Annotated in this window: 46 protein-coding genes and 2 pseudogenes (1 of these 48 cut by a window edge); 24 read left to right on the forward strand and 24 right to left on the reverse strand. The window is 72.7% G+C overall.

Annotated elements, in window-relative coordinates; all coding sequences use genetic code 11:
- Window positions 1-149, forward strand: partial view of a DUF4232 domain-containing protein gene (locus ACFVGS_RS05775; protein ID WP_384412541.1) — the 3' portion only. 628 nt of this gene lie to the left of the window's left edge; 149 of the gene's 777 nt are visible here — the last part of the coding sequence; the start codon falls outside the window, past its left edge; it ends in the stop codon at window positions 147-149.
- A gap of 121 nt (window positions 150-270) precedes the next feature.
- Here ACFVGS_RS05775 and ACFVGS_RS05780 read toward each other — a convergent pair whose 3' ends face one another.
- Complete coding sequence (locus ACFVGS_RS05780; RefSeq protein ID WP_384412538.1) at window positions 271-708, reverse strand: nitroreductase family deazaflavin-dependent oxidoreductase; 438 nt, start codon at window positions 706-708, stop codon at window positions 271-273.
- Window positions 709-876: 168 nt separating this feature from the next.
- On the opposite strand from ACFVGS_RS05780, the gene ACFVGS_RS05785 reads away from it, so the two are divergent.
- The 6 genes from ACFVGS_RS05785 to ACFVGS_RS05810 all read left to right on the forward strand — a co-directional run bounded on the left by ACFVGS_RS05785 (window position 877) and on the right by ACFVGS_RS05810 (window position 12461).
- Entirely contained in the window at window positions 877-4482 is a 3606-nt protein-coding gene (locus ACFVGS_RS05785; protein ID WP_385690719.1) for a WGR and DUF4132 domain-containing protein, read from the forward strand.
- Window positions 4479-5582, forward strand: a complete 1104-nt coding sequence (locus ACFVGS_RS05790; RefSeq protein ID WP_385690722.1) for an AAA family ATPase — start codon at window positions 4479-4481, stop codon at window positions 5580-5582. The genes ACFVGS_RS05785 and ACFVGS_RS05790 overlap by 4 nt, the downstream gene beginning before the upstream one ends.
- A complete protein-coding gene (locus tag ACFVGS_RS05795) occupies window positions 5582-7957 on the forward strand; it encodes a DUF5682 family protein (RefSeq protein ID WP_385690725.1) in 2376 nt (791 codons plus the stop codon). Before ACFVGS_RS05790 ends, ACFVGS_RS05795 begins: the two co-directional genes overlap by 1 nt.
- Entirely contained in the window at window positions 7954-9102 is a 1149-nt protein-coding gene (locus ACFVGS_RS05800; RefSeq protein ID WP_385690727.1) for a VWA domain-containing protein, read from the forward strand. Before ACFVGS_RS05795 ends, ACFVGS_RS05800 begins: the two co-directional genes overlap by 4 nt.
- The gene (locus ACFVGS_RS05805; protein ID WP_385690729.1) at window positions 9099-11123 is read left to right on the forward strand and encodes a hypothetical protein; all 2025 of its coding nucleotides are present in this window, start codon (window positions 9099-9101) and stop codon (window positions 11121-11123) included. The genes ACFVGS_RS05800 and ACFVGS_RS05805 overlap by 4 nt, the downstream gene beginning before the upstream one ends.
- Window positions 11124-11201: 78 nt before the next feature.
- Window positions 11202-12461: an MFS transporter gene (locus ACFVGS_RS05810; RefSeq protein WP_385690732.1), complete on the forward strand. Its 1260-nt coding sequence runs from the start codon at window positions 11202-11204 to the stop codon at window positions 12459-12461.
- 31 nt (window positions 12462-12492) lie between these two features.
- Here the strand turns inward: ACFVGS_RS05810 and ACFVGS_RS05815 are convergent, their stop codons facing one another.
- Together ACFVGS_RS05815 and ACFVGS_RS05820 are read right to left on the reverse strand one after the other, a co-directional pair.
- Window positions 12493-13164 carry a 2-phosphosulfolactate phosphatase gene (locus ACFVGS_RS05815; RefSeq protein WP_385691139.1) on the reverse strand — a complete coding sequence of 224 codons (672 nt, stop codon included), beginning with the start codon at window positions 13162-13164 and terminating at the stop codon, window positions 12493-12495.
- A 73-nt stretch (window positions 13165-13237) separates the two neighbouring features.
- Window positions 13238-13450 carry a hypothetical protein gene (locus ACFVGS_RS05820; RefSeq protein WP_385690735.1) on the reverse strand — a complete coding sequence of 71 codons (213 nt, stop codon included), beginning with the start codon at window positions 13448-13450 and terminating at the stop codon, window positions 13238-13240.
- A 207-nt stretch (window positions 13451-13657) separates the two neighbouring features.
- On the opposite strand from ACFVGS_RS05820, the gene ACFVGS_RS05825 reads away from it, so the two are divergent.
- On the forward strand, window positions 13658-15136 hold the full coding sequence (locus ACFVGS_RS05825; RefSeq protein WP_385690738.1) for a glutamate-cysteine ligase family protein: 1479 nt from the start codon (window positions 13658-13660) through the stop codon (window positions 15134-15136).
- A gap of 144 nt (window positions 15137-15280) precedes the next feature.
- On the forward strand, window positions 15281-15877 hold the full coding sequence (locus ACFVGS_RS05830; protein WP_385690741.1) for a hypothetical protein: 597 nt from the start codon (window positions 15281-15283) through the stop codon (window positions 15875-15877).
- A 33-nt stretch (window positions 15878-15910) separates the two neighbouring features.
- Here the strand turns inward: ACFVGS_RS05830 and ACFVGS_RS05835 are convergent, their stop codons facing one another.
- The 4 genes from ACFVGS_RS05835 to ACFVGS_RS05850 form a co-directional block, all read right to left on the reverse strand.
- Window positions 15911-17311: a GH1 family beta-glucosidase gene (locus ACFVGS_RS05835; protein ID WP_385690744.1), complete on the reverse strand. Its 1401-nt coding sequence runs from the start codon at window positions 17309-17311 to the stop codon at window positions 15911-15913.
- A gap of 77 nt (window positions 17312-17388) precedes the next feature.
- Window positions 17389-18294, reverse strand: a complete 906-nt coding sequence (locus ACFVGS_RS05840) for a carbohydrate ABC transporter permease (RefSeq protein WP_385690747.1) — start codon at window positions 18292-18294, stop codon at window positions 17389-17391.
- Window positions 18291-19238, reverse strand: coding sequence for a carbohydrate ABC transporter permease (locus ACFVGS_RS05845; RefSeq protein ID WP_384412501.1), 948 nt, complete (start codon window positions 19236-19238; stop codon window positions 18291-18293). The genes ACFVGS_RS05840 and ACFVGS_RS05845 overlap by 4 nt, the downstream gene beginning before the upstream one ends.
- Before the next feature lie 136 nt (window positions 19239-19374).
- Window positions 19375-20676: an extracellular solute-binding protein gene (locus ACFVGS_RS05850; protein WP_385690751.1), complete on the reverse strand. Its 1302-nt coding sequence runs from the start codon at window positions 20674-20676 to the stop codon at window positions 19375-19377.
- Window positions 20677-20969: 293 nt separating this feature from the next.
- On the opposite strand from ACFVGS_RS05850, the gene ACFVGS_RS05855 reads away from it, so the two are divergent.
- Window positions 20970-23738 (forward strand): glycosyl hydrolase, encoded by a 2769-nt coding sequence (locus ACFVGS_RS05855; RefSeq protein ID WP_385690753.1) that lies wholly within the window; start codon window positions 20970-20972, stop codon window positions 23736-23738.
- A gap of 71 nt (window positions 23739-23809) precedes the next feature.
- Here the strand turns inward: ACFVGS_RS05855 and ACFVGS_RS05860 are convergent, their stop codons facing one another.
- The gene (locus ACFVGS_RS05860; protein WP_385691141.1) at window positions 23810-25099 is read right to left on the reverse strand and encodes a glycosyltransferase 87 family protein; all 1290 of its coding nucleotides are present in this window, start codon (window positions 25097-25099) and stop codon (window positions 23810-23812) included.
- A 410-nt stretch (window positions 25100-25509) separates the two neighbouring features.
- Entirely contained in the window at window positions 25510-26538 is a 1029-nt protein-coding gene (locus tag ACFVGS_RS05865; RefSeq protein ID WP_384412493.1) for a LacI family DNA-binding transcriptional regulator, read from the reverse strand.
- Between the two features lie 266 nt (window positions 26539-26804).
- Between ACFVGS_RS05865 and ACFVGS_RS05870 the strand changes: the two genes are divergently transcribed.
- Window positions 26805-27452: a ClpP family protease gene (locus tag ACFVGS_RS05870; RefSeq protein WP_385690756.1), complete on the forward strand. Its 648-nt coding sequence runs from the start codon at window positions 26805-26807 to the stop codon at window positions 27450-27452.
- A 23-nt stretch (window positions 27453-27475) separates the two neighbouring features.
- On the opposite strand, the gene ACFVGS_RS05875 is transcribed toward ACFVGS_RS05870, so the two are convergent.
- Together ACFVGS_RS05875 and ACFVGS_RS05880 are read right to left on the reverse strand one after the other, a co-directional pair.
- A complete protein-coding gene (locus tag ACFVGS_RS05875) occupies window positions 27476-28711 on the reverse strand; it encodes a serine hydrolase domain-containing protein (protein ID WP_385690759.1) in 1236 nt (411 codons plus the stop codon).
- A 261-nt stretch (window positions 28712-28972) separates the two neighbouring features.
- The gene (locus tag ACFVGS_RS05880) at window positions 28973-29500 is read right to left on the reverse strand and encodes a hypothetical protein (RefSeq protein ID WP_385690762.1); all 528 of its coding nucleotides are present in this window, start codon (window positions 29498-29500) and stop codon (window positions 28973-28975) included.
- 256 nt (window positions 29501-29756) lie between these two features.
- On the opposite strand from ACFVGS_RS05880, the gene ACFVGS_RS05885 reads away from it, so the two are divergent.
- Both ACFVGS_RS05885 and galE read left to right on the forward strand, forming a co-directional pair.
- A complete protein-coding gene (locus tag ACFVGS_RS05885) occupies window positions 29757-30311 on the forward strand; it encodes a hypothetical protein (RefSeq protein WP_384412481.1) in 555 nt (184 codons plus the stop codon).
- A gap of 126 nt (window positions 30312-30437) precedes the next feature.
- On the forward strand, window positions 30438-31433 hold the full coding sequence (gene galE, locus ACFVGS_RS05890) for a UDP-glucose 4-epimerase GalE (RefSeq protein ID WP_384412478.1): 996 nt from the start codon (window positions 30438-30440) through the stop codon (window positions 31431-31433).
- 60 nt (window positions 31434-31493) lie between these two features.
- Here galE and ACFVGS_RS05895 read toward each other — a convergent pair whose 3' ends face one another.
- Window positions 31494-31907, reverse strand: coding sequence for a DUF4345 domain-containing protein (locus ACFVGS_RS05895; RefSeq protein ID WP_385690765.1), 414 nt, complete (start codon window positions 31905-31907; stop codon window positions 31494-31496).
- 90 nt (window positions 31908-31997) lie between these two features.
- On the opposite strand from ACFVGS_RS05895, the gene ACFVGS_RS05900 reads away from it, so the two are divergent.
- Window positions 31998-32612 (forward strand): TetR/AcrR family transcriptional regulator, encoded by a 615-nt coding sequence (locus ACFVGS_RS05900; RefSeq protein WP_385690768.1) that lies wholly within the window; start codon window positions 31998-32000, stop codon window positions 32610-32612.
- Here the strand turns inward: ACFVGS_RS05900 and ACFVGS_RS05905 are convergent, their stop codons facing one another.
- The gene (locus tag ACFVGS_RS05905) at window positions 32613-33323 is read right to left on the reverse strand and encodes a TetR/AcrR family transcriptional regulator (RefSeq protein ID WP_384412469.1); all 711 of its coding nucleotides are present in this window, start codon (window positions 33321-33323) and stop codon (window positions 32613-32615) included. It lies immediately after the preceding gene.
- A gap of 124 nt (window positions 33324-33447) precedes the next feature.
- Here ACFVGS_RS05905 and ACFVGS_RS05910 point away from each other — a divergent pair, with 124 nt between their 5' ends.
- Together ACFVGS_RS05910 and ACFVGS_RS05915 are read left to right on the forward strand one after the other, a co-directional pair.
- A complete protein-coding gene (locus ACFVGS_RS05910; RefSeq protein WP_385690771.1) occupies window positions 33448-34779 on the forward strand; it encodes a saccharopine dehydrogenase family protein in 1332 nt (443 codons plus the stop codon).
- Window positions 34780-34832: 53 nt separating this feature from the next.
- Window positions 34833-35969 carry a hypothetical protein gene (locus ACFVGS_RS05915; protein WP_385690774.1) on the forward strand — a complete coding sequence of 379 codons (1137 nt, stop codon included), beginning with the start codon at window positions 34833-34835 and terminating at the stop codon, window positions 35967-35969.
- A gap of 140 nt (window positions 35970-36109) precedes the next feature.
- Here the strand turns inward: ACFVGS_RS05915 and ACFVGS_RS05920 are convergent, their stop codons facing one another.
- The 9 genes and pseudogenes from ACFVGS_RS05920 to ACFVGS_RS05960 form a co-directional block, all read right to left on the reverse strand.
- Complete coding sequence (locus ACFVGS_RS05920) at window positions 36110-36445, reverse strand: hypothetical protein (protein ID WP_385691154.1); 336 nt, start codon at window positions 36443-36445, stop codon at window positions 36110-36112.
- A gap of 172 nt (window positions 36446-36617) precedes the next feature.
- Window positions 36618-37121: pseudogene (locus tag ACFVGS_RS05925) on the reverse strand (alpha/beta fold hydrolase); the annotation flags it as partial.
- 14 nt (window positions 37122-37135) lie between these two features.
- Complete coding sequence (locus tag ACFVGS_RS05930) at window positions 37136-38530, reverse strand: esterase/lipase family protein (RefSeq protein WP_385690777.1); 1395 nt, start codon at window positions 38528-38530, stop codon at window positions 37136-37138.
- A 247-nt stretch (window positions 38531-38777) separates the two neighbouring features.
- Window positions 38778-39260, reverse strand: coding sequence for a DUF3291 domain-containing protein (locus ACFVGS_RS05935; RefSeq protein ID WP_385690780.1), 483 nt, complete (start codon window positions 39258-39260; stop codon window positions 38778-38780).
- Window positions 39261-39292: 32 nt separating this feature from the next.
- Entirely contained in the window at window positions 39293-40003 is a 711-nt protein-coding gene (locus ACFVGS_RS05940; RefSeq protein ID WP_384423354.1) for a helix-turn-helix transcriptional regulator, read from the reverse strand.
- A 42-nt stretch (window positions 40004-40045) separates the two neighbouring features.
- Window positions 40046-40846, reverse strand: coding sequence for a hypothetical protein (locus tag ACFVGS_RS05945; protein ID WP_385690784.1), 801 nt, complete (start codon window positions 40844-40846; stop codon window positions 40046-40048).
- A gap of 175 nt (window positions 40847-41021) precedes the next feature.
- Window positions 41022-41564 (reverse strand): GNAT family N-acetyltransferase, encoded by a 543-nt coding sequence (locus ACFVGS_RS05950; RefSeq protein ID WP_384423351.1) that lies wholly within the window; start codon window positions 41562-41564, stop codon window positions 41022-41024.
- 95 nt (window positions 41565-41659) lie between these two features.
- The gene (locus tag ACFVGS_RS05955; protein ID WP_384423349.1) at window positions 41660-42550 is read right to left on the reverse strand and encodes an NAD-dependent protein deacetylase; all 891 of its coding nucleotides are present in this window, start codon (window positions 42548-42550) and stop codon (window positions 41660-41662) included.
- Between the two features lie 117 nt (window positions 42551-42667).
- Entirely contained in the window at window positions 42668-43708 is a 1041-nt protein-coding gene (locus ACFVGS_RS05960; protein WP_384423347.1) for a vWA domain-containing protein, read from the reverse strand.
- 295 nt (window positions 43709-44003) lie between these two features.
- Between ACFVGS_RS05960 and ACFVGS_RS05965 the strand changes: the two genes are divergently transcribed.
- The 8 genes from ACFVGS_RS05965 to ACFVGS_RS06000 all read left to right on the forward strand — a co-directional run bounded on the left by ACFVGS_RS05965 (window position 44004) and on the right by ACFVGS_RS06000 (window position 51108).
- Window positions 44004-45725 carry a PP2C family protein-serine/threonine phosphatase gene (locus ACFVGS_RS05965; RefSeq protein WP_385690788.1) on the forward strand — a complete coding sequence of 574 codons (1722 nt, stop codon included), beginning with the start codon at window positions 44004-44006 and terminating at the stop codon, window positions 45723-45725.
- 133 nt (window positions 45726-45858) lie between these two features.
- Window positions 45859-46323, forward strand: coding sequence for an RICIN domain-containing protein (locus ACFVGS_RS05970; RefSeq protein WP_385690790.1), 465 nt, complete (start codon window positions 45859-45861; stop codon window positions 46321-46323).
- A 162-nt stretch (window positions 46324-46485) separates the two neighbouring features.
- Window positions 46486-47103: a dihydrofolate reductase family protein gene (locus ACFVGS_RS05975; protein ID WP_384423552.1), complete on the forward strand. Its 618-nt coding sequence runs from the start codon at window positions 46486-46488 to the stop codon at window positions 47101-47103.
- Between the two features lie 4 nt (window positions 47104-47107).
- Window positions 47108-47950 carry an alpha/beta fold hydrolase gene (locus ACFVGS_RS05980; RefSeq protein ID WP_384423553.1) on the forward strand — a complete coding sequence of 281 codons (843 nt, stop codon included), beginning with the start codon at window positions 47108-47110 and terminating at the stop codon, window positions 47948-47950.
- A gap of 119 nt (window positions 47951-48069) precedes the next feature.
- A complete protein-coding gene (locus ACFVGS_RS05985) occupies window positions 48070-48531 on the forward strand; it encodes a pyridoxamine 5'-phosphate oxidase family protein (protein ID WP_384423554.1) in 462 nt (153 codons plus the stop codon).
- A 165-nt stretch (window positions 48532-48696) separates the two neighbouring features.
- Window positions 48697-49200: a hypothetical protein gene (locus ACFVGS_RS05990; RefSeq protein ID WP_384423555.1), complete on the forward strand. Its 504-nt coding sequence runs from the start codon at window positions 48697-48699 to the stop codon at window positions 49198-49200.
- 203 nt (window positions 49201-49403) lie between these two features.
- Window positions 49404-49985: a hypothetical protein gene (locus ACFVGS_RS05995; protein WP_384423556.1), complete on the forward strand. Its 582-nt coding sequence runs from the start codon at window positions 49404-49406 to the stop codon at window positions 49983-49985.
- Window positions 49986-50166: 181 nt separating this feature from the next.
- The gene (locus ACFVGS_RS06000) at window positions 50167-51108 is read left to right on the forward strand and encodes a hypothetical protein (RefSeq protein WP_384423557.1); all 942 of its coding nucleotides are present in this window, start codon (window positions 50167-50169) and stop codon (window positions 51106-51108) included.
- Window positions 51109-51188: 80 nt separating this feature from the next.
- Here the strand turns inward: ACFVGS_RS06000 and ACFVGS_RS06005 are convergent.
- Window positions 51189-51554 (reverse strand): annotated as a pseudogene (locus ACFVGS_RS06005) (transposase); the annotation flags it as partial.
- A gap of 76 nt (window positions 51555-51630) precedes the next feature.
- On the reverse strand, window positions 51631-52329 hold the full coding sequence (locus tag ACFVGS_RS06010) for a nucleotidyltransferase domain-containing protein (protein WP_385690795.1): 699 nt from the start codon (window positions 52327-52329) through the stop codon (window positions 51631-51633).
- Window positions 52330-52544: the final 215 nt, after the last annotated feature.

The raw sequence follows: 52544 nt of genomic DNA on the forward strand, positions 1-52544 counted from the left end.
CATCCGGCGCGACCCCGGCCACCTACCCGACGATGGTCATCGGCGTACTCGGTGCCGGGAAGCACCAGATCGCCATGGACGACGGCGTCTTCGCCTTCTGCGACGACAAGGTGACCGTCACCGCCTGGTCCTCCGTCAAGCCCTCGTAACGACACGCCCGTCCCCGGCCCGCCCCCTGTGCCCGGTCCGCGCCCCGCGCCGACCGGGCCACCGCGGCCGGACCTCAGCCGAAGGGCGTTGCCTAACCGGTGCGGACGTGGTGCGAGTGAGTCAGCCCACGGGCTCCGCGACGAAGAGCGGGATCTCGCGCTCGGTCCTGCGCTGGTAGTCGGCGTAGTCGGGGAACGCCGCCACCGCCCGCTCCCACCACACCCGCCGCTCCTCGCCCGACACGAGCCGCGCCCTCATGTCCCACACCTTCGGTCCGTCACGCAGCTCCACCAGCGGAGCGGCGAGCAGGTTGTGGTACCAGACGGGATGCTTCACGGCGCCGCCGTTCGACGCGACCAGCGCGTACGCCCCCTCGTGCTCCACCCGCATCAGGGGCGTCTTGCGGAGCTTTCCGCTCTTCGCCCCGACGTTGGTGACCAGGACCACCGGCAGCCCTCGCATCGTCGTGCCCTTGGTCCCGCCTGACGACTCGTACAGCTCGACCTGGTTCCGCACCCACTCCGCCGGACTCGGCTCGTACACACCTTCAAGCGCCATCTCGACCTCCTTGCCCACCGCAAACGCCGATGTGCACGCGGCTATTCCGTGTCTCGGCGGGATGCCCGTGCCCGGTGCCGGGTGCCCGCTTCCGGCGGTCGGCGGCGGCGTTGTCAGTGCCGCTGGTTACTGTGCGAGCAGTTGATCTCGTGCACAAGGGGAGGGCCCGTGCGGCGTTGGGAGCATGCCGGTGACGGCTCGGCGAAGTTCTGGGAGGCCGGTGTCGACGGCACGTCGGTGACGGTGCGCTTCGGGCGTGTCGGCACGGCGGGCCAGACCCGGGTCAAGGAGTTCGAGAGCGTCGACGCCGCCGAGTCCTATCTGGTCAGGACCATCGGCGAGAAGGAGCGCAAGGGATACGCCGCCGTCGGCGATGCCCCCGGCACGCCTGCCGCCACGGTCGGCGGGCCCGCCCCGGCACCCGCCGGGACCGACGTGGCGGCCCCGCTCGCACGGCCCGACGAGGACACCTTCACGCTGCCCGCCGCATGGAAGCGGAACCTCCGCCCGCGGCGCGGCGGGACCCCCGTCACGGTCCGCCCGGTCGAGGACGGCGGCGCCGCGCGCCTGCAGCAGTGGCGCACGCAGTTCACCGTGAGCGTCGACCGCGGGCTCGCCGGCGTCGACAGCGACGCCGGTCTCGTCGACGCCGCCCGCGCCCACGAGACCGGCCGGCCCGACCCCAGGGGCGCCGCCGTGATCGGCACCCTGTTGTACGAGGTGGACCGCGGCGCGCTCGCCGACGCCTGGGCCGGCGCCCACGGCCTGCCGTTCGCCGCGTGCGCCGCCGTCGAACTCCTCGAGTGCCGCCGGCAGTGGAAGCAACAGCCGAACATGACCACCGCCTACGGTGTCGAAACCGCGCCGGAGCACGAGAACCAGTGGCAGCGCCACACCGGCTATCTCGCCCTCGACCGCGTCCGTGCCCTGCTCGCCGTCACGGACGACGACACCTACGCCGCCGCCGTCACCGCCCTCGCCGAGCACCGCACCAGCCCCCGCCGCAAGGCCTCGGTCGGCTACCTCGTCCCCACCGAACAGCACTGGGTCGAGGAGTGCCTGGCCGACACGGCCGTCCGCGAACACCCCCACCTGTGGGTACGGGACCTGGTGCTCTGCTCGGTGGGCTCCGCCTCCCACATCGCGGCCTACGGAGGACGCGTCGACCTCGGATGGCGCGGCTGGACCGCCGCGACCGTGGCCACCGTCGCCGACGCCGTGGGCCCGCTGACGGCCCCGCTGATCGCGGCCGAACTCGACCGGCCGTACCTCGACACCGAGGACACCAAGGCGATGGCCGGCGCACTCGCCGAACTCCCCGTCGACGAGGCCTTCCAGGCCCTCCTCGACCGGCTCGGCGACAAGCACGTGCGGGCCGCGGCCGCCGCCGCGGCCCGCCGCTTCCCCGTCCGCGCGCTCCGGCTGCTCGCCGCGACGGCGAAGGGCGCCGGCACGCACGCGGCCACGGCCCGCCGGATGCTCGCCGCACACGTGGCCGCCCACCAGCAGCTCGTGCTCGACGTCCTCCCGGAACTCCCCGCGGACGTCGCCGAGACCGTACGGCCGCTCACCGAGGGACCCGATCCGGCTGACGAAGCACCCCTGGACGCCCTGCCCGCGCTGCTCACCAGCCCGCCGTGGACCGCGAAGCGCACCACCGTGAAGCCGAAGGTCGTCGAAGGACTCGTGCCCCCGGCGGTCTCCCGCATCGACTGGCTGCCCGAGGAACGGGCCGGCTGGGCCCGCGCCGAGTCCTGGGTCAGCGGCTGGCAGCCGTACCAGCCCATGGAGAAACTGCTCGAAGCGCTCCGCAAGGGAACCCTCCCGGACTGGCACGCCGTCGGCGTGTTCACCCACGGCCCCGCCGAGGCCGTCCGACCCTTCCTCGCCGAGTGGAAGGGCCTGGACTACTCCTACGACGGGGCGAACGTCTTCAAGCCGATGATCGCCGCCCACGAACTCGCCGCCCTGCCGGCCGCGCTCCGCATGGCGACCCGCGAGCCCACTCACCTGGCCCCGATCCTGCTGCCCTTCCTCGACACCCAGGTGGCCCGCCTGATGGCGGACTGGCTGCACCGCCTCAAGACGGCCGGACGCACCGCCCGCGGCTGGTTCGCCCGGCACGGCGCGGACGCCGCCCGGCTGCTCGTGCCCGACGCGGTCGGCGCCCCGGGACCCGCCAGGACGGCCGCCGAAGGCGCGCTGCGGGCCGTCGCCGCCACCCACGGAGCGGACAGCGTGCGCACCGCGGCGAAGGAGTACGGCGAGGAGGCCGCCGCGGCGGTCGAGACCCTCCTCGCCTCCGACCCGCTGGTGACCGCCCTGCCCGCCCGGATGCCGAAGCCCGTCGCCTGGGCCGAGCCGCGGGTGCTGCCCCGCCCGCGCCTGCGGAACGGCGGCGCCGCCCTCCCCGCCCAGGCCGTCGGTCACGTCCTGACCATGCTCGCCGTCTCCAAGCCCGGCGCGCCCTACCCCGGCGTCGCCCGGCTGCGCGAACTGTGCACAGCCGCGTCGCTCGCCGAGTTCGCCTGGGCGCTGTTCGAGGAGTGGCGCATCGTCGGCATGCCGCCCAAGGAGGCCTGGGCACTGCACGCGCTCGGCTGGCTCGGCGACGACGACACCGTGCGCGCGCTGACCCCCGTCATCCGCGCCTGGCCCGGCGAAGGAGCCCACCAGCGCGCCGTCGAAGGGCTCGACGTGCTCGCCGCGATCGGCACCGACACGGCCCTCGTGCACCTTCACGGCATCTCCCAGCGGGTGAAGTTCAAGGCCCTCAAGCAGCGCGCCCAGGAGAAGATCGCCGACGTCGCGGCCGAACTCGGCCTGACCGGCGAGCAGCTCGCCGACCGGCTGGTGCCCGACCTCGGCCTGGACCCCGACGGCAGCACCGTCGTGGACTACGGCACCCGGCGCTTCACCGTCGGCTTCGACGAGCAGCTCAAGCCGTACGTCCGCGACGAGGCCGGCAGCCGCCTCAAGGACCTGCCCAAGCCGGGCGTGCGCGACGAGACGGAACGCGCCACCGCCGAGCGCAAGCGGTTCATGACCCTCAAGAAGGACGTCCGTTCCGTCGCCGCCGACCAGGTGCGGCGTCTGGAGTCGGCGATGGTCCAGGGCCGTTCCTGGACCGGAGCCGAGTTCCGTCAGCTCTTCGTCGAGCACCCGCTGGTGTGGCACCTCGCGCGCCGGCTGGTCTGGCACGCCGAGCACGAGGGCCGCGGCCTCGCCTTCCGCATCGCCGAGGACCGGACCTACGCGGACGTGGACGACGAGACCGTGAGCGTCGCGGACTCGGCCACCGTCACCCTGCCGCACCCGCTGCACCTCACGGAGGAACTCGACGGCTGGGCCGAGCTGTTCGCCGACTACGAGATCGTCCAGCCGTTCCCGCAGCTGGGCCGGCCCGTGCACACGGCGACCGAGGAGGAGGCCGCGGGCGCCCGGCTCACCCGGTTCGAAGGCGTCACCGTCCCCGTCGGCAAGCTCCTCGGCCTGCAGAAGCGCGGCTGGGAGCGGGGCGAGCCCCAGGACGCCGGCGTGGAGCGCTGGTTCTCCCGCCGGCTCGGTCCCGAGCGCCATCTCGTCATCGAGCTGGACCCGGGCATCGCCGTCGGCCTCATCAGCGAGTTCCCCGACCAGAAGCTGGACACCGTCTGGCTCGACAAGCAGCCCGGCGACCACTGGGCCTCCCGCGCGTACCCGCTGCGCTTCGCCGACCTCGACCCCGTGACCGTCTCCGAAATCCTCGCCGACCTCACGGAGCTGACCTCGTGACCGCCCTCCCCGAGCAGGAGCAGCGACTCCAGCGCCCGCCCGCCGAGGTCCGCCACGCCGAGGAGCTGGCCGCCCTGCGCGCCGCCGACACCGACCCGCGCCCGCCGGGCTGGCAGCTGAGCCTGCGCGCCGCCCGCCGGTTCGTCATCGGCGACCACGAAGCGGGCATCAGCCGGAAGTTCGTCGGCGACACCGCGCTCGTCGAGCGCGCCCTGGTCACCCTGGCGACCAACCGCGGCCTCATGCTCGTCGGCGAACCCGGCACCGCCAAGTCCCTGCTGTCCGAACTCGTGGCGGCGGCCGTGTCCGGCGACTCCACGCTCGTCGTCCAGGGCGGCGCCGCCACCACCGAGGACCACATCAAGTACTCGTGGAACTACGCCCTCCTCGTGTCCGAAGGCCCTTCCGAGCGCTCGCTCGTGCCGGCCCCCATGCTGAAGGGCATGGCGGAAGGACGCCTCGTCCGCTTCGAGGAGATCACCCGCTGCCCGCTCGAAGTGCAGGACTCCCTGCTCTCCCTGCTCTCCGAACGGGTCGTCGCCGTACCCGAGCTCGAGGGCCCGCAGGGCATGGTCTTCGCCCGGCAGGGGTTCAACGTGATCGCCACCGCCAACACCCGCGACCGCGGCGTCAACGAGATGAGCGCCGCCCTCAAGCGCCGCTTCAACTTCGAGACCGTCTTCCCCATCACGGACCTCGACACCGAGATCGCCCTCGTCGAGGCGGAGGCCACCGCCCTGCTGCGCCGCTCGGGCGTCACCGTGGCACCCGACCGGGAGGTCCTCGAAGTCCTCGTCACCACCTTCCGCGAACTGCGCTCCGGCGCCGCCCACGACGGCGGCGGCACCGACCGGCTCTCGGCCGTCATGAGCACCGCCGAGGCGGTCTCCGTCGCCCACGCGGTCGGCGTCCGCGGCTGGTTCCTGCGCGGCGAGCCCGGCGACGCGGCCGACGTCGTCACCTGCCTCGCGGGCACGGCCGCCAAGGACAGCCCCGAGGACCTGGCCCGGCTGCGCCGGTACCTGGAGCAGCGGGTCTCCGGGCGGCGCGGCGCCCAGTGGAAGGCGCTGCACGCGGCCCGGCACCTGCTGGCGGGCTGATGACCGTCACGTACCTCGGCGTGCGCCACCACTCACCCGCCTGCGCCCGCCTCGTCGCCCGCGCCATCGAGGAACTGCGGCCCGCGCACGTGCTGGTCGAGGGCCCGTCCGACCTCAACGGGCGCCTCGACGAGCTGCTGCTCGGCCACGAGCTGCCCGTCGCCGTGTTCAGCCACTACCGCGACGCGGAGCGGGCCGCGACCTCCTGGACCCCGCTGTGCGACTACTCGCCCGAGTGGATCGCCCTCACGCGGGGCCGGGCCGCCGGGGCCGAGGTCCGGTTCATCGACCTGCCCGCCTGGCACCCCGCGTTCGAGGGCCGCGCCAACCGGTACGCGGACGCCGAGGCGCGCTACGCCGACGCGACCGCCCGGCTCTGCCGCCGCTTCGGCGTGGACTCGGTGGACGCCCTGTGGGACCGGATGGCCGAGGCCGACCCGGACGCCGCCGACCTGACGGCCCGCCTGGAGACGTACTTCGACGTCGTCCGCGGCGACACCGAGACCGACGCGTCGGACCGGGCCCGCGAGGAGTACATGGCCTCGTGGGTCCGCGCGGCGCGCGCCGCCGCCGGTGACCGGCCGGTCCTGGTGGTCACCGGCGGGTTCCACCGCCCCGCGATCCGCCGCCTCGCCGAACGACCGCCCACCGACGGCCCGGACACCGGCAGCCGAGACGGGACCTGGCCCGAGGTGCCCGCCGCGCCCGAGGACGCCGTCACGGGCAGCTTCCTCGTGCCCTACTCCTTCCGTCAGCTCGACGCGTTCGCCGGCTACGAGTCGGGCATGCCCTCGCCCGCGTACCACCAATGGCTCTGGGAGGACGGCCGGGAGGCGGCGGGCGACCGGCTCGTGCGGTCGGTCGTCGGACGCCTGCGGGACCGCGGCCATCCCGTGTCGACGGCCTCCCTCGTCGCCGCACGCACCTCGGCGCTCGCGCTCGCGGCCCTGCGCGGACACCCCGGCCCCGCCCGCCTCGACCTGCTCGACGCGCTCGCCGGAGCGCTGGTCACGGAGGCCCTCGACGAACCGCTGCCCTGGACCCGGCGCGGCCCGCTGCGGCCCGGATCGCACCCGGTCGTGGTGGAGATGGTGGCGGCGTGCGGAGGCGACCGGGTCGGCAGACTCCACCCGGACACCCCCGTCCCGCCGCTCGTCCACGACGTGACGGCCCGGCTCGCCGCCCTCGGGCTCGACACCGGCCGGCCCGTGACGGCCCGCCTGACCGAACCGTCAGGGCGCGAGCGCAGCCGCGTCCTGCACCGGCTGCGCGTGCTCGGCGTCCCCGGACACGAGCGGGTCTCCGGCCCGTCGCACGGCACCGACCCGGTCGTCGAGGAGCGCTGGGAACCACGTCCGCCGGCGGGCCGCGAGGCCGCGCTGATCGAGGCCGGCGGCTTCGGCGCCCGGCTCGACGAGGCGGCCGTCGTGGCCCTCGGCGACCACGCCACGGCCGCCGGAACCGACTGCGGACGCCTGGCCGACGTCCTGTTCGACGCCGTGGTGTGCGGCGCGACCGAGCTGGCCGGGCCCCTGATCGCCCGACTGCGGTCGGGCCTCGGCGGGGCCGCCCGGCCGGGCCCGCTGGGCACGGCCCTCGCCACCGCGCTCGGCCTCTGGCGACACGACCGCGTCTACGGGGTGGCCCGCGACCCGCTGCTGGGCGCCGTCGTCGACACCGCCGTGTCCCGCGTGCTCTGGCTCGTCGAAGGCACCGGCGGCGCGACGGCCTCGACCGGCCCCGACCGCGAGCGGCTGCGCGCCCTCGCCGCGGTCCGCGACGCCTACCTCCACGCCGACACCCTCCTCACCGTGCCGCGCGAGGCCGCCGTCGACGTGTTCCGGCGCGTCAGCCGCGACGCCCTGGCGCCCCCGGACCTGCGGGGCGCGGCCTTCGGACTGTGCCGCGTCCTGGACACGGCACAGCACACCGCCGGGCGGGGCACCGACGACGACCCGGACACCCGACGGCAGGCGCCGGAGCACGCCGAACCCGCCGTCGCCGTACGGGCCGTCAGCGAGCCGCGCGTCCTCGGCGACTGGCTCACCGGTCTCTTCGCCGTCGCCCGCGAAGAGCTCGGCGCGACGCCGGGGCAGCGCGGGCCGCTCGTCGCGGCCCTCGACGAGCTCGTGGCCGCCATGACGGAGACCGACTTCCTCGTCGCCCTGCCCTCCCTCCGGGACGCCTTCGCCTGGTTCCCGCCCGCGGAACGGGAGCAGATCGCCGCCCGCCTGATCGAACGCCGCGGACTGCGCGGCTCCTCCCGCGCCCTTCTCCGCACCGCCGCCGACCCGCTGCTGGTCGCACGGGCACGGGAACTGGAGGACCACGTGTCACGCACCCTCGACCGCTTCGGCCTCGGAGCCACCCGATGACGCCCGCGAACGCCACCCCGGCCGCCGACGAAGGCCTGGAGCGGTGGCGGCTCATCCTCGGCGCGCCCGCCGAGCGCCACACCGGGCCCCTCGGCGCCACCGCCGCCGCCCGGGACGCGGCCCTCGACTGGCTGTACGGCCGTGACGCCGAGCAGGCCCGTCGAGGAGTGCGCGGCACCGGCCGCGAGGGCGGCGACGGCGCCTCCGCCGTGACGCCCGTGGACTGGCTCGACGACATCCACCGCCTTTTCCCCCGCGAGACCGTGGAGCGCCTCGAGCGGGACGCCGTCGAGCGCTACGAGATCCACGAGATCGTCACCGACCCGGCCGTCCTCGAACGCGTGGAACCCGACCAGGCGCTCCTCAAGGCGGTCCTGCGCACCAAGCACCTGATGAACCCCGAGGTGCTGCGCCTCGCCCGCCGCATCGTCGAGACCGTGGTGCGGCGCCTCATGGAGCGGCTCACGCCCGAGGTGCGCCGCTCCTTCACCGGCACCCGTTCGCGCCGCCCCAGCCGTCTCGCCCTCGCCCGCGACTTCGACTTCCACGGCACCGTCCGAGCCAACCTCGCCCACTACCGGCCCGAAGAGCGCCGGCTGCTCATCCAGCGTCCGCGTTTCCACTCCCGCACCCGCCGGCACCTGGAGCAGTGGCAGCTGATCCTCCTCGTCGACCAGTCCGGCTCCATGGCCGACTCCGTCATCCACTCCGCCGTGACGGCCGCGAGCCTGTGGGGACTGCCCGGGCTGAAGACCCACCTGGTCGCCTTCGACACCTCTGTGGTCGACCTGACCAGCGACGTCACCGACCCCGTCGAGCTCCTCATGCGGGTACAGCTCGGCGGCGGCACGGACATCGCCCGCGCCGTCGCGTACGGCACCGGGCTCGTCGACAACCCGCGCCGCGCCATCGTCGCGCTCGTGACCGACTTCTACGAGGGCGGCGACGCCTACCGGCTGGTGCGCGGCGTCCGCGCGCTCGTCGAACAGGGCACCACCGTGCTCGGACTCGCCGCCCTCGACGAGGAGGCCCGGCCCGCCTACGACCGGCAGACCGCCCAGCGCCTCGCCGACGCGGGCGCGCACGTCGGCGCCATGTCACCCGGCCAACTCGCCGAGTTCGTCGCGGAGAGGCTCGGCCGATGACCCGAACCGACCTGCTCGCCCTGGACACCACCACCCTCGCCGCGCTCGCCAACCGCGGACTCGTCAAGCGCGCCGCCAAGGACCTCGACGCCGGCGCGGGCGCCACCGTCACCACCGGCCCCGAGGGCGCCCTCACCGGCGCCTTCCCCGACGGCACCACCGTTTCCCTCGCACCCGCCGCGGGACTCGACCAGGGCGTGTGCAGCTGCGGCGCGCCCGGCGTCTGCCGCCATCTCCTCGGCCTCGTCCTCGCCCACCAGAGAGCCCACACCCTCCCTCCGCAGACCGGCGACAGCGCCGGTGGAGGCCACGCCGACGGCACCCGACCGGACACGCCACCGCCGCCGTGGCAACCCTGGTCCCCGGGTGCCACGGACGACGAGACACTGACCGCCGCCGTAGGCGCCCGCGCCATGGCCACCGCCCGCCGCACCCTGGCCCGCGGCTACACCGCACGCCTGCGCCACCCCACGCCCGACGAGCCCGCCGCCGTCGCCGAACTGCCCACGTGCACCGTCCGCTTCCCGGTACGGGACGGGGTCGCCCACGCCGTCACGGACGCCGCCGACGCCCTGCGCGGCGAGTCGATCGCGCTCGCCGTGTGGGCGTTCCGCGCCGCGCTCGAGGCGAGCCCGGGCGACCCGCCGCGCCAGGTCGACGTCGGCGGCCGTACGGTCACGGCGGCCCGCGCCGCCGCCCTGGCCTCGGCCGGCTCCCTCGCGGCCGAACTGCTCCTCGACGGCGCCGCGCACACCGGCCCCGTCCTCACGGCCACGGTCGGCCGGATCCGCGACGAGCTGTCCGCAGCCGCCCTGCACTGGCTTGCGGGCATCCTCACGGACATCGCCGTCCAGGTCGGGCAGTACGCCGAGCGCGGCGCCCGCTTCCGCGCCGAGGAGCTGGCCGCCCTGCTCGCCGAGCTCGACGCCCGGACCCGGGCCGGCGGCGGAGGACTCGCGGAGGCGCAGGTCCTCGGCACCGGAGAGCGGGGCGACACCCCGCTGCGCCGGGTCCGGCTCACCGCCCTCGGCTGCCGCGTCTCCGGCACCCCGGCCGACCGCACGGCGGAGGTGTTCCTCGCCCACGGCGGAGCCGGCATCGCGCTCGTGCTGCGCCGCCGTTGGCCCCTGGCCGAAGGCCAGGAGCCGGCCGGACACGACCTGGCCGCACGCCGCCTCCTGGGCACCACCCTGCGCGCCGTCGCCACCGGCAACCTGGTCAGCGAGAGCGCCTCGCGCACACCGGGACGCACCGTCTCCATCGGCGGCGGCAGGCTGGCCGCCACGAGCGTGACCCCGGTCGGCGCGTCCTGGGCCGAGCTCCCCGAGCCGCTGCTCGTACGGGACTTCGCCGCCCACGCCGCGGCACTGCGCGAGCTGCCGCCCCGCTTCCTACGCCCCCGCATCGAGGCCGACACGGTCCGCGTGGTCGAGATCCACGCGGTCGAGGACATCGGCTACGACCCGGCACGCCAGCAGCTCACCGCCACGGTCCGCGACGCCCACGGCACACCGGCCACGGTGGCCGCGCCCCACAACCCGTACGCGCCCGGCGGACTCGACGCGCTCGCCGCCGCCCTGCGCGGCGAGCACGGCGTCCTGCGCCACCTCAGCTGCACCGTCCGCGCCGCAGGCGACGGTCTCGTGCTCGACCCGATCGCGGCACTCACCGGCGACGGCGTCCTCGTCCCCGACCTCGCGCCCCCGGCCCCCACGTCACCCCTCGGCCCGACCTCCCACCCCGTACCGGGCGATCCGGTCACCGCCGCCCTGGAGTCCGGCCTCGCCGCCCTGTCCGCCGCGACTGTCCACGGCCTGCGCCGGCTGCCCGAAGGCGCCCGCACCGCCCTCGACGACGCGGCGGCCGGCCTGGCCCGCATCGGCCTGACCACCGCCGCCGCGCACCTGCGCGCGATACCGGCGGCCCTGACCGGCCAGGGCCCCGAGGCGGCCGTACGGCTCTGGCTCGACGCGGAGCTGTACCTCCTCACCGCCCAGGAGCTGCACGCCCGTACCGCCTGAACGGCCGACCGGGGGAGCCGACCGGCACCCCGGTGCGCCGACCGCTCCCGCCCGGGCGACGGGGTTACGGTCGGCGCCATGCGCGATCACGGAGACGGCGGCGGTGACCAGGACGCGGACGGCGGGCGTGATCGTCAGGGGTGGCTGCGGTGTCTGCTCGCCGGCGCGGTGTTCGTCGTCTGCATGGCGGGCACCACGCTGCCGACCCCGCTCTACCCGCTCTACCAGCAGGAGTACGGCTTCTCCGAACTGACCGTCACCGTCGTCTACGCGGTGTACGCCTTCGGCGTCATCGGCGTGCTGCTCCTCGCCGGCAACGCCTCCGACACCGTCGGCAGACGCCCGGCCCTGCTGTGCGGCCTCGGCTTCGCGGCGGCGAGCGCCGTGTGCTTCCTGCTGGCCGACGGCCTGACCTGGCTGTACGCCGGACGGCTCCTGTCAGGCCTGTCGGCCGGCCTGTTCACCGGCGCCGCCACCGCGTACGTCATGGAACTGGCTCCGCCCGGCGGCGCCTCCCGCGCGACGCTCGTCGCCACCGCCGCCAACATGGGCGGGCTCGGCTGCGGGCCGCTGCTCGCCGGGCTGCTCGCCGAGTACGCGCCGGAACCGCTCCTCCTGCCCTTCGCCGTCCACCTCGCCCTGGTCGCCGCCTCCGTCCTCGTCCTGCTGAAGCTCCCGGAAACCGTCACCGAACGCCGGCCCCTCTCGACCGTGCGACCGCAGCGCCCCGCCCTGCCGCCGCAGGTGCGGGCCGTGTTCGTGCCCGCGTCGATCGCCGCGTTCGTGGGCTTCGCCCTGTTCGGGGTGTTCACGTCGGTCAGCCCGGCGTTCCTCGCCCGCTACCTCCACGTGGACAACCACGCCGTGAGCGGTCTCGTCGTCGCGATCGCCTTCTTCGCCTCCACCGCGGGACAACTCGCCGTCGGCCGCGTCGGCGTCGCCCGCTCCCTGCCGCTCGGCTGCGCCGTCCTCTTCACCGGCCTGGTCCTCCTCGCCGCGGCGCTGTACACCGATCAGCTGGCCCTCGTCGTCCTCGCGGCCCTCGTCGGCGGCACCGGCCAGGGCCTCGCCTTCCGGGCCGCCCTGTCCGCCGTCGCCCAGGCGGCACCGGCCGACCGCCGGGCGGCGGTGATCTCCACGCTCTTCGTCGTCGCCTACACGGGAATCTCCATCCCGGTCATCGGCGTCGGCCTCCTCGCCGACCCGCTCGGTCTGGAAGGAGCGGGCCTCGTCTTCATCGCCTGCATGCTCACCCTGATCGTCCCCGCAGCCGCGTACCTCCTGCGTCGCCCGGTCCGCGAACCGGGCGACGCGCGACGGGACGAGCGGGCGTCCTAGAGGGCGTCCCGACACTCCGTAGCGACCGGTCCTACGTGTCGCCGTCCGTGACCGGCCGGAGCACCATCAGCGGTCCCTCGCGGCGCGCCGCCATCGCGAACCCGAAGCGGTCGACCTCCAGACAGAGGTCGACGTCCCGCTCGTGCACCGCCCGGTGGTCCCCCCGCACGCCCGTGGCCAGCTCGTGCGCCGCGCGGGACTCCCGCGCCCGCCGCACGTACGGCTCCGCATCGGCGCCCGGCCCCCTGCGGCGCCGCTCGGCGATGTACTCGGCACAGGCCCGGTCCTCGTCGGCCAGGCCGTCCTCACCGGTGACGACGAAGGTCACCGGGCCGGTCACGCTCCGCAGTGCCCCGGCCGTCGCCCCCGCCACCACGAAGCTCGCGCACAGCACCAGCTCCGCGTCGGCGACCGCGAGCGCGCCGACGGTTCCCGCCGTCGTCTTCTGCACCACCGTGCGCCCGGTCAGATCGGCCGCGCTGATGTGCCCCGGCGAGTTCACGGCGTCGAAGCCCTCCGCCGGAGCGCCGTCCTTCAGCGCCAGCCAGCCCGGCCGGTCCGCCTTCAAGGCCAGCGCCTCGTCCGCCGACGCGGCGAGCACGATGCGCTCCGCGCCGCGCGCGAACGCCCACGCGGCCACGGTGAACGCGCGCATCACGTCGACGACGACGGCCACCCGGGGGACGCCCGTCAGCTCCGGTATGCCGAGGAAGCGATGATCCGTCGTGTCGCCCTCCCCGGGCCGCGGCGCAGCAGTCCCACTGACCCCCGCCGTGTCACTCACCACCGCCGTCCCGTCCGCCGTCGCCCAGCCGATTCGGGTTCGACGTGCGGTTCGCACGCTGCGCGCCCCGTACGAGTTCGCCCGCGCCCAGCGTCACCGCGGCCACCGCCCGCACCCAGCGCGGGCCGCCGCGCGCGGCCCACACCACGCAGACGCAGCCCGCGAGCGCGAGCACGAGGACACCGCTCAAGATCAGCACGACCATGCGTGCTCCCCCTCATCGCCGTTCATGTTCCCTGGTCGCCGCCATTGTGGCAGCCCGGGCCCCGCCGGCGGGCCCCTTGCCGGCCTGCCCCGCGGGGCGTCCGCCCGGGCGGACCCGCACCGGGCGCGGGCGGCGGGAGGGTGGCACGCTGAAGGGAGAAGGATCCGCTCCGACGAGAGACCTCCGACGCGAGCCCCGGGAGGATCCATGGGACGCGACGTCCCGGCGCTGACGTTCACCCGTGACGACCGTCGCCGGTTCCGCGACAGGACGCACGCCTGCCTCGACGTCTTCGCCCGGCTGCTGCGGGAGTCACGCTTCGACACCGAGCGGCCACGCGTGGGCCTGGAGATCGAACTCAACCTGGTCGACGAGACGGCCCGGCCCGCCATGCGCAGCACCGAGGTGCTCGAGGCCATCGCGGATCCCGCCTGGTCGAGCGAGCTCGGCCGGTTCAACCTGGAGATCAACATCCCGCCCCGCCGGCTCACCGCGGGCGGCCCCGACACCTGGGAGGGCGAGATCCGCGACGCCCTGAACCACGCCGAGGCCCGGGCCGCCGCCATCGGCGCGCACCTGGTCATGATCGGCACCCTCCCGACCCTCGAACGCGAGGACGTGAACCGCGACGCCCTGTCCGAGAACCCGCGCTACCACCTCCTCAACGACCAGATCTTCGCCGCACGGGGCGAGGACCTCCTCATCGAGGTCGACGGCGTGGAACGGCTGCGCACCTACGCGGACACCATCACGCCGGAAGCGGCCTGCACCAGCACCCAGTTCCACCTGCAGGTCGCACCCGAGGAGTTCGCCGCCCACTGGAACGCCGCCCAGGCCGTCGCCGGCGTCCAGGTCGCACTCGCCGCGAACTCGCCCTTCCTGTTCGGCAAGGAGCTGTGGAGCGAGACCCGCATACCGCTGTTCGAGCAGGCCACCGACACCCGGCCGGACGAGATCCGCGTCCAGGGCGTAAGACCCCGGGTGTGGTTCGGCGAGCGCTGGATCACGAGCGTCTTCGACCTCTTCGAGGAGAACACCCGCTACTTCCCAGCACTCCTGCCGCTGTGCGACGACGAGGACCCCGAGGAGACCCTCGACCGCGGCGAGATCCCCCACCTCGCCGAACTCACCCTCCACAACGGCACGATCTACCGCTGGAACCGCCCCGTCTACGCGGTCGTCGAGGGCGTTCCGCACCTCCGCGTCGAGAACCGCGTGCTGCCCGCCGGACCGACCGTCGCCGACGTGATGTCGAACGGCGCCTTCTACTACGGCCTCGTCCGCGCCCTCGTCGACGAGGACCGGCCCGTGTGGTCCCGGATGTCCTTCGCCGCCGCCGAGGAGAACCTCCACTCCGCGGCCCGCCGCGGCATCGACGCCGAACTCTTCTGGCCCGGAACCGGCCAGGTGCCCGCGACCGAACTGGTCCTGCGCCGGCTCCTCCCGCTCGCCCACCGGGGCCTGGAGGCGCTCGGCCTGGACGCGAGCTGGCGCGAACCGCTCCTCGGTATCGTCGAACAGCGCTGCGTCAGCGCCCGCAACGGAGCCGTGTGGCAGTCGGAGACCTTCCACCACCTCCACGACATCGCCCACCTGGACCGGCCCGCGGCCCTGCGCCGCATGACCCTCCAGTACATCGACTTCATGCACCTCAACGCCCCGGCCCACACCTGGCCTGTGGAGTGACAGCTGACAGCTGACAGCTGACAGCTGACAGCGGGCCGCTGACGGGCCGACGGGCTGACCGGCTGTCAGTGCGGGATGGCACAGTGGGAACCCGCCGAGTCCGGTACGGGACCGGCCCGGCGGGCACGAGAGGAGCCAGGGGCGTTGGGGGACTACTTCGAGCGGGTCGTCGACCTGGAGGTCACGCAGGAGGAGGCCGGCGAGGCGGCGGCCCGGGCGATCGACTGGCTCGTCGCCGAGGGCGTCGTGACCCGCGAGACCGACGGCGACCGCATGTACAGCCTCTACGCGGACGAGGGCCACGTGCCCGGCCCCCGCTGGGCCGAGGCCGTCGTGCACGACGGCTGGGAACCGGGCCCGCTCGCCGTCGTCACCGGCCGCCACCACCACGTGGGCGGCCAGGGCGAGGACGACGCGGAGTACGCGGTCTGCCCGCACTGCGCCACGCGCACCACCTTCATCGACTACCCCGCCTCCTTCGAGCCCGACGAGACCGTCTGGGCACCGTTCCGCGCCGCCGTCGAGGCCTGGGAGGCGACCGGCGCCGGCGAGGCCACGCTCGTCACGTGCGGCGCCTGCGGCACCGCGTCACCGGTCACCGGCTGGCAGTGGCCCGACGAGTACGCGCTCGGAGCCCTGGCCTTCGAGTTCTGGGGATGGCCGCCGCTGTCGGACGAGTTCGTCGCCGGACTCACCGATCGACTGGGCCACCGCACGGCCCGCCACATGGGCAAGTTCTGAGAGCCCGCCGCCATGCCCGTAGCCCCTCCACGGTCAGGCCGGCAGCCCTCCCCGCGCGATGACGTCCGCGTACCAGCGGGCGCTGTCCTTGAACGTCCGGCGCTGGGTCGCGAAGTCGACGTGGACGATGCCGAACCGCTTGCTGTAGCCGTAGGCCCATTCGAAGTTGTCGAGCAGGGACCACAGGAAGTACCCGCGGACGTCGGCCCCGTCCTCGATCGCGCGGTGCACGGCCGCCAGATGGGCGTGCAGGTAGGCCACCCGCTCAGGGTCCTTCACCTGCCCCGAGGGGTCGGCGTAGTCGTCGTACGCGGCGCCGTTCTCGGTGACGACCAGCGGCACGTCCGGCAGCTCGTCCCGCAGCCGGACGAGGAGTTCGTGCAGCCCGTCGGCGTCGACCGGCCAGTCCATGGCCGTCCGCGGGCCGGGAACGGGAACGAAGCGCACGTGCCGCTCCGCGCCCGCCCACGGCGAGGGCGACTCCGAGCTGCCGGCCGCGACGGCGGTGGGGGAGTAGTAGTTGATGCCGAGCGAGTCGACGGGTGCGGACGCCGTCCGGAGGTCCCCGTCCCGGACGAAGGCCCAGTCGGTGACCGCCGCGGTGTCGGCGACGAGGTCCTGCGGAAGCCGGCCGTGGAAGACCGGATCGAGGAAGATCCGGTTGCCGACGGCGTCGATCCGACGTGCCGCGTCGAGGTCCTCCGGCGCGTCGCTGTGGGCCCGTACCGCGTGGAGGTTGAGCGTGAGCGACACCTCGGCCGGCCCGGGGAGCGCGGCGCGCAGCGCCTGCACGGCCAGGCCGTGGGCCAGGTTGAAGTGGTGGGCGGCCCGCAGGGAGTCGACGGCGCTGGTACGGCCCGGCGCGTGCACCCCGTTGCCGTAGCCGAGGAAGGCCGCGCACCAGGGCTCGTTGAGGGTGGTCCAGGTCGCGACGCGCTCGCCGAGCGCCTCGGCGGCGAGGCCCGCGTATTCGGCGAAGCGGTACGCGGTCTCCCGCTGCGGCCAGCCGCCCGCGTCCTCCAGCTCCTGGGGCAGGTCCCAGTGGTAGAGGGTGGCCACCGGGCGGATGCCGGCCTCACGCAGCTCGTCGGTGAGCCGCCGGTAGAAGTCCAGGCCCTTCTGGACGGCAGGGCCCCGGCCGGCCGGCTGGACGCGCGGCCACGCGATCGAGAAGCGGTAGTCGGTCACGCCGAGCCGCCGCATCAGCGCGACGTCGTCGCTCAGCCGGTGGTAGTGGTCGGCGGCGATGTCGCCGGTGTCGCCGTTGCGGACCTTGCCCGGCGTGCGGCTGAAGGTGTCCCAGATGGACGGGGTACGGCCGTCCTCGGCGGCGGCACCCTCGATCTGGTACGCGGCGGTGGCGGTGCCCCAGCGGAACCCGGCCGGGAACCGGAGCATGGCGGTGGTGTCGGGGCGTGTCTCGAGCACGGTCATGAGCAGGGAACTCCCAGGAAGGTGAGCGGATCGCGAGACAGAAGGAGGCGAGAGAGGAGAAGACGAGGGGGAGGGGGTCAGCCCTTGACCGCGCCCTGCATGATCCCGCCGACGATCTGCCGGCCGAGCAGGCCGAAGACCAGCAGCACGGGCAGGGTCCCGAGCAGGGTGCCCGCCATGATCACGGACTGGTCGTTCACGTATCCGCCGCCGAGCTGCCGCAGGGCGACCTGGACGGTCGGCTCGGAGGAGGAGAGGGCCACGACGGGCCAGAAGAAGTCGTTCCAGGCGGCCATGAACGTCAGCAGGCCGAGCACCGCCATGCCGGGCCGGGCGACGGGCACGACGATGGACCAGAAGATCCGGGCGGTGGACGCGCCGTCGACCCGGGCCGCCTCGATCAGTTCGTCCGGCAGCGACTGCACGAGGTACTGCCGCATGAAGAACACGCCGAAGGCGGAGACCAGTCCGGGCAGGATGACGGCCTGGAGCTGGTTCACCCACTGCAGCTCGGCGATGAGCATGAACAGCGGGATGACGCCCAGCTGCGGGGGGATCATCATCGTGCCGATGGTGATCGCCAGCAGGGCCCCGCGGCCGCGGAAGCGCAGTTTGGCGAAGGCGAACCCGGCGAGCGTGCAGCACAGCACCGTGCCCAGGGTGATCGAGCCCGACACGACGAGGGAGTTGAGCAGCGCCTTGCCGATGTCCGCCTCCTCCACCACCGCCTCGAAGTTCCGCAGGAGGTTCGGGCCGGGCAGGAGGGCCGGCGGCACCTGGGCCAGGTCGGCGTTGGAGCGGCTCGCGGCGACGACGGTCCAGTAGAACGGGAAGGCCGAGACGAGCACGGCGAGGACGAGGACCGCGTACGCGAGCTTCCCGCCCCGCATCGTGCGCCCGGCGCCCGAGCGGCGACGGCGTGGGGTCCTGGCGGGCACGTCGGGGGCCGGACGGCTGACCGGCGGATCGGCGAGCGCGGTCATCGGCCGGCCTCCTTGCGTGAACGACGCCCTGCGATCGCGGCGTTGACGCCGACGACCAGCAGGATCAGCAGGAACATCACCCAGGCGATGGCGGCGGCCCGTCCCAGGTGGAAGAAGCCCCAGCCCTGCTCGTACAGGTAGAGCCCGAGCGTCTGGTACTGGTGCGAGATGCCGCCCGAGACGGAACCCTCGAAGAGCAGCGGTTCGCCGAACAGCTGGGTCGCGCCGATCGTGGAGACGACGACCGTGAAGACGATGGTGGGCCGCAGTCCGGGCAGCGTGACGTGGAAGAACTGCCGCCACCGCGACGCCCCGTCCATCTCCGCGGCCTCGTACAGCTCGTGCGGGATGGACTGCATGCCCGCCAGGTAGATCAGCGCGTTGTAGCCGGTCCAGCGCCAGATGACGATGGACGAGACGGCGATCTGGGAGGCCGTCGTGCCGGTCTGCCAGTCGACCGGCCCGATCCCCACGAGCCCCAGGACGTAGTTCACGAGACCGAAGTCGCGGCCGAAGAGCTGCGCGAAGACGAGGGTGGCGGCGGCGACCGAGGTCGCGTACGGCAGCAGCATCGCGGTACGGAAGAAGGTCCGCCCGCGCAGCTTGTAGTTGAGCAGGTGCGCCAGGCCGAGGGCCATCACCAGCTGGGGCACGGTGGACAGCACCCCGATGGTGAAGGTGTTGCGCAGCGAGGTCCAGAAGAACGTGTCGCCGAGCAGCGCGGCGTAGTTGCCGAGCCCGCGCCACTCCATGTCGCCGGGTGTCTGCAGTTCGACCCGGTACAGCGACACGAACGCCGTGTAGAGCAGCGGGAAGAGCCCGAAGGCGGCGAACAGGGTGAAGAAGGGGGCGATGTAGGCGTACGGGGAGAGCTTCTGCCACGCGCGCCGTGCCGCGGGCGGACGGCTCGGGGCAAGGGGTCTCGTGGGTGCGGTCAGGGTCACGATGCGGCCCTTCGGGAGGTGTCGGTGCCGGGGGGAGTGGCCTCCCGCCCGGTCCGGCGGCGGGGCGGGCGTCCCGGACCGGGCGGGAGGCGGCTGGTCGGCAGGAGGGGGCGGACGGCGGGCCGGCGGCGGCCGGTCAGCCGATGGTGTTCTCGACGCCCTTCTTCGCGTTCGCCCAGGCCTGCTCGGGCGCCGTGCCCTTGCGCTCGACCTCGCCGAGGGCGTTGGTGATCTGCTGGGCGATGTTCTGGTCGTGCACGCCGAGGACCTGCACCGGGGCGGCCTCGGCGGCCTCGCCGAAGATCTTCCCTATCGGCGCGCCCGAGAAGTACGGGTCCGTCGCGCCGGAGATCTTCGTGATGGCGCTGGTGGCGGACGGGAAGCTGCCCTGCTTGAGGAACAGCTTCGCCTGCTGCTCCGGCGCGGTGAGCCAGGTGATCAGCTCGTACGCCTCCTTCTTGTGCTTCGCGGCGCGCGGCACGGTCAGGTACGAGCCGCCCCAGTTGCCGGGTCCGCCGGGCAGCGCGGCGATGTCCCACTTGCCCTTGCCGGCGTCACCGGCCTGGCCCTTGATGTAGCCGAGCATCCAGGCGGGGCAGGGCAGGGTGGCGAAGGAGCCGGCGGCGAACGCCTGGTTCCACTGCGGCGACCACTGGTCCAGCTTGGCGCTGAGTCCGTCCCGCGCGGCCGTGACGGAGGTGTCCCACGCGGTCCTGAGGGCCGGGTTGGTCTCCCAGATCAGCTTGCCGGAGGCGTCGTAGTAGCGCTCCTTCTGCTGACCGATCATCACGGAGTAGAGGCTGCCGACGCTGTCGAGCCAGGCGCTCTTCGCGGGGGCCTTCGCCTTGTACTGCCGCCCGAGCTCCAGGTAGCCCTCCCACGTCGACCACTTGGTGGCGAGTTCCTCGCGGTCGGTGGGCAGCCCGGCCTTGGCGAAGAGGTCGGTGCGGTAGCACATCGCCTCCGGGCCTACGTCGGTGCCCAGGCCCAGGACCTCTCCGTTCCTGCCGGTGGCCGCCGCCCACTTGGCCTCGGCGAATTCGCCCTTGAGCTTGTCGGCGCCGTGCTTGCGCAGGTCCTCGAACTTGTCGCTCTGCTGCTGGGCGACGGACGCGATCCGGCCCACCTCGACGGCCTGGACGTCGGCGAGACCGCCACCGCCGGCCAGCCGGGTCTGCAGCGACTTCCAGTAGTCGGCCTCGTCCTCGGTGTCGGTCTGCTTGATGGTGACGCCGGGGTGGAGCTTCTCGTACTCGGCGTAGAGACCGGCCTCCTTGTAGCCGAAGGAACCGAACAGGTCCACGGTGATCGTGACCTCTCCGCCCGCGCTGTCGGAGGCACCCTCCGTCGAACCCCCGCACGCGGCGAGCAGGGCCCCGGCGAGAGCGACCGTCCCCAGGCGGACGGCGGCTCTCCTGGCGGCTCGGGCAGTGGGCATGGGAAGCCTCCCTTGGCTCCGGATCGAACGAGAACGCGTGATTGAGAGCGCTCTCAACATGCGAGGGGAGCGTGCCCGCGACGCGGCTGTCCCGTCAAGACTCGAAGACGTAACGGGCTGGAATCGGCCTCAACTTCCGGTCCTGCACCATGTATTGACACTCGTGTTTCGGGAGTCTTACGTTTCCGGCGACCTGAGAGCGCTCTCGGCTACGAGTCGCGGACACGACCCACCGCACTCCGCACTGCCCCCGCCCCCTCGATCCCCACACGTGACGACACGAGGTGTTCCCCATGGCAGTCCCCCACCCGCGCCCAGCCGCCGCGCTGGTCCTCGCCGCCGCCCTGGCAGCGGCCGGACTGGGACCGGCCGCGTCGCCCGCCGCGGCCGCCACCGTCCCCGTGGGCGCCGGCAGTTACTCCGACACCCGGCCCGCCGGAACCTCCGGACCCACCACCAACACCGGCGCGCCCGTCACCCCCAAGGTGACCCCCGCCGCCCAGGGCAAGCCGGTGCCCACCAACGACTGGTGGTCCTCGCTCGCCTTCCAGCGCTACGGCGACAACCCGTACTCCACGCCCATGTACGGCCACCCGCTCACCTACCAGGCCACCGCGGGCGGCCTCGACATCGGTTACCCGACGAGCCCCGCGATCGTCGGCGAGGGCCGCCAGTACGAGTTCGCCCACAAGCGCGACCTCACCCTCGGCCTGACCGGCCTCAACTCGCCCGACACCAAGGCCGACGCCTGGTCCGACTGGACCGTCACGCCCTACTGGTCCGACGGCACCCGCACCCTGCGCACCACCATCGGCCACGGCAGCCCGTTCGTGTACGCCCAGGGCAGCGGCGGCAACGCCCAGATCACCACCGCGAGCACGCCCACCGTCTTCGCCGACCAGGGCAACGTCCTCGGCATCACCGTCGCCGGCCACCACTACGCCCTGTTCGCGCCGACCGGCACCGACTGGAACGTCTCCGGCACCACCGTCAGCACCGCACTCGGCGGCAGGAACTACTTCTCCCTCGCCGTCCTGCCCTCCACCGACGCCCTCGCCACCTTCAAGAAGTACGCCTTCAGCTTCGTCACCGGATCCCGGGTCGACTGGAGCACCGCAGGCGGCACCGTCCGCGCCACCTACACCCTCACCACCGAGGCCAGGGAAGGCACCGAACGCGGCACCCTCCAGGCCCTCTACCGGCACCAGTGGCTCCACACCACCGACGCCCTCACCCCGTACACCTACGTCTCCCCGCGCGGCACCATGAAGGTCCGCGAGGCGGCCTCCTTCACCACCGTCCAGAAGGCGGCGCCGGTCCTCCCCGGTCTGCCCCGCACCGCGGACATCGACACCGCCGCACTGCGCGCCCGGCTCAACGAGGCCGCCTACGCCTCCGACCCGTTCTCCGGAGCCGTGGACACCTACTGGACCGGCAAGGCACTCGGCAAGCTGGCCCAACTCGTCCCGCTCGCCGACCAGATCGGCGAGACCGCGACCCGCGACCGGCTCCTCTCCCTCCTCAGGGGCCGGCTCCAGGACTGGTTCACCGCGGGCGGCGCGAACGAGTTCTCGTACGACCCGGCGTGGAAGACCCTCACCGGCTACCCCGCCTCGTACGGCAGCGACACCGAGCTCAACGACCACCACTTCCACTACGGCTACTACGTGTACGCCGCCGCGATCGTCGCCCAGTACGACCCGGGCTGGGCCGCCGACTCCGCCTGGGGCGGCATGGTCAGGACCCTCGTCCGCGACACCGCCAACCCCGCCCGCACCGACGGCGCCTTCCCCTTCCTGCGCGGCTTCGACGTCTACGCCGGCCACAGCTGGGCCTCCGGACACCAGGGCTTCGCCGCCGGCAACAACCAGGAGTCGTCCTCGGAGTCGACCAACCTGAGCGCCGCCCTCGTCCTGTGGGGCTCGGCCACCGGCGACACCACGCTGCGCGACCTCGGCAGCTATCTGCTCGCGACCGAGGGCGAGGCGATCGCCCAGTACTGGTTCGACGCCGACCAGCAGGTCTTCCCCGCCTCCTTCGGCCACGACACCGCGGGCATGGTGTGGGGCAGCGGCGCCGCCTACGCCACCTGGTGGACCGCCAACCCCGAGGAGATCCACGGCATCAACGTGCTGCCGGTCACCGGCGGATCGCTCCACCTCGGCGGACACAAGGAGGCGATCCGCCGCAACATCGCCGAGATGGAACGCGAGAACGGCGGCCCGGCCGTCGAGTGGCGCGACATCCTCTGGGAGTTCCAGTCGCTCGCCGACCCGGCGGCGGCGAAGACGAAGTGGGACGCCGGCAACGGCGCGTACACCCCGGAAGCCGGCGAGTCCAGGGCCCACACCTACCACTGGATCACCAGCCTCGCCGCCCTCGGCGCCCCCGACACCTCGGTGACCGGCGACATCCCGACCTCGGCCGTCTTCTCCAAGGCCGGCGTCCGCACCTACGTGGCCCACAACCACGGCTCCGCCGCCCGCACCGTCACGTTCTCCGACGGCAAGACCCTGAACGTGCCCGCGCGCTCCACCGCCACCGGCACCGGCACGGCCACCGACCCGGACCCGCAGCCCTCGACCGGCAACACCTTCCGGCTCCGCTCCGGCGGCGTCCTCACCACCGCCACCGGCGGCACCCCGGGCAGCGACACCATCCCGTCGGCGGGCGGCACCAACCACGACGGCACCCCGTACAAGCCGCTCGTCTACGAGGTCCGCGGCGTCAACGGCACGCTCAGGCCGGGCGGCACGACCACGTTCCGCCTCCCGGTGGACGCCGGCACCGCCGTCGGCCTCGGCCAGCAGGTCCGGATCAGCTACGACCTGACCGGCGACGGCACCTTCGACCGCACCGAGACGTACCACTACTTCGCGACCGACCCGATCCAGGGCTGGGAGGAGTACAACCAGACCCGCGGCCTCAAGAGCGCCACCGGCGGCCTGGGCAACCTGGCGAACGGCACCGTGCGCCTGGAGGTGTGGAGCGCGATCGGCAACGCCGACTCCCGGCTCCAGACGGGCACGGACACGGCCGTCGTGGTCATCCCGTACGACTGACGCGACGGCCACGGCAGGCCGACGGCGGGCGAGGGGCACGATCCCCACGCCCGCCGTCAGCTGTCTTCACGTCACATTTGATCCGCGGCACTTTGCCGGCTGAGGTCGGCACCCGCCAGTGGGGCCGTGCAGGCGGGAACCGCCGGGTCCGCCCGGGACGCCGAGTCCGCCTCGGCCGCCGGGTACGCCGGGGCCGTCGTCTCGCGCCACAGGCGGTGGCAGGACAGCAGGGCAGCCGTGAGCAGCAGGCCGTTGCGGACGACCATGAGCGTGTTGCCCAGGGCCGTACCCTGCATGACCTCCAGGTAGTAGGTGGGGAAGGCGAGCGCCGTCACGCCCGTCGCGGCCAGCAGCACCCAGGCCACCGGCCGCTGGGTGGTGCACCGGGAGGTGAGGCAGACCGCCGCGAGTCCGAGCAGCCAGACCATGTACTGAGGGCTGATCACCCTGCTCGTGACGGTGAAGAGCAGCACCGCGGCGAGGGCCGCGTCGAACGGCGTGGCCTCCGTCCACCGCGAGGCCCGGCCGCGCCAGAACATCAGCCAGCCGAAGGCGGCGGCCGTCAGGAGCAGCGACAGCTGGGCCACCGTTCCCACCTGCGGACCGCTGAACTCCAGGGCCCCGTAACGGGACTCGATCCCGATCGGCGCTCCCGACGCCCGCATCAGCCCCAGCACGGTGCCGCCCAGGGACTCGATCTGCACTCCGCGGGCGCCCTGCTGCTGGAGGAAGTCGAAGCTGTGCCGGAAGGCGAGGGCGAGGACGGCGAGCAGCGCCGCCGCGGTCACGGCGGCGGACCGCCACGCGTCCCTGCCGGTACGACCCCGTTCCAGGCCCAGCAGGGTGAGCAGCGGCCACACCTTGACCAGGGCCCCGAGCGCGGCGAGCGCCCCGCCCAGGCGCGGGTTGCGCCGGCTGCTCAGCAGCGCGAGGACGGCGAGGGCGGTCACCTGGATGTCGAACCGGCCGTGCGGCACGTTCAGGAGCAGCGGCAGACCGGCCGTCCACAGCCAGACACCCGCGGGCCGCCGGCCCGGCCGGGCCAGCGCCAGCGCGACCAGCGCGTCGGCGGCGAAGGTGAGGACGAGGAAGGCCGCGAAGTAGTCCAGGAACGGCAGGAGCTCGGGGGACAGGAACAGCAGCCCCGCGCCCGGCGGGTACTGCCACGTGACGTCGTCGACCGGGAAGGAGCCGTCGGCCAGCTGGAGGGCCCAGCGCGGATAGAGGAACTCCACCTCGTCGTTGACGTTCCTGACGCCGATGCCGTCCTGCACCAGCAGGTACAGCATGCCGAGCCGGGTCAGCACCCAGACCGGCACGAGGGCGAGGGCCGGGATGCGCGGCGAGCGGGCGGCGTCCATGTGGTGAGCCGCCCGGACGAGGACCCGGGCTGCGGCGCTGCGGCCGGGCACGACATTCTGCTGCGTCATGGCTCCGGAATGTAGACGCCCCCGGCAGGCGCGCCGGTCAGCGAACCGCGCGTCCGCCGTGCCGTCCCCCATGGGGCGGGTAGGGAGGGACCCAGGTGGCCCCGCGCGCCGCTCGACCGGCCCAGTCCGGAACGAGGCGGCTGGGAAACGGGGGGCTCGCTCCGAACCGGGTCTGCTCGGAAACGGGTCCGTTCGGAACCGCGGTCCGCTCGGAGCCGGGGCCGCTCGGGACCGGGTCTCCGAGGAGAGGGGCCCGCCGGCAAACGGGGGCGCTCGGGATCGGGTCGCTCGCAGCCGGGGCCGCTCGGAAGCGGGTCGCTCGGCAACGGGGGCACGCGCCCTCAGGCCGACGCGCGCCGCACCAGACTCGTCGACGTGATCACGGACGCGGTCGCCGCGTCGGCCGCGCCGTCGAGCACCCGCATCAGCAGCCTGACCATGAGCCGGCCCATGCCCTCGATGTCCTGCCGCACCGTGGTGAGCGCGGGCTCGGTGTCCCGGACCACCAGGTCCATGTCGTCGAAGCCGACGACCGCGATGTCCTCCGGCACCCGGATCCCGCGCTGCCGGAGGACCTGCAGCGCACCCGCGGCCATCAGATCGTTCGCGGCGAAGACGGCGTCGACGTCCGGCCGCCGGTCGAGCAGCTCGGCCATGGCCCGGGCCCCGCTCTCCCGGGTGAAATCGCCCTGGCACAGGAGCTCGGGATCGGCGTCGACGAGCACGTCGTGGTAGCCGGCGATCCGGTCGACCGCGGAGGTCTGGTCACGCGGCCCCGCGAGGTGCGCGATCCGGCGGCGCCCCAGGTCCGCCAGATGCCGTACCGCCTGCCGTGCCCCGCCCCGGTTGTCGCAGTCGACGTACGGCACCGCCGGGCCCGAACCCACCGCCGGACGGCCGCCGAACACGGCCGGGACCCTGCTGCGGGCGATCAGCGCGGGCAGCCGGTCGTCGCTGTGCAGCGAGAAGGCCAGCGCCCCGTCCACGTGGCCGCCGTCCAGATAGCGCGCGATCCGCCCGTGATCGCCGGGTCCCTCCACCCAGAGCAGCACCAGCTGGGCGTCATGGGCGGTCAGCTCCCGGCTGATGCCCCGTACCTGCTGCTCGAAGAAGGGGTCGGAGAAGATCCGGAACTCCGGCTCCGCGATGATCACCGCGACCGCGCCATGACGCCGTGTCACGAGCGAACGGGCCGCGTGGTTCGGGACGTAACCCAGCTCCTCGACCGCCTCGCGCACCTTGTCCACCAGCGCCTGCCGCACGCCCGCGCCGCCGTTGACGACCCGCGAGACCGTCGCCCGCGACACGCCGGCACGCGCCGCGACGGCTTCCAGCGTGGGGCGGGACGACCCCGTGGTCTGCTCGGGCAAGGCAGGCACTCCGTGTTCCCCTGTTCTGCTCCGCGGCCGAGGCCGCACCACCGGTCCGACGCCGATCAGGATAGACGCTGCGCGCCGGGTGTTGAGAGCGCTCCCAGAGCCGTGCGGGGCGTGCGTCCCGCGCGTACTCCGATCGGCTGCAGACTGTGACGGACGGCGCCGCGAGGGGAACCCCTGCATGCGTACGACGCCACCCCCGGTCGCCGGCCGGCCCGGCTGCCCACCTCGTCGTCGGACTCCGCAGGAGGAAGACCCGTATGACCTCCGCCTCCGAGGACTCGAGCGCCGACCGCGGCACGGACGTCGACTCCGGCGCAGGCACCGGCACCGGCGCAGGCACCGGTGGGAGCGCCGACCCCGCCCCGGACCCCGTCCTCGACCGGCTGCTGCGTCACGGAATCCTCCACATCGCCGAGCCGATCACCGACCGGACAGCCGAACGCGTCAACGCCGCACTGCTGCTCCTCGCCGCCGAGACCGACCGCCCCGTCACCCTCTACATCAGCTCACCGGGCGGATCCGTGCCCGCGGGTATGGCGATCTACGACGTCATGCGGCACATCGACAACGACATCGTCACCATCGGCCTCGGCTACTGCGCCTCGATGGCCCAGTTCCTCGTCTCCGCGGGCACGCCCGGGAAGCGCTACGCCCTGCCCAACGCCCGCATGATGCTGCACCTGCCGGCCTTCGCCCAGGCCCCGACCGGCACGGCCGAGGCGGGCCGGCACGAGGAACTGCGCCACAGTAGGGACCGCGTCGCCGAGCTGATCGCGGAGTTCACCCACCGCGAGATCGGCCAGGTGGTACGGGACTTCGCCGACGACCGTTGGCTCACTCCCGAGGAGGCCCTGGAGTACGGCCTCATCGACCACGTCCTGGACGCGTCACCGCACGAACCCTGAGCGGCGGCTGCGTCACGCGGCGGTCAGCCGAAGTCGGGGATGGGGTGGCTCGGGGCGAGCGCGGCGGCGACGCGCCGGGCGATGAGGTGGGCGGAGTGGCTGTCCTGCGCGCCGGGGCCGTTCGTCGTCGAGACGGCGATGGCCAGCCGTTCGGCCGGGAGGTACGCCTGGGAGGCGGAGTAGCCGAAGAAGAGGGGGTGCTGGGCGATCCAGTCGCCGAGGACGAGCAGGCCCATGCCGTAGTGCTTGGCCTTGGTGTTCGCGATGCACACCGTCGCCGGACACTTGTCGGTGGGCCGCCCCAGGCCCACTGTGCCCGGGTTCAGCAGCTCCTGGTAGGAGGCGGGGGAGAGCAGCTCGCCCGAGCCGATGCCGACGGCCGATCGCTCCAGGTCGCAGATGTCGGTGGTCTCCACGGCGCCGGGGGCGGTGGTCCACGAGGGGTTCCAGAACGTGGACTCCTCGTAGGTCCCGCGGTCGTCGGTGAAGGCGTGCATGACGGGCTCGGGGATCTCGGGCGTGAAGCTGTTGCGCGTCTCGCGCAGCCCGAGCGGCCGCAGGACCTCCCGCCGCAGCAGGGCGTCGAGGCGGGTCCCGGTGATCTTCTCCAGGGCGGCGCCGAGGAGGACGAAGTTGGCGTGCGAGTAGCTCCAGTTGGTGCCGGGCGCGTACCACCGCTGCTGGTCGGTCGAGAGCTTCACCAGCTCCTTGGCCGTCCACTGGCGGAACGGGTCGGCGGAGACGGCGTTCTGGAACGCGGGCAGGCGGACGTAGTCGACGAGACCGGTGGTGGAGGCGCCCAGCATCCGCAAGGTGATGCGCTCGCCCTGCGGAAGGTCGGGCAGCCAGCGCGCGACGGGGTCGTCGAGGCCGACCCTGCCCTGGTCGACCAGCCGCAGCAGCGCCGTACCCATGTAGCTGATGGCGATGTTGCCGTTCCGGAAGTGCATGGCGGGCTCCGCCGGAACACCCGTCATCGACTCGCCGAGCGCGGTGGTGACGACCTCGCGCCCGTCCACGGTGACCCGCAGGATCACGGACTTGAGGGCCATGTCCTTCTTGGCCTGCTCTGCGATCCGCAGGATGTCGCGGGCCGGTCCGTGGTCGGGCACCCGCGAACCGACGCAGGTCCGGTCGTGCCTCCCCTCGCCGGACGCACCGACCTCGGCGGTGGCAGGGGCGCCGAGGGCGGCGAGTGCGAGGAGCGCGGTGGCGGCGGTGACCGTGGCCAGGCGTGACGTCGTGCGAGCGGGTCTCATGGCCGGAGTATCGACGGCGAGCGTCTCCTTGCCACGGCTCCCGGCCTCCGACCCGCGCGAACATCACTCGTCAGGACCGTGAGGTCTGCCGGATCTGCGAGGTCTGCCCGGTCGGCGAGGCCTGCCGCGTCTGCGAGGTCCGGCGGTCTCCCAGGGCCGCCGGGTCTGCGAGGTCTGAGAGGCCCGGCAGGTCCGCCGAGCCAGGCGCGGGCGCCCAGCCGAGCCCGCCGAAGTCGCAGAACACGATCGGGTAGGGGAGCCCTAGGCCAGCCACTCCCTCAGCAGCGCCTCGCGCTGCGACACGCGTGGCGAGCCGCCCTCCCAGGTGCGGCCCCACTCCGACATCGCCGCGAGCGTGGTGGCCATGGTGGCCGCGCCTTCCGTGAGACGGGACAGGAGGGTGCGGGAGAGCCCGACCTCGGTGGGGGAGTAGCCGACGGCCGCCGCCACGTACGCCTTCAACTCGTGCTCGCCGTCGGCCGATCCGACGCTCAGCGTCATCAGCGGCGGTGCCTCGCCCGTCCGGGTCGGACCCACGGGCGCGGCCAGGTTCATGACCGTGTCCAGTGCCACTTCCGTGAACACGCCGACCTGCCGCATGAGGGTCTTCACGGGCACGTCCGACACCGTCAGGGCGTTGACGTCCTCCCACAGGTACAGCCCGTCCTGCCCGTCGCCGAGCGCCACCACGCCCTCGGCCGTCAGTCGCACACCAGGCGCCATGCCGGTCGGCTTCGCCCCCACGTACACGTCGCCCTCGGCGATCCAGAAGAGGCCCACCATGGCCATGCGTTGCTCGATTCCCCCGACGGCGGTCGCGCCGTCGAGTCACACATCAAACGATCAGGTCACGTCCGGAACGCGCGAAGGGGCGGGAGAGTTCCCGCAGAGGACTGCCTTCGGGGGCGTGCGCGTGGCTTCTTCGGGCCGGTGAGTGCGCCCAGTTGACGTTCCGATGTCGGGATTTGCCAGATTCTCGCCCGATCGGTGCCCTACGGTACGGCCAGGCCGCGCAGCGTGGCGCGGTCACGTGAGGAGGCCTCCTGTGTCATCGCCCTGCGACCCCCAGCACGCTCCCGCCGGCGACGTGGGTGCGGCGCTCATGGTGATCGACTCCCGGCTCAAGGCCCTCTACGACGGCAGGACCGGAGTCGACCCCGTACAGCAGCAGCTGATCGACCAGTTCGTCGCCTCGTTAGGTCCCGAGGAGGTGCATGACCTCCTCGACGGCGCGTGCACCCTCATCTTCATGTTCATGAAGTGGCTGCGGGCGGCGCACGAGGACCATGGCAAGGACGTGATCGAGTACGTGGTGCCCAGCCTCGTGGCCGCGATGCGCAACATGCCCCGGAGCGTCCGGCCCGAGGTCATCCCCACGATGGCGGGCCTGGTCGTGGCTGCGGGTACCGGCCTGAGCCCGAGCCTGTGGCGCAAGCAGTTCGGAGAGTGGACCAGCGAGGAGATGAATCCGCTGGAGGCCACGGCGTTCCTGCTCGCGGAGCACATCAACCGGATCACCGACGATCACGACTTCGCCAGCCGCCTGATCAACGATGCGCTCACCGGGGCGGACCAGGCACGGCGGCGCCGGGGCCTGTAGTCCCGGCGAGTCCACCCTCCAGGACGGCGGCATCACCGCCCGCAGCCTCTGATCAGGCGGATCACCATCAACTCGGTTAGCCTTGCGCCTTCGTCGTCCCACATCTCGAGGAAGGCCCGGAGCATCGTGAAGGTCCTCATCGCCGGCGGAGCCGGCTACATCGGAAGCACCGTGGCCTCGGCCTGCCTGGACGAAGGGATCACCCCGGTCGTCCTCGACAGCCTCGTCACGGGGCGCCGGGAGTTCACGGACGGCCGGGCCTTCTACGAGGGCGACATCTCCGACGGGGTGCTGATCGACCGTGTCTTCGCCGAACACCCCGACATCACCACGGTGGTGCACTGCGCGGCGCTGATCGTCGTGCCGGACTCCGCCGCGAACCCGATGGACTACTACGAGGCCAATGTCGGCAAGAGCCTCGACTTCCTCCGGCACCTCCGGAGGAACGGCTGCGACCGCCTCGTCTTCAGCTCCTCGGCCTCCATCTACCGGGCCGAGGACGGCTCTCCCGTCGACGAGGAGGCGCCGCTGGGGCCGCAGAGCCCGTACGCCAGGACGAAGGCCCACTGCGAGGGCATGTTCGCGGACATCGCGGCGGCCGGGCAGATGCGCGTCCTGTCGCTGCGCTACTTCAACCCCATCGGCGCCGACCCGAAGATGCGTACGGGGCTGCAGCTCAAGCGGCCGAGTCACGCACTCGGCAAGATGATCTCCTGTCACCGGGAAGGCGTGCCCTTCCCGGTCACGGGCACCGACTACCCCACCCGTGACGGCAGCGGAATCCGGGACTACGTGCACGTGTGGGACCTGGCCGCGGCCCATGTGGCGGCGATCCGCCGCTTCGACACGCTCCTGACCGAGGTCACACCGTCCATGGCGATCAACCTCGGCACCGGCTCGGGCACCACCGTGCGCGAACTGTGCGCGGCGTTCAACCAGGTGGCCGAGACCCCGCTCGCCACCGTCGACACCGATCCGCGCCCCGGCGATGTCGCCGGCGCCTACACCGACAGCGACCGCGCCGAGCGGCTGCTCGGCTGGACGCCGCAGTTCTCCCTGGAGGAGGGCATCCGGTCCTCCCTGGACTGGATCCCGGTGCGCGACGACATGCTGCGCGACTGACGCACTCCGGTCCGCCCTGATGCGCTACCCGGGTTCGAATCCCGGCGGCGGCTGCGCGCCTCACCGCCCGACGGCCACGGCGTCCGCTTCGGTGCGCAGGCTCCGCTCCTCCGCGTCGGACAGCCAGAAGAAGACCGGCGGCAGGGCGAGTTCGACGGCCGTCAGGGCGACCTGGAATCCCTGCGGCCAGCCGTGCACCGCGAGCGAGAGCAGGCGGCCCACGCCGCCCAGCAGGAAGACTCCGGCCAGCCACCGCACCGTCCGAGCCGGGATCGGACGCTGCCGTGCGGCCCAGAGCCAGGCCAGTCCGTAGCCGGCGAAGCAGGCCCCCATGAAGCGGCCCCAGCTGTCGACCGTCGCTCCTGCGGAGCCGGCGCCGGGGATCGCCGCGTTGCCGAGTGCCACGTGGAAAAGGCCGATCATCACGCAGGCCCAGCCCATCAGCCGGGTGAGTGTGCGCAGAGCGCTGGCCATGTTGCCTCCAAGCCGGTTCGCCGAAGCTTAGTTGACATGCGTCTACTACCTTGCGTGCGCTAGTGGACATGTGTCAACTAAGCTTCGTCCGTGCCTCCACGCCAGCGACTCACCCCCGCCGACCGCCGCGCCCAGCTCCTCGCCGTCGGTGCGCGGCTCTTCGCCGCGCATCCCTACGCCGACGTGCTGATGGAGGACGTCGCGGAACAGGCCGGCGTCTCCCGGGCCCTGCTCTACCGTCACTTCCCCAGCAAGCACGCCCTCTTCGCGGCCGTCTACCAACAGGCGGCGGACCAGCTGCTCGCCGACACGCGGATCGACCCGGCCGATTCCCTGGTGGAGCAGCTCGCCCAGGGCATGGACGTCCACCTCGACTACTTCGTGGCGAACCGCAACGCCGTCCTCGCCGCGAACCGGGTCCTCGCGGGCGACCCCGTGATCCAGACGATCATGACGAACGAGCTGGACGCACTCCGCGAACGACTGCTCGCCGTACTCCCGCTCGCGGACGAGAGCGCCCGTGAAGCCGTGTCCGGCGTCCTGAAGAGCTGGCTGGTCTTCGTCCAGGTCCTCTGCGTCGACTGGCTCGCCGCCGAGACCTGCACCCGCACCCAGCTGCGTGACGTCTGCGTCGGCGCGGCCCTCGGCGCCCTCCGGCCGCTGCTCGCCGAGGACCCCGCCCACGACTGGCCGCCGCGCCCCTGATCACTGTGCCGCCGACGTGGCGAGCCGCGCCTCCGCGCCGTTCAGGAGCGTGTCAAGGACGACCGGATAGGCGCTGAGGTTCATCCGGTGCGCCAGCAGGTGCGCCGTGGCGGCGATGTGCGGATGGGTCTCGGCGGGGAGCCGGGCGTAGGTGGAGGTCCACATGTCCTCGTCCGCCTCCCGGGCCTCGTCCTTGATGGCGAGCGCCCCCGCGTCCAGGGCGGCGAAGGCCAGCGCCAGATCGATGAAGGCGTGGTACACGCCGACCGCGTCGGCGTCGCCGAAGCCCGCGCCGCGCAGGATGCCGAGGATCGTCTCGTCCACCGCGATCTCCCGCGGCCGACCGGTGACCCGGCTGGCGGTGAGCACGGCGGCCTGCGGGTGGGCGAGGTACGAGGCGTGGATGGCCAGCCCCAGCGAGCGCAGGTCGGCCCGCCACTTCCCGGTGGCGGTCCAGTTGTCCAGGGCCCGGCCCATCAGCTCCTCGCCGATGGCTCGCGTCAGGTCGTCGAGGCCGGCGAAATACCGGTACAGCGTGCTCGGATCGGCGCCGAGGGCGGCGCCCAGCCGGCGGGCGGTCAGCCCGGAACTCCCGTGCTCGCGCAGCATCCGCAGCGCCGTCCGCACGATCAGCTCCTCCGACAGCACCGTGCCCTGCCGGGTCGGCCGTCGCCTGCGGCGCTCCGCCTCCGGAACCACCTTCTTGGCCATCACGCACCCCGCCCGCCCCGAAAATCCTTATGCCAACGCCGTAGACCTTAACAACCGGCCTCGTGTTGCATCGGGGCGTTCCCGGGCGCCCGCCCGGAACCGCCTCGACAAAAGGGTGTGTGACATGCGCGTACTTCTCGTGGGTGCGGGTGGCGTCGGAACCGCCGTCACCCGGATCGCAGCCCGCCGTGACTTCCTGACCCACATGGTCGTCGCCGACTACGACCTGGCCCGAGCGGAGGCGGCCGTCGCCGCGCTCGAACCGCACGCCGGCGCGCGGGAGGGCCGACGGGGCGGCGCGCAGGACGGCCCTCAGGAGGGCCGACAGGGCGGCGCTGACGACCGCACGCAGGACGGCCCTCAGTACAGCCCCCGGGACCCCCGCTTCAGCGCCTGTCGTCTCGACGCCTCCGACGAGGCCGCCGTACGCCGCGTGCTCGTCGAGCAGCGCTGCGACGTGCTCCTGAACGCGACCGACCCGCGCTTCGTGATGCCCCTGTTCCAGGCGGCGCTCGCCGCCGGCACGCAGTACGTGGACATGGCGATGTCGCTGTCCGTGCCGCACGCGACCGCGCCGTACGAGCAGTGCGGGGTGAAGCTCGGCGACGAGCAGTTCGCGCTGGCCGGGGCCTGGGAGGACGCCGGCCGCCTCGCGCTGGTCGGGATGGGCGTGGAGCCGGGCCTATCTGATGTCTTCGCCCGGTACGCGGCGGACGAACTCTTCGACGAGATCGACGAGCTCGGCGTCCGCGACGGCGCGAACCTCAGCGTCGAGGGCCACGACTTCGCGCCCTCCTTCAGCATCTGGACCACCATCGAGGAGTGCCTCAACCCGCCCGTGGTGTACGAGAAGGAGCGCGGGTGGTTCACCACGGCCCCGTTCAGCGAGCCGGAGGTCTTCGACTTCCCTGAGGGCATCGGCCCGGTGGAGTGCGTGAACGTCGAACACGAGGAGGTGCTGCTGATGCCGCGCTGGCTCGACGCACGCCGGGTGACGTTCAAGTACGGCCTCGGCGACGACTTCGTCGCCAGGCTGAAGACCCTCCACCAACTGGGCCTCGACTCCACGGACAAGGTCACCGTCCCCGGCGCGGACGGCCCGGTACGGGTGTCCCCCCGCGACGTCGTGGCCGCGTGCCTGCCCGACCCGGCCACCCTCGGCGACCGGATGACGGGCAAGACGTGCGCGGGCACCTGGGTCAAGGGGACGAAGGACGGTGCTCCGCGCGAGGTGTACCTGTACCACGTCGTCGACAACGAGTGGTCGATGCGCGAGTACGGGTCCCAGGCCGTGGTCTGGCAGACGGCCGTCAACCCCGTGATCGCCCTGGAGCTGCTGGCCGCCGGTACGTGGAAGGGCAGCGGCGTCCTCGGCCCCGAGGCCCTGCCGCCCCGGCCGTTCCTGGACCTGCTCACCGCGTACGGGTCGCCGTGGGGCCTGCGCGAGGAGCGCTGACCGCCGACGGATCTCTGTTGCCCGCGGGGCGGGCATGGGTGATGATCCCGGGCGTGTCTATTCTCGTATCCGCCCTGATCATCGGCCTGATCGGCCTGGTGGTCGGCACGTTCCGCACCCGCTTCCGCTCCCGCTCCCGAAGATCCGCCCGACCCGCCGTCGACCCGTGGGTCCGCGACTCCTTCGTCCCCGCCGCGTACGGACTGGTCCCGCGCGAGGTCCTGGACGCGGGGCGCGCCGGGCCCGCGCAGCCGCTCCACCGTCTCAAGGAGATGCAGGCCGTCGCCGACTCCGCGTGGAGCGGCGACTGGCGCCCGGCGGCCGCGTACGTCGCGGCCGCCGGCGACGACTGGGACGAGCGCTGGTCCCGAACCGAGGTGCTCCAGCAGATCGCGGGCGACGACGACGCGTGGCTGGAGGCCTGGCGGTCCGAGCAGCCGGACAACGGCGACGCCGCGACGCTCCACGCGAGCATGCTCCTGCACCGGGCCTGGGAGATCCGCGGCTCCGAGTACGCCCACAAGGTTCCCGCCGAGCGGATGAACCAGTTCCAGGCGATGCTGCCGCAGTCGATGACCGCCGCCGTCGACGCCTCGCGGATCGACCCCCGCAACCCCGGCCCCTGGGTCGTCATGATCACCGCGGCGCGGGCGCTGTCGTACTCCCACAACCAGTTCCGCGCCCTGTGGGCCGGGCTGACCGCCCGCGCCCCGTACCACTACTCCGGGCACTGGCAGGCGTTGCAGTACTGGTGCGGCAAGTGGCACGGCTCCGACCGGCTGATGCTGGACTTCGCCCGGCTGGCCGTCGAACGCGCCCCGGCCGGAAGCCCGATGGCCGGAATGTACCTCCACGCCCTGCGGGAACTGGACGGTCGCGGCGGCACCGGCGGCGCGCGGGCCCGCAAGTCCCGCGAACTCCTGGAACGCGTGGCCTGGTCCCTGGGGCAGGTCGCCCCCGACAACGAGGCCCTGCCCCGGCTGCGACACCTGCTGGCGCACTACCTCCTGGAGGCACGCAGCCATGACGCGGCCCTGGAGCAGTTCCGTCTGATCGGACGCTGGTGCGGCGCCCACCCGTGGAACGAATCCGACGACCCCGTCGCCGCGTTCGACCACGCGCGCGGCCTCGCCGCCAAGGGGGCGAAGCGGCAGGCGCACGACAAGGGCACGGCGACCATGCCGCTCTGAGGCCTGCGCGTGCCTACGCGTCCCTACGCGTACGCCTGCTCGTGCGCCCGCTGGTGCGTCCAGGCACGTGCGGACGGCGGTTTCGCCGTGACGTCGCCACGTCGTGGGCCGCCACGCCGTAGGTCGTCACGCGTGCGCCGTCATGTCGAGAGGACTTCGAGCAGCGCCGCACGGAACTCCTCGGGGCGCTCGACGTGGACCGCGTGCCCGGCGCCGGCCACGGCGACCTCCCGCACCTTGCCGCCCGCCGCCGCGTAACGGTCCAGGACGTGACGCGTCTGCGCCACCATCGGCTGCGCCGGAGTGCCGTCCCAGCCCGGTACGGCGCCGATCGCGCCCAGGTGCGCCAGGTCGAACATCGAGGTGTCCGAGACGATGACGTCGTCCTCTCCCCGTACCCACAGCACCGGCGGCTTGGGATCGACCAGGTGCAGGTCGGCGAGGCGGAAGTGGGTCGGGGCGAGGCAGTTGAGCACGCCGCGGGTCGTCGCCGGTGCGCGTGGTGAGCATCGACTCGACGTACGCGTCCTCGTGTTCGGGGCGCAGCGGGGGCTTGACGTAACAGGCGGTGAGGACGGAGCGCGGTGAGAGCGGCGAGTCCTCACCGCGGTCGCCCTCGGCGAGCAGCCGTACGAACTCCGGATTGGCCGTGCCGCCGCCCGAGCCCGCCCCGTCCGGGGAGTTGAGGACGCCGTCCACCCCGTGCGTGCCGCCGAAGCCGTACGGGGACACCGGGTTGACCAGCGTCAGGGAGCGCACCGCGGCCGGGTGGTCGCGCAGGTACTGCATGACCACACCGCCGCCCATGGACCAGCCGACCAGGTGCACCGGGCCCATGCCGAGGGCGTCGAGGAGCGCGGCGAGGTCGTCGGCGTAGTCCCGCAGGCCGCGTGTGGCGTCGACGGGCAGCGGGTCGGTGCCGCCGAATCCGCGCAGGTTGACGGCGACGGGGTGGTAGCGCTCGGGCAGCGAGGTCAGGGTGGTGTGCCAGAACGCGGAGGAGGAGACGTTGCCGTGGACGAAGACGACGGGCTCGCCCCCGCTCCCGCCCTCGGCCCCGCCCTCGTCCCTCGCCTCCGTGATCTGCTGTGTCAGTCGGGCGGTGGCGACGCGGCGGGTGCGGAGTGTGGTCATGTCGGGTCCCGTGGTCATGGTTTCGAAGGCCTTCAGGAGAGCCAGGCGGCGACCTGGGCGGCGACGGAGCTGTGCCAGCCCAGCTCGAGGTGGTTGGCGGTCGCGATGGTGACCTTGCCGCCGATCGTCGGGATGCCCGTGGTGTCGAGCGCGCTGGAGACGAAGACGACGCCGTCGCTGGGCCCGCGGTTCTCGTTGAAGATGCCGAGGACGTCGGCGGATCCGCCGGCCAGCAGATAGGCGGTGACGGAGGCGGGCACTCCGGCGCTGTGCAGCGGCCCGATGAGCGAACCGGCGTCGACGGCCGCCTGGATGCCGCCGCCGGTGGTGGAGAAGCCCTGACCGCCGTAGTACGTCGTGTACCAGTCCTGGGCGGCGCCGTCGACTCCGTACACGCCGTCCCAGCGCGCCAGCATCTGACGCTGACCGGGGTAGTTGTCCTGACCGCCGGACGGCGTCATCGAGAACTCCGGGTGTGCGGTGTACGTGCCGTAGCAGGTCATGTGGGAGTGCGGGGACGGGGCGTTGACCTTGCCTCCGCACTCCGGCCAGATGGAGAAGTCGTGGGCCCACCCATGGGCGTACGGGTAGTCGTAGCCGCCGTTCGGGCCGCCGAGGGTCACCAGCCGGCGTACGTCACCGGCGTACGCCCGACCCCAGCTCGGCCTCAGGGACGACACGTACGCGCGGGTCGACATCTGGCCCTTGCTCCAGCCGACCAGGTCCACCTTGGTGATGCCCAGCTTCGCCTTGATGACGGCGATCGCGTCACCGACGACCTGCGCCTGCATGAGGTTGTCGCCCTGCTTGTGCGCGAAGCCGACGGCGAAGACCCGGTGACCGCGCGCGGCGAGGTACTGCATCAGCCCGGTGGACGGGCAGGAGGCGGCGCCGCAGCCGTAGCCGCCCGCCTCGCCGGGATTGGCCCAGGCGCGGTCGGCGGTGTCGTTCGCGCCGCGCACGAGGAGGACGGGAGTGGTGCGGCTGCCCGAGTTCCAGCCGGGGGCCGCATAGAGCAGGAACCGGTCGGAGGAGGGCCGGGCCACGCCGCCGAAGTACGTGACGCGCTTGCCGTCCTGATCACCGCGGCCGTCCGGCGGATAGCCCTCGGTGCGGAATCCGCTGGTCGTGTCGCGGTACCGCTCGACGCTCTCCCAGCCGTTGGTGACGGTCCCGGCGCCGTAGCTCGCTTCGAGCGTGAGGTACGAGGGCGTCGCGGCAGCGGCTATGGGGGCGGGGCCTGGGGCTGGGGCTGTGGGTGCGGATCTGGTCGTGGCCGTGGTGGCGGTCGCGGTCGCGGTCGTTGCCGTGCCGCTCGCGGCGGCGGGCGAGGCCACGATACCCGCGGCGACGACCCCGACCACCGCCAGGACACGGGCGGCGGCTCGCAGCCGCCACCAGCGCTCCTGCCCCCGTCTGTCGACCATGCCCCGGTCCCTCCCGCTCGTGCGCGCACGGCGTGCGTCTGCCCGACGTCCGTCCGGCCGTGGGGTGTCCCCACGCTAGGTCGGAGGACGGACGCCGGGGCATGTGGGCGAGCCACACAAACCGCAATGCGGCCATGGAGTTTGGCAGTGCAGGAGGATCGATCCACAGACGGGGGAGCGGGTGGTGCCGGTGCCGTTCCCTGCGCCGCATGCCCGGCCCCCGTGGCCGCGGCGGCGGCCGCACTCGTCACGCCGGCAGATACCGGGCGGCCTCGGCGGCGGTGTAGGAGGAGGCGAAGGTGAACGCGCGCGGGGACGGCCCGTGCGTCCGCAGGTCCGCCAGCCGCTCCAAGGCCTCATCGACCGTCGGGAGGTGTCCGGCGGGGACCCACCAGAGCACCAGGTGCGCCTCGACGTGCCGCCCGAACCAGTCACGGCGCCGGCGCATCACTTCCAGGTGACCGCTCCGGTAGGCGAAGTCCCACAGGGCTTCCTGCGTCTCCCACACCGACAGGTTGACGATGACGTCCTCGCCCGCGGGCCGCAGGCCGGTGGCGTCGGCCGCTCCGTCCTCGACGAGCCGCCAGACGAAACCGGGCGCGTCGTCGGCGGCGGCGTTGACCGGGTCGAGCATCTCCACGAACGGCGCCAGGCGCGGGTCGTCGAGCGGGTGAAGGAGCGTGGCGACGTTGAGCTGGGCGAGGTGGGCGGCAGGCGCGGATGCGGTCATGACGTCATCCCAGCACGGCCGGCTTTTCTATGTCAACGCTCATTGTTTTTAGAGCTCTCGACCACTACGCAACATTCCCCGGGGCGGGCGTCCATGCGGGCGCGGACGGAACCGTCGGTGCCGAGCAGCCCCTCGAGGAGGGCCAGGTTCATGCCGCAGACGAGCGGCGGGAAGCGTTCGGCGACGGCGTGGAAAGGGCAGTTCCGCATACGGACGACAGGCGTCGCGGCAGCTCCGGTCGCAGTTCCGGCGCCGTCTTCGCCGCAGTCCTCGGCGGGGTCCTCCAGATGGGGCTCGTACCCGCGGGCGGCCAGGATCTCCATGGCCTCCCCGAGGTCGCCGCAGGGCGCCGCCGGACCCCGCAGGGCCTCACCCCGCCGGCGCGCGGCCGCACAGAGCGCGGCGTCCAGTCCGGCCTGCTCGGCGGCCTCGGCGAGCAGCTCGGCGGCCGTGCGGTAGTCGCGGGCGGGCAGCGACACCGACCGCTCGCCGGCGGCCCGCGTGTACACCTTGGCGGGCCGCCCGGCACCCGGCCCGGAGCGCCCCGTCAGCCGTCGGCTGCCGCTCTCCAGCAGCCCCGCCTCCGTCAGCTTGTCCAGGTGGTGTGCGGCGAGCGTGCGCGCCACGCCGGCGGCCTCGGCCGCCTCGTTGCGCCCGACCTCGCGGCCCTGAGCCGCCACGTACTCGTACAGGCGGCGTCGTACGGGGTCCTGTAGGGCCGCGATCGCGTCGATGTCCTCCATGCTGCCATTCTAGGAGCAACGCACGTTGGAGATAGAAGCCTGTCAGTTGCCGCGCCGGTAGCTCATGAACCAGTGGGTGTCGAAGTAGCGGGCCATGGTGAACCGGTGCCGCGGATCGGTGAGGACGCGGCAGACGAACTGGGCGGTCGCGCAGTCGAAGGGGACTTCCTCGCCGTCGAACGTCTGCACGACGACGCGCCAGCGGTCGGGTTCGTCCCCGTCGACCCTCCAGCAGTACAGGTCCTCGTGCTCGGTGCTCGCCCAGACGAGGAGACCGTCTTCCCTGAAATACGTCCACGGCTCCTGGTTCAGCCCGAGAAAGCCGTCGAAAGCGCCCTCCCCGAACGCCTCGACCATGCGCTTGTAGTCACGCGGGAGCGCGGTCCCCAGACGTGACTCCACTTCCGCCCAGTCCACATCGGGCCGCTCGTCCGGCCACTCGGTGCGGCCGGTGATCCGCCTCAGCCGCTCCACCCAGTCGGCTTCCTCGTCCGGAGCGACCGCCGAGGCGCCTGGCACCTTCCGTCGGGCGACCGCCAGCACGGGCCGCTCGACCCCGTCGCCATCCCGCACCGCCCCGGCGCCGATCCACTGACCCCCGTACGCCCAGGCGCGCATCGTCACGGCCTGGTCCTGGAAAGGGGCGAGAAGGGCCGCGCCCCTGGACTCGTCGACCGCCGGATCGGCGAATCCGTCGACGGCGAGGGTGCGCGGGGCGCCGTACCGGTCACTGAGCAGGTCGGTCAGCTCCGGCAGTTCCCCATCGCCCGGCAGGTACATGTGGGCTTCCTGCGGGCCGAGTCGGTCCAGCAGGTCGCTGACGGTCGCTTGCGTGAGCTCCATGGCGGACAGTGAAGCGCACCGCACTGACACCACCGTCGACGGCCACGACGTCCGCCTCGGCCTCGGACCTGCCGGAGCCGGCCGGCTCCCTCCCCAAGAGCCGGCCGCGACCTGCCGGACAGGTCTCGGCCCTGCTCGTCGGGACAGGTCTCAGCCCTACGCGTCGGGACAGGTCTCAGCCCTGCGCGTCGGGCTTCCACTCGTGTGCGAGGAGGCCGAGCAGCACCTCGTCGAGGAACTCGCCCATCACCCAGGCCGAGGAGCGCAGCACGCCCTCGCGGACGAAGCCGTTGCGCTCGGCGGAGCGCAGCATGGCGTGGTTGTCCGACAGCGTCTCGATCTGCAGCCGCTGCAGCCCGCGCACGACGAAGCCGTAGTGGCACAGCGTCGCGACCACGTCGGTGCCGTAACCCTTGCCGCGGGCGGACGGAAGCAGGCCGAGGCCGATGTGGGCGCACCGGTTGTGGTTGTCGATGCCCCACAGGTTCGCCGAGCCGACCAGCGTGCCGCCGTCCAGCTCGATCACCGAGAACGAGACGCTCCCCTGCGCGCTGTCGTCCACCACGAGCCGCGGGTCGTTCGATCCGGGCGTGATCGGTCGCCACGGTCCGGCCTCCGCACGGGAGGAGTTGACCACGTCGTCGTAGAGCTCGGTCCGCAGGATCGGTATGTCGTCCTCATGGCGGGCCCTGAGCCCGACCTTGCTGCCTTTCAACATGCAGGCTTCTTATCCGGCCGGGCGCTGCGGCGGCAAGCCGATAACGCGGCCGTCCTTCCGTTCGCCGAGCCGCCGTTCCGGCCGCCGGCCCCTGCTCAGCCGCCGTCCGGCGAGACGGCCAGCCGCTCGGCCACGGTGGTCAGCGCCGGGCCCAGGGGCAGCGCGATCCTGGCGAGGGCGTGGCGGTCACCGCGGGTCGGATCCTGGTTGACGATCACCACCGGCTTCCCGGCCTCGGCCGCCTGGCGGACGAACCGAAGGCCGGACATCACCGTCAGTGACGAGCCGAGAACCAGCAGGGAGGACGCCTCCTGGACCAGCCTGCGGCAGTGCTCCACCCGCGGCGCCGGAACGTTCTCGCCGAAGAAGACGACGTCCGGCTTCAGCACGCCGCCGCACGCCGTGCAGGGCACGACGCGGAAGTCTCCGACCTGCTCGTCGGTGAGATCCGCGTCGCCGTCCGGGTTGATCCCGGCCGCGACCGGCGCGAAGCCGGGGTTGGCCTCCTCCAGTCTCCGAGCCAGTTCCCGGCGGGAGCTCAGCGCCCGGCAGGACAGGCAGACGACACGGCTGAGGCTGCCGTGCAGCTCCACCACGCCCTCGCTGCCGGCCGCCTGATGCAGGCCGTCGACGTTCTGCGTGATCACGCCCGACAGCAGGCCGTGCCGCGCGAACGCGGCCACGGCCCGGTGCCCCGCGTTGGGGCGGGCACGGCCGAACGTGCGCCAGCCGAGATGGCTGCGCGCCCAGTACCGGCGCCGGGCGTGCACGCCGGCGGTGAAGTCCTGGTAGGTCATCGGCGTGTGCCGGCTCAGGCTCCCGCCCTCGCCCCGGTAGTCGGGGATGCCCGACTCCGTCGAGATGCCGGCCCCGCTGAGTACCACGACACCACCGGCGCGCAGCGCGTCGGCGACAGGCCGCAGATCCGTGGTGCCCGGCGGCAGGTCTTCCTCCGGGGTCCAGCTCAACGTAGGGCGCATGCGCATGCCGCCAGGGTACGAGACGGTCCGGGAGGCCTCGTCCTCCCGGACCGTCCGTGGCCGGAGAGCCGGCTGTGGCCCCCGAGCTCGGCCGTCGAACCCGAGCCGTGGTTCCCCGCCAGGTCAGCTCATGACGAGCAGCCGCGTGTTCGGCACGAGCTTGCGGTTCACGCTGGTGCTCTGCACGAAGATCGTGTAGTCGTCGTTGTGGTCGGGCTTGATCCTGACCTCCTCGTCGGGCAGGCCGAGCAGCGCCCGGGCCTCGGGCCCCGTGTAGACCCGGTCGGTCTTCTTCTCCAGGACGGCGATCTGCTTGCGCGCCTGGATCTTCTCCGACTTGCTCAGCTGGTAGAAGGCACAGCCGGTGCGGTAGGTGTGCCCGGACTCGGTGACCCAGTTCCGGATCGCGGCATCGCGCGTGACCGGAATCAGCTGGTACTGCGACGCGTCCACCGGAGTGAGGCCGGCGGCCTTGATGGTGTCCTTGTTGACCGCCTCCGCGCCGGTGGAGAACACCGTCCGAGAGCCGCGGATGCCCTTGGTGCGGCCGATCATGAACTTCTCGGTGGCCTCCTGGATGACCTGCCCGGCCTCCTCCAGGCCCCGGGTGCTCGTCGCGTCCCAGATGGCGATGTTGTCCTTCGGGAAGCCGCAGCTCATGGCCTCGCGCTTGCCCATCTGGTCCGGCACGAGGACGGCCAGCGTCCAGTTGTCCTGCTGCGTCTCGATCATCTCGGCGACAGCGGCCGTCAGCGCCCGCGGATCCCTGGAAGGCGCACCCGGGCAGCGGTGGCTCGCGTTCTCCTGCCCGTCCGTCAGCACGAACGTCAGGAAGCTGTGGTCCCCGTACAGTTGGGCCGTCTGCGCAAGCTCGTGCTGGGACTTCAGCGCGGCCGCCAGCAGCGCCGTCATTCCGCCGACCCGGTAGAGCTGCTTCAGCGAGGGCATCCGCAGCACGTCCTTGTCGTAGATGACGCACTCCACCTTGTCGGCGAACACGTACACCGTGACCCGCGTCTCCTGGTCCAGCTCCCGCGAGCGGCGGGCCAGGTAGGCGATCTGCTGGTCGGCGACCTCGACGACCTTGTTCCTCAGGTGCGACATGGACGAACTGGCGTCCAGCACGAGAGCGACGTGGTTGATGTAGTTCTGGCTTACGGACAAGACAGGCCCCCTCTTTCCGACTTGATGCTCCTACCGTCTCATCCACCACTGACAATCGATCTTGGCTCGCTCCGGGAGCGCGGCAGCGACGCCGGACGTTCTGCCGCGCCCACCGCGCCCACCGCGCCCACCGCGCTCACCGCGCCTGCCCCCTGGCACGGGCATCCTCGATCTCCCTTAAGTACCGGACGAATGATTCGCCTCCCGCTGGGCAGCGGCGCTAGAGCAACCGGTTGTACGAGGGCCAGGCGCCGGTCCCGGCGGCCTGCCTGTCGGCCTGGGAGGCGAGACGATCATGAACTTTCCGCTCCCCGACACCGTCGAAGAGCTGAAGGATTTGATCGGGCGGGAGGTGTCCGCCCTCCGCTCCTCCGTACGGCGGACCGCGGAGCGCCCTCCGGACCCCGCGGCGGACGTGATCGCGCCCGTGCAGATGCTCGCACCCGCGTCGGCCGCCGCGGCCGGACATGCGGCCGCCTCGTCCCGCTGTTTGTGCACCATTCACGACAAGGGCGCTCCCGGCATCTGCGCGGCGCTCGACGCCATACCGGCCTCGGCGCTGCTGCTTGAACCCCTCGTGGAGGAGGGCACGGGGACCGTATGGGACTTCCGCATCGTCGCCGGCAACCGGATCCGGTCCGCCGACTGGCTGGAGGCGCCGGACCGGCAGGTGGGACAGCGGTTCCTGGAGGCCAGACCAGGGGCCGCCGGCAGCGGCCTGCTCGCCGCCCTCGCGGACGTCCTCGCCGGCGGGGCGCCGCTGGAGGGCCGGGTCGTCGACTACACCGAGCAGCGCCTTGGCCGGCTCCACCGTGCCCCACTGCTCTACTCGGCCGCGCGCTGCGGAGAACAGGTCCTCGCGACCTGGCGGCCCGTACAGAGCCGTACGGAACTGCTGACCATCGACGCGCAGTACCTCGCCTCGCTCGGCTGGGGCAGCTGGGACCTGCTGTCGGGGAAAGTGACCTGGTCGGAGGGGCTGAGCCGGATCTTCCACACGGAGATCCAGATGCCGTGGACGCTGGAGCAGCTCTGCGACGCCCTGCTGCCGGACGACCTGACCGCCTTCGCCGAGTTCCTGACCTCCGTTCTCGCGGGCGAGGAACCCGCCTGGACCAGGATCCGGTTCGTCGTCCTGGGCGAGCTGCGCACGCTCGACCTGATGGGACGCCCGGTCGCCGGCACCGACGGCCGGCCGTGGGCGGTCAACCTGGTGGCCCGCGATCTCACGCCGCAGATCCGCAGCCGCCGCCGGCTCGCCGAGACGGAGCGCGAGTCGGACCGCCTGCGCCGTCAGGCGCAGGTCGAACGCCGGGTCGCGGACGCCCTGCGCGAGGCACTGCTGCCCACGCACTCCGAGGCCCTTGCCGCCGTCGGCCTGACCGTGGCGGCGTCGTACCGGCCCGCCGAGCCGGACGCGGCGGTGGGCGGCGACTGGTACAAGTGCCGCCTGCTGCCGGACGGCAGGGTCCTGGTGGCCATCGGTGACGCCGCCGGGCACGGACTGGACGCGGTGGCGCGGATGGCGCAGCAGCGCCACGCCCTGGCCGGGCTGGCGCAGACAGGTGCCTCGGCCGGGGAGATCACGACCTGGCTGAACGAACTGGTGTGCAGCGAACCCTCGGGCCAGACCGCCACGGTGATCGCCGGGCACATCGACGAGGACCGCGTCTGGCACTGGGCCGACGCCGGCCACCCCGCGCCACTGCTGCTGCGCGAGGGGCACGCCGAGCCCCTGCACGCCGACCAGCGCGGCCCGCTGCTCGGGGCCTTGCCGGGGTACGCGTACGAGACCCGCGACACCCCGCTCCGACGGGGCGACCTGCTCCTCCTCTACACCGACGGAATAGTGGAGCGCCGGGGCGAGGACGTCACCAAAGGCATCGCACGCCTCGCCGACGTCATGGCCCATTCCGAAGGCAACGAGCCCGACAAGCTGATCGAGTCGATCCTGGCGGACCCGGATCAGGCCGGTCACGAGGACGACGCGTGCATGCTCGCGATCCGCGTGGGCTGAGCGGAAGACCGACGACCGAAAATCAGCGGCCGAAGATCGACAGCTTGACTACGGTGTGTAAACGACTACTCTCTGTGTGTGATCATCCGCGTACAGCGCGGAGGACGCACAGCAACCAACAGGGGTCATACGCATGCGTCTTCGCTTCGCCGCCACCGCTGTGATGCTCGCCCTGACGGGCGTGTTCGGCCCGGGGATGGCATCGCCGGCCGGGGCGGCCGACTACTTCGAGATCCGCACCGACCAGGACGGTCGCTGTCTGACCTCCAACGGCGACAACGTGGAGGTCCGCAGCTGCGCAGGGGTCGGGAGCCAGCTGTGGTTCTGGGAGGGCCACAAGCTGCGGAACCTCGCCGAACGCCACTGCCTGGACGTTCGCAACGGCGAACTGAACGCCCCTGCCCAGGTCGTAGGGGACTGCCACGGGCAGGCCAACCAGCGGTGGGACGTCGTGAACCGTCAACTCGTCACCCAGGTCAACAACCAGTGCCTGAGCATCCAGTACGCCGGTGACCCGAGCCAGGGCGCCGGCATCAACCTCCGCAACTGCACGGGTGCGGCCTGGCAGCGCTGGGACGTGCCCCTTCCACCGGCCTAGCTCGACGAGGTGACGCACGGCCTAGCTCGCGAGGTGACGCACGGCCTGGCTCGATGAGGTGGCGCGGCCGACGCGGGCCGAAAAGCCCGCGGCGGCCGCGTGCCGCCCAACCGATCCCCGCGCGAGCGATGAGTTCGGGCGACAGAAGGGGTCTGCCTTGGTATGACACGAATCATCGCTGACATCTCCGTCTCGCTCGACGGGTTCGTCACCGGTCCCGACCCCGGCCTGGACAACGGTCTGGGGACGGGAGGCGAGGCCCTGCACACGTGGGCGTTCTCCGACGATCCCGACGACCGCCGGGTCCTGAGCGAGGCAACCGCCCGTACCGGCGCCGTCGTCCTCGGCCGCCGTCTCTTCGACGTGGTCGACGGGCCCCAAGGGTGGGACGACACGTCCGGCTACGGCGCCGGCGAGGTCGGCAAGCCCGCCTTCGTCGTCGTGACGAGCTCGCCGCCGGAGGCGGTGCGCACCATCGACCTCGACTGGACGTTCGTGACCACCGGCCTGCCCGACGCGGTCACCGCCGCGCGCGAGCGGGCCGAGGCCGCGTCGTCGGAAAGCGGCAAGGACCTCGACGTCGTCCTCATGGGCGGCGGCGCCACGATCCGCTCGGCCTTCGACGCGGGCCTGGTCGACGCACTGACACTGCACCTCGCGCCCGTCGTGCTGGGCGCCGGGACACCACTGTTCACCGGCGGAGTGCCGCGCACACTCGTGCAACGGAGCGTGATCCCGACGTCGACCGCGACGCACCTGACCTACGACGTACTCCGGTGATCCGATGACCACTGTCAACGCGAACGAGATCTCTTTGGGCGTCGAGTCGTTCGGAGACGACGACGCGCCACTCGTCCTGCTCGCTGGCGGGACGACGATGCTCTCGTGGCCCGACGCGCTGTGCGAGCGCCTCGCCGCCGGCGGGCGCCGTGCGGTGCGCTACGACCTGCGCGACAGCGGGGAGTCGACGACGAAGGACCCGGAGGCTCCCGCCTACACCCTGCGCGACCTGGCCGCCGACGCGGCGGCCCTTGTCGACGCGCTCGGCGGAGGGCCCGCGCACCTCGCGGGCGTCGGCGTCGGCGGAATGGTCGCCCAGGTGGCCGCGCTCGACCATCCGGGCGCGTTCTCCGCGCTCACCCTGGTCGGCACCCGCCCGGTCGCCCCTGGCCCGCCCGACGACGACCTTCCCGACCATGACCGGGCGACGATGAACCGGCTGTTCGCGCGCCCGATGCCCGACTGGACGGACCGCGGGGCGGTCGCGGAGTTCATCGCCGCCGGCGCGGAGATCCGCGGCGACGACCCCGTCGCCGCACGCGCGACCGCCGCGCGCATCTGGGACCGCACGCCCGGCACCGCACCACCGGTCCAGATGGCCAACCAGCTCGGCCTGGTCTTCTCGCGGCTCGACTGCACCCCCCGGTGGCGCGAGCGCCTGCCCGAGATCAAGCTCCCCACGCTCGTCGTCCACGGCCGCCGCGACCGGTTCTTCCCCGTCGGCAACGGCGAGGCACTCGCACGCGAGATCCCGGGCGCCCGGCTGCTCGTCCTCAAGGAGGCCGCCACCGCGATCCCGGGCGCGGCGGTGGACGAAGTCGCCGAGGCGATGCTCATGCTCTGCTAGACGCCGGGGGCTCACGTGGAGAAGCCCTCCACGGGCAGCGCTCCTGGGCTCCGCTCAGCCTCCGGGCTTAGGACCCGCGCCCCATGCGTACGGTGAACCTGCTGGCTAAGGTCGCGCCCATGCAAGCTACGGAGATCATCGTCCGCGACACGGCGGCACGCAGGCGGGACACCCTCGAACGGCTCGCCTCGGAGCGCGACATATGGGTGTCGACGTCCCACCCCGACCACGGCCCGCATCAGGTGCCCCTGTGGTTCCTGTGGGACGGGCAGGCAGCGTGGATGTGTACCGGCGCGAACTCCGCGACGGTACGCAATGTCCACAAGGAACCGCGCGTACGGCTGGCGCTGCCGGACACCGTCGACGTGGTGCTCCTGCAAGGAGAGGCGACGTGCCACTCCACGCGGGACGTGCCAAAGGACGCCGCGGACGCCTTCGCAGGCAAGTACGGCTGGGATCCCCGTACGGAGGAGACTCCCCGTCTGTACCTGCGTGTGGCGCCGCAGACAGTGCGCGCATGGCGCGGAGTACCGGAACTGCGCGGCCGGGTCGTGATGCGCGAGGGGACGTGGCTGGCGTAGCACCGTCACCGTGGCCGCGCGCGTCAACCGGATCCGGCAGTCACCACATCGACCGTCTCAACGGTCGGCGTGGGCTGCGCTTCGCTTCCTCAGCACCTCTCCCAGACGATGGCCGACGCCGCCACCTCGACCAGTCGGTACCGCACAGAGGACCAGGTTGCGCTCATGCTGCTGAACCCACTCGATGCCCCGGACGCGGTGTCAGCCGCAGCTGAACCGCTGGAGGACCTGCTCGACGACTGCAACCATGTGGCGTCCCTCTTTCTGTTCCCTGTCGTCCCCGTGGGCGGGACGGCAACCGGTCATGACTGGATGACCGGTCTTGCCCAAGCCGTGTACGACGCGGGGGCGAGCGGGCACCAGGTGAGCACACCGGTCGACCCGTTCGAGGCACCGCAGGCATGGCGGAACATGCTCCGCCGGCAGGTGACCGAAGGGTTCATGCAGCCTGCCCACAGGTTCGCGGGCCCCACCCTGCGCACGCCTGCCGAGGTTCGGCAGGCCGGCGCACTCGCCGGCGCCATAGCGGACCTCCTCGAGGCGTATCTGGGCCCCGTCCGAAGCTCCGGCGACGTCAGTGGGCCCCACGCGGGTGCCCTATGGTGGCGCAACTCGCTGCTGGTCACCAGAGACTGGGCCACCATCCTCCATCTCGGAATCTGCGACTGACCGCCGCGACCGGTGACTGGCAGCACCTTGGGGGCGCATGCTGCGGCGCACGCAACCAGTTGCCCTTGGAATATGCCGACTTCCCTGCGGGGTCGCTCCGCGCTGCCCCATGGTGGATGAGGGCGGCCCGAACGGGTCGTCTTTCTACGTCGTACGTCTGCGTCAAACGTCTACGTCTACCACCGAAGAGGGAGGCCTGCGCGATGGGTTGGAAGCGCGAGGGGTTCGAGTCGCACGAGGGCGAGGTCGGGGTGCTGCTCGCGGACGGCAGCGAGCCGGGGCCGGTCTACTTCGACATGGGCAGCGGCGGCTATTTCCACGAGTCGACGGACTGGTGGGTCTACACCGGCCAGTCGCGCAGGCCCACGGCCACGACGATGCGAGGCCGCTGCGCCTGCGGATGGCGCGGCACGCGCACCTTCCCGATCGACTGGCAGGAGGTCGACCGCAACGACCTCGGTGCCTACGACGTCTCGGGGCCGCAAGCGGACTGGGAGGCTCACCTGGACGAGGTCGCGGCGCGCACGGTGCCGCTGCCCGAGGACGTCGCCGACCTGCTGAACCGGCTGCACGAACGCCTGGACGAACTCGTCGACGACCACCCGCTCACCGTGCTGAAGGCCGCGAACGAACTCGAATCGGCCGTTGCCCTCTTCGGACCCCTGGCCACCAGGTTCCTCGGCGGCGGGGAGGAAGACGCGGTCGCCCAGGTCGCGGCAGCCCTCGGCATGACCGAGAAGGCCGCCGGCTTACGCCTGAGGCACTACCGCTACCTGACGCTCTGACCACGTGCCTGGCCCCGGAGGCACCCCCGAGGGGAGTGGGTCGAGGTCCAGCGCCACGACGCCGCCCATTCTCGTCCCACCCACTTCCCGTCCCGTTCTCACGGGTGACCTGACCGGCCATCCGGCGTAGCCGCTGCCGCGCGGTCGCCCCGGTCCGGTGCGGGCCGCGCACAGTGGAGTGGTGGATGTCGAGCTGATCGCCGATGAGCTGTACGGGCTCAAGCCGTCGGAGTTCACCGCGGCGCGGGACGCCTATGTCGCCGAGGCCCGCAGAGCGAAGGACCCCGCTGCGGCGAAGGCGATCGCCGGCCTGCGCCGGCCACCGCTCTCGGCGTGGGCCGCGAACCTCCTGGCCCGTCAGCGGGCCAAGGAGGCAGAGCAGTTCCTGGCGCTGGGGGAAACCCTGCGCGAGGCGCACCGCACCCTCGACGCCGAGCAGCTACGGGCGGCGAGCCGCCGACGCCACCAGCTCGTCACCGCGCTCGCCCACACGGCCGCCGTCCTGGCCCGGGAGGCCGGGCAGCCGGTCAGCGACGCGGTGCTGCGCGAGATCGAGCAGATTCTCCACGGCGTGCTCGCCCACCCGGACGTCGCCGAGCTGTGGGCGAAGGGACGGCTGGCGAAGGTGCCCGAGGCCGCGGTGGGATTCGCCGCAGTCGCCCCGCTGGAGACGCCCGTCCACCCGACACCGGCGAAGAAGCCCGCGCCGAAGAAGCGGCATGAGCCGGAGGGCGACTCCGCGCCGAAGGAGAAGCCCGCGGCGAAGGAGACGCCGGACCGCGAGGAGGAGGAGCAGCGGCGGCAGCGGCGGCGTGAACTCGAGCGCGCCCGTGCGGCGGCAAAGGAGGCCGACACCGAGGCCGCCCGGCGCGAGCGCGAGGTCGGCGAGGCACAGCAGGCGCAGGATGCCGCCGAGGCGAAGAAGGACGAGGCGGCCCACCACGTTCACCGCTTGGAGCGCGAGCTGGAGCAGGCTCGTCAGACCGAGCTCAAGGCCGCGGAGGCCGTGGCAGCGGCGGCCAGGGCGGTGAAGAGCGCACAGGGCGCCCTGCGTGAGGCGCGTCGAACCGCCGAACGGACGAGCCGGGAAGTGCGACGCCTGGAGCAGCGGGCCCGGCCCTAGGCTCGCCGCCCGCAAGCGCAGAGCCGACGAACACCAAGCGGCGCCATGACCGGCATCCGCGCTCTGGCCGCGACCCTCATCAGGTGCTGGTCCCGGCCGCGGCCGAAGGTGTGGCAGAACAGGCGGTTCAGGCTGCAATCGGCGTCCGGCCGCAGCCAGTTGGTCACGTCCACGGCCAGGACGAGTCGGTGGTTGGCGGCCTGCGGCTGCGGCAAGGCGGCAAGCGTCCGGCGGCAGCTGGTCGCGTCGATACGGCCTTCGTTCAACGCCGCGTACAGCGCGCCGTGCCCTTGGCGATGCTCGGCCAGCAGTGTCAGCTCCACCGGCGTCCTCACCGGCCCGTCCGCACACAGCAGGGCGTCCGTCAGCTCGAACAGTGCGTCGCCATGAGCGCGCAGGCACGCGTAGAAGTCATCTCGCAAGTGCGAACGCCACAGCAAACGCATCCCGCCCGGCGTCGTGATCCCCAGCAGACTCTGCTGGTACCGGACTTTCTTCGGACGTGTGGTTGCCCTCATCGACTCATCGGATGGCATACCCGTCCCACAGTGGGCCGCCGGCCAGGTCCAATACCTCTGCCACGACCTCGGCGAAGACCTCCTTGTCCCCGGCGATCGCCTGCGCGGCAGCCTCGGACAACGCACGGTGCATCTCCGGATCGGCCGCAGCCAGCCGCCTCGACAACCATTTGCCTCCGCCGAGCCAGTGCCCGCCGACCAGGAGGACGAGCTCCGAGGCGCGCTGCAGCATGTGCGAGACCAAGTACATCCGCTCTGCAGGGTCCGTGCAGCCGCGCAGGTCATCGACCAAGTCGGTCAGGACGTACCGCTGGTAGTCACGCTCACGGTCCGAGAGCGGCGGCGGGCCCGCAGCCCAACGCTTTCGCGCATCGTCCTGGAGCGCAGCGCCCAGCCCATCCGTGTCCAGCAGGAGCATCCCGTCAGCACACATAGCGAGCAGCGGCGAACTCCGCTTCGCGGTCTCCTGGTCGGCGAAGCCTTTCCAGACGGCCTCCGTTTGCACGAACAGCTCCACCGGCCATCCGCGATACACCAGGTTCTCCCGGCTGGGGGCGGGCGGCCCATCCAAGAGGACCACGATGTCCAGATCGGATGTGGGCGTCCGGCGGTCGGTCAGCACACTGCCGGCGAGAAAGGCCGCCCGGGCGGCGGGAAATCGGTCCCGCACCAGTTCGCGGGCGGTGAGCACGGGGTCATCCATGGGCGCAGCGTACGTCCGCTTTCCGCCCGCCGACGCACCCCCGTCGAAGTGCCCGTGGCGCCGGACTCCACTCTCATCCCCTCCCTGCTGACTTCCCCTCCTGAGAAGAGCGGTGGCCGCCGGGGGCGTGGCCGGGGGGCCCCCGGCCGGGGCCGAGCGCCCGGACAGGGGGGGGGGCCACCCGCGCGGGGGCGGGGGCGCCGCGAGGGGGGTGG

This window comes from Streptomyces sp. NPDC127114 (assembly GCF_042677525.1).
Taxonomy (GTDB): domain Bacteria; phylum Actinomycetota; class Actinomycetes; order Streptomycetales; family Streptomycetaceae; genus Streptomyces.

Excerpts from the sequence above, each read along its gene's own strand:
- ACFVGS_RS05895 (WP_385690765.1), bottom strand. The coding sequence starts at position 31,907 with ATGGCCAGCGCTCTGCGCACACTCACCCGGCTGATGGGCTGGGCCTGC.
- ACFVGS_RS05935 (WP_385690780.1), bottom strand. The coding sequence starts at position 39,260 with ATGACCGCATCCGCGCCTGCCGCCCACCTCGCCCAGCTCAACGTCGCC.
- ACFVGS_RS05780 (WP_384412538.1), bottom strand. The coding sequence starts at position 708 with ATGGCGCTTGAAGGTGTGTACGAGCCGAGTCCGGCGGAGTGGGTGCGG.
- ACFVGS_RS05850 (WP_385690751.1), bottom strand. The coding sequence starts at position 20,676 with ATGCCCACTGCCCGAGCCGCCAGGAGAGCCGCCGTCCGCCTGGGGACG.
- ACFVGS_RS05910 (WP_385690771.1), top strand. The coding sequence starts at position 33,448 with ATGCGCGTACTTCTCGTGGGTGCGGGTGGCGTCGGAACCGCCGTCACC.
- ACFVGS_RS05945 (WP_385690784.1), bottom strand. The coding sequence starts at position 40,846 with ATGGAGCTCACGCAAGCGACCGTCAGCGACCTGCTGGACCGACTCGGC.
- ACFVGS_RS05855 (WP_385690753.1), top strand. The coding sequence starts at position 20,970 with ATGGCAGTCCCCCACCCGCGCCCAGCCGCCGCGCTGGTCCTCGCCGCC.
- ACFVGS_RS05930 (WP_385690777.1), bottom strand. The coding sequence starts at position 38,530 with ATGGTCGACAGACGGGGGCAGGAGCGCTGGTGGCGGCTGCGAGCCGCC.
- ACFVGS_RS05970 (WP_385690790.1), top strand. The coding sequence starts at position 45,859 with ATGCGTCTTCGCTTCGCCGCCACCGCTGTGATGCTCGCCCTGACGGGC.
- ACFVGS_RS05905 (WP_384412469.1), bottom strand. The coding sequence starts at position 33,323 with ATGGCCAAGAAGGTGGTTCCGGAGGCGGAGCGCCGCAGGCGACGGCCG.
- ACFVGS_RS06010 (WP_385690795.1), bottom strand. The coding sequence starts at position 52,329 with ATGGATGACCCCGTGCTCACCGCCCGCGAACTGGTGCGGGACCGATTT.
- ACFVGS_RS05840 (WP_385690747.1), bottom strand. The coding sequence starts at position 18,294 with ATGACCGCGCTCGCCGATCCGCCGGTCAGCCGTCCGGCCCCCGACGTG.
- ACFVGS_RS05870 (WP_385690756.1), top strand. The coding sequence starts at position 26,805 with ATGACCTCCGCCTCCGAGGACTCGAGCGCCGACCGCGGCACGGACGTC.
- ACFVGS_RS05805 (WP_385690729.1), top strand. The coding sequence starts at position 9,099 with ATGACCCGAACCGACCTGCTCGCCCTGGACACCACCACCCTCGCCGCG.
- ACFVGS_RS05950 (WP_384423351.1), bottom strand. The coding sequence starts at position 41,564 with ATGTTGAAAGGCAGCAAGGTCGGGCTCAGGGCCCGCCATGAGGACGAC.
- ACFVGS_RS05825 (WP_385690738.1), top strand. The coding sequence starts at position 13,658 with ATGGGACGCGACGTCCCGGCGCTGACGTTCACCCGTGACGACCGTCGC.
- ACFVGS_RS05985 (WP_384423554.1), top strand. The coding sequence starts at position 48,070 with ATGCAAGCTACGGAGATCATCGTCCGCGACACGGCGGCACGCAGGCGG.
- ACFVGS_RS05810 (WP_385690732.1), top strand. The coding sequence starts at position 11,202 with ATGCGCGATCACGGAGACGGCGGCGGTGACCAGGACGCGGACGGCGGG.
- ACFVGS_RS05995 (WP_384423556.1), top strand. The coding sequence starts at position 49,404 with ATGGGTTGGAAGCGCGAGGGGTTCGAGTCGCACGAGGGCGAGGTCGGG.
- ACFVGS_RS05975 (WP_384423552.1), top strand. The coding sequence starts at position 46,486 with ATGACACGAATCATCGCTGACATCTCCGTCTCGCTCGACGGGTTCGTC.
- ACFVGS_RS05990 (WP_384423555.1), top strand. The coding sequence starts at position 48,697 with ATGCTGCTGAACCCACTCGATGCCCCGGACGCGGTGTCAGCCGCAGCT.
- ACFVGS_RS05795 (WP_385690725.1), top strand. The coding sequence starts at position 5,582 with ATGACCGTCACGTACCTCGGCGTGCGCCACCACTCACCCGCCTGCGCC.
- ACFVGS_RS05940 (WP_384423354.1), bottom strand. The coding sequence starts at position 40,003 with ATGGAGGACATCGACGCGATCGCGGCCCTACAGGACCCCGTACGACGC.
- ACFVGS_RS05965 (WP_385690788.1), top strand. The coding sequence starts at position 44,004 with ATGAACTTTCCGCTCCCCGACACCGTCGAAGAGCTGAAGGATTTGATC.
- ACFVGS_RS05880 (WP_385690762.1), bottom strand. The coding sequence starts at position 29,500 with ATGGCCATGGTGGGCCTCTTCTGGATCGCCGAGGGCGACGTGTACGTG.
- ACFVGS_RS05800 (WP_385690727.1), top strand. The coding sequence starts at position 7,954 with ATGACGCCCGCGAACGCCACCCCGGCCGCCGACGAAGGCCTGGAGCGG.
- ACFVGS_RS05875 (WP_385690759.1), bottom strand. The coding sequence starts at position 28,711 with ATGAGACCCGCTCGCACGACGTCACGCCTGGCCACGGTCACCGCCGCC.
- ACFVGS_RS05820 (WP_385690735.1), bottom strand. The coding sequence starts at position 13,450 with ATGGTCGTGCTGATCTTGAGCGGTGTCCTCGTGCTCGCGCTCGCGGGC.
- ACFVGS_RS05980 (WP_384423553.1), top strand. The coding sequence starts at position 47,108 with ATGACCACTGTCAACGCGAACGAGATCTCTTTGGGCGTCGAGTCGTTC.
- ACFVGS_RS05860 (WP_385691141.1), bottom strand. The coding sequence starts at position 25,099 with ATGGACGCCGCCCGCTCGCCGCGCATCCCGGCCCTCGCCCTCGTGCCG.
- ACFVGS_RS05955 (WP_384423349.1), bottom strand. The coding sequence starts at position 42,550 with ATGCGCATGCGCCCTACGTTGAGCTGGACCCCGGAGGAAGACCTGCCG.
- ACFVGS_RS05835 (WP_385690744.1), bottom strand. The coding sequence starts at position 17,311 with ATGACCGTGCTCGAGACACGCCCCGACACCACCGCCATGCTCCGGTTC.